This is a genomic window from Pseudomonas sp. Pdm06, from assembly GCF_014851795.1.
GTDB classification, from domain to species: Bacteria; Pseudomonadota; Gammaproteobacteria; order Pseudomonadales; family Pseudomonadaceae; genus Aquipseudomonas; species Aquipseudomonas fluorescens_AA.
This window is the reverse complement of record NZ_JACVAH010000007.1, coordinates 173,015-229,790: the sequence shown is the minus strand read 5'-3', so window position 1 is coordinate 229,790 and position 56,776 is coordinate 173,015. Positions and strand designations below refer to the sequence as shown.

Here is a 56,776-nt window from a genome sequence, read left to right as displayed (position 1 = left end):
AAGAAACCGGCTGCAAGGTCAATGTGAAAACCGCAGCCACGTCCGACGAAATGGTCAGCCTGATGACCAAGGGCGGCTATGACCTGGTCACCGCCTCCGGCGACGCCTCGTTGCGGCTGATTGCCGGCAAGCGCGTGCAGCCGATCAACACCGCGCTGATCGCCAACTGGAAGAATCTCGACCCGCGCCTGAAGGATGCGCCGTGGTACGTGGTCAACCAGCAGACCTATGGCACCCCGTATCAATGGGGCCCGAATGTGCTGATGTACAACACCGACGTGTTCAAGCAGGCGCCCACCAGTTGGAGCGTGCTGTTCAACGCCCAGGACCTGCCCGACGGCAAGCCGAACAAGGGGCGCGTGCAAGCCTACGATGGCCCGATCTACATCGCCGACGCGGCGCTGTACCTCAAGACCGCCAAGCCTGAGCTGGGCATCAAGGACCCGTACCAACTCGACGAAGCGCAATACAAGGCCGTGCTGGAATTGCTGAGGGCTCAGCAGCCGTTGATCCACCGCTACTGGCACGACACCACTGTGCAGATGAGCGACTTCAAGAACGAAGGCGTGGTGGCGTCCGGTGCCTGGCCGTATCAGGTCAACGGCCTGATGAACGAGAAGCAACCGATCGCCTCGACCATTCCGAAAGAAGGTGCCACCGGCTGGGCGGATACGACGATGCTCCACGCCGAGGCCAAGCATCCCAACTGCGCGTACAAGTGGATGGACTGGTCGCTGCAACCGAAAGTCCAGGGTGACGTGGCCGCGTGGTTCGGTTCCTTGCCTGCGGTGCCGGCAGCATGCAAGGGCAGCGAACTGCTGGGCGCCGAAGGCTGCAAGACCAACGGCTTCGATCAGTTCGACAAGATTGCCTTCTGGAAAACCCCACAGGCCGAGGGCGGCAAATTCGTGCCGTACAGCCGCTGGACCCAGGACTACATTGCGATCATGGGTGGGCGCTAAGCCCAATCAGCCGGTGTAGTTCGCTGTGTGGGAGCAAGGCTTGCCCGCGATGAAGAGGACGCGGTTTCTTGGAAAACCGAGGCGCCCGTATCGCGAGCAAGCTTTGCTCCCACCAAGCCCCTCGCCCGACGATTCAGCCATGTTCAACACAAGCCCCGCTTTTTGGAGCCCCGCACCATGACGCTTGCAGTCCAGTTCACCCAGGTATCCCGTCAGTTCGGCGATGTGAAAGCCGTTGACCGGGTCTCCATTGATATCCAGGACGGCGAGTTCTTTTCCATGCTGGGTCCGTCCGGCTCGGGCAAGACCACCTGCCTGCGGCTGATCGCCGGGTTCGAGCAACCCAGTGCCGGCTCGATTCGCATCCACGGCGAAGAAGCCACCGGGCTCGCGCCGTACCAGCGGGACGTGAACACCGTTTTCCAGGATTACGCCCTCTTCCCCCACATGAATGTACGTGACAACGTGGCCTACGGCTTGAAAGTCAAAGGCGTCGCCAAGCCCGAGCGCATCCAGCGCGCCAACGAAGCCCTGGAAATGGTGGCCTTGGGGGGCTATGGTGAACGCAAGCCGGTGCAGCTCTCCGGCGGCCAACGCCAACGCGTGGCCCTGGCCCGGGCGCTGGTCAACCGTCCGCGGGTGCTGTTGCTCGATGAACCCTTGGGCGCCCTGGACCTGAAGCTGCGCGAACAGATGCAGGGCGAATTGAAGAAGCTGCAACGCCAGCTGGGCATCACTTTCATTTTCGTCACCCACGACCAGACCGAAGCGCTGTCGATGTCCGACCGCGTGGCAGTGTTCAACAAGGGGCGCATCGAACAGGTCGATACTCCACGCAACCTGTACATGAAACCGGCGACCACCTTCGTCGCCGAATTCGTCGGCACCTCCAACGTGATTCGTGGCGAGCTGGCCCGGGAACTGAGCGGTTATCCACAGCCGTTCTCGATCCGCCCGGAACACGTGCGTTTCGCCGAGGGCCCGTTGGCCAGCGGTGAGATCGAGGTCCACGGCCTGCTGCACGACATCCAGTACCAGGGCAGCGCCACACGCTACGAGTTGAAACTTGCCAACGGCCAGACCCTGAACCTCAGCCAGGCCAATACCCAGTGGCTCGACAACGCAGCCCAGCACCAGACCGGCCAGCCTCTCAGCGTTCGCTGGGCCCGTGAGGCGATGGTCGCGCTGCACGACACCGTCAGTGGCGAGGTGTGAGATGAACACCCTGGCCATCACCCAAGCGCCTGCGCCCGGTTCGCCGCTGCGGCGTTTTGCCAACCTGCTGTACCGACGGCCCAACCTGTACCTGTCGATGTTGCTGGTGCCGCCGCTGCTCTGGTTCGGCGCGATCTACCTCGGCTCGCTGCTGACCTTGCTGTGGCAGGGGTTCTACACCTTCGATGACTTCACCATGGCGGTCACGCCGGACCTGACCCTGGCGAACTTCGCGGCGCTGTTCCAGCCCTCGAACTTCGACATCATTTTGCGCACCCTGAGCATGGCGATTGCCGTGTCCATCGCCAGCGCCGTCGTCGCGTTCCCGATCGCCTACTACATGGCGCGCTACACCCGCGGCAAGACCAAGGCGTTTTTCTACATCGCGGTGATGCTACCGATGTGGGCCAGCTATATCGTCAAGGCCTACGCCTGGACGCTGCTGCTGGCCAAGGGCGGCGTGGCGCAGTGGTTCGTCCAGCACCTGGGCCTGGGGCCGGTGTTGCAGTTCGTGCTGGGGATCCCAGGCGTGGGTGGCAGCACCTTGTCCACCTCGCACCTGGGACGTTTCCTGGTGTTCGTCTACATCTGGCTGCCGTTCATGATCCTGCCGATCCAGGCGTCCCTGGAGCGCCTGCCGCCATCGCTGCTGCAAGCCTCGGCGGACCTGGGCGCCAGGCCACGCCAGACGTTCACGCAGGTGATCCTGCCGCTGTCGATCCCGGGCATTGCCGCCGGCTCGATCTTCACCTTCTCGCTGACCCTGGGGGATTTCATCGTGCCCCAGTTGGTGGGCCCGCCGGGTTACTTCGTCGGCAGCATGGTCTACGCCCAGCAAGGCGCCATCGGCAACATGCCCATGGCCGCAGCGTTCACGCTGGTGCCTATCGTGCTGATCGCGGTCTATCTATCCATCGTCAAGCGACTGGGAGCTTTCGATGCGCTCTGACTCTCAAGACCGAGCCTCGTGGGGCTTGCGGATCGCGGCGTGGGGCGGGCTGCTGTTCCTGCATTTCCCGATCCTGATCATCTTCCTCTACGCCTTCAACACCGAGGACGCGGCCTTCAGTTTCCCCCCCAAGGGCCTGACCCTGAAGTGGTTCAGCGTCGCCTTCTCGCGCCCGGATGTGCTGGAAGCGATCAAGCTGTCGTTGCAGGTCGCGGCCATCGCCACGCTGATCGCCATGGTGCTCGGCACCCTGGCTTCGGCGGCGCTGTACCGTCGCGACTTCTTCGGTAAACAGGGCATTTCGCTGATGCTGATCCTGCCGATTGCCTTGCCGGGGATCATCACCGGCATTGCACTGCTGGCGACCTTCAAGACCCTGGGCATCGAACCGGGAATGTTCACCATCGTCGTCGGCCACGCCACCTTCTGCGTGGTGATCGTCTACAACAACGTGATCGCCCGCCTGCGCCGCACCTCCCACAGCCTGATCGAGGCCTCGATGGACCTGGGCGCCGACGGCTGGCAGACCTTTCGCTACATCATCCTGCCTAACCTGGGGTCGGCACTGCTGGCCGGCGGGATGCTGGCCTTCGCGCTGTCGTTCGACGAAATCATCGTCACCACCTTCACCGCTGGCCACGAACGCACCCTGCCGCTGTGGCTGCTCAACCAGCTCAGCCGCCCGCGCGACGTGCCGGTGACCAACGTGGTGGCGATGCTGGTGATGATGGTCACGATGTTGCCGATATTGGGCGCGTACTACCTGACCCGCGGGGGTGAGAGCGTGGCCGGTAGCGGCGGGAAATAATCAACAGTGATCGCTCACTGGGGAACCGCAATCCTGTGGGAGCGAGCTTGCTCGCGAAGGCGTCGTGGCAGTCGCTGCAAAGGGTGAATGACCACCGCTATCGCGAGCAAGCTCGCTCCCACAGGGGATTTGGGAAACATTCAAGAGGACTTGGACATGCAAACCAAACTGCTGATCAACGGCCACCTGGTAGAAGGCGAAGGCCCCGGCCAGGCCGTGTTTAACCCCTCGCTGGGGCGAGTGCTGGTGGAAATCAACGAGGCTAGCGAAGCCCAGGTCGATGCCGCCGTGCGTGCGGCCGACAACGCCTTCGACAGCTGGTCGCAGGTTGCGCCCAAGGACCGGTCCCTGTTGCTGCTCAAGCTGGCTGACGCCATCGAAGCCCACGGCGAAGAACTGGCGAAGCTGGAGTCGGACAACTGCGGCAAACCCCTTAGCGCCGCGCTGAACGACGAGATTCCGGCGATTGCCGACGTGTTCCGCTTCTTTGCCGGTGCCAGCCGCTGCATGAGCGGCTCGGCGGGCGGCGAGTACCTGCCGGGGCACACTTCGATGATCCGTCGCGACCCGGTAGGCGTCATCGCCTCCATCGCGCCGTGGAACTACCCGCTGATGATGGTCGCCTGGAAAATCGCCCCGGCCCTGGCCGCCGGCAATACCGTGGTGCTCAAGCCGTCGGAGCAAACCCCACTGACGGCCCTGCGCCTGGCGGAACTGGCGTCGGAGATTTTCCCGGCCGGCGTGCTCAACGTGATCTTCGGCCGTGGGCAGACCGTCGGCAACCCGCTGGTCACCCACCCGAAAGTACGCATGGTGTCGCTGACCGGCTCCATCGCTACCGGCTCGAACATCATTTCCAGCACGTCCGACAGCGTCAAGCGCATGCACATGGAACTGGGCGGCAAAGCCCCGGTGATCATTTTCGACGATGCCGACATCGACGCGGCCGTGGAGGGCATCCGCACCTTCGGTTTCTACAACGCCGGCCAGGACTGCACCGCCGCCTGCCGCATCTATGCCCAGCAAGGCATCTACGAGCAGTTCGTCGAGAAACTCGGCGCCGCGGTGGGCAGCATCAAGTACGGCCTGCAAACCGCGTCCGACACCGAGATGGGCCCGTTGATCACCGCCCAGCACCGCGACCGCGTGGCCGCTTTCGTCGAGCGGGCCATCGCCCAGCCGCATATCCGCCTGGTCACCGGTGGCAAGGCCGTGGACGGCAACGGGTTCTTCTTCGAACCGACGGTGCTGGCCGACGCCCAGCAGGATGACGAAATCGTCCGGCGGGAAGTCTTCGGGCCGGTGGTGTCCGTCACCCCGTTCCTCGACGAAGCGCAAGTGCTGGCCTGGGCCAACGACTCGGACTATGGCCTGGCTTCATCGGTCTGGACCGCCGACATCGGCCGCGCCCATCGCCTGTCGGCACGCCTGCAATATGGCTGCACCTGGGTGAACACCCACTTCATGCTCGTCAGTGAAATGCCCCATGGCGGTCAGAAACGTTCCGGCTATGGCAAGGACATGTCCATGTATGGGCTGGAGGACTACACGGTGGTGCGGCATGTGATGTTCAAGCATTGACGACAAGACAACGTTGGCAACACATGCTCGCGCCTGCCCGGCGTTCGTCCTGCTAAGGTTTTCGTCGATCGGTGCACGCCCGCCGGTTGACGGAAATCCTGGTAGCACCTAGGGTGTCTACAACGTATACACTTTGGAGATCAGCCATGGCCTCGCCCGTTTTGTCCTTTCGTGTGGAAGAAGGTCTGGCCCAACAGCTGGACTTGCTGGCTGCCGCCACCGACCGCGACCGCCAATATCACCTCAAGCGTGCACTGGTTCGATATGTGGAAGCCGAATCCTGGCATCTGCAAGCCATCAGCGAAGGCATGGCCGATGCCGACGCTGGAAACCTGACCGATCTGGACGCCGTGAAGGCTAAGTGGGCAAAGCGTGCCGAGCATCGTACTGACCGACAAAGCACAGAGTGACCTCGACTCGATCCACGAACATTACCAAAGCGCTATCGGCGCAGAAGGCGCCGATGAGGTCATCCTCGCCATCCTGGAGACATTGCGCCAACTGCAACGCTTTCCCGGCTCGGGCCGTCCTTCGGTCGTTCCCGATATTCGAGAGCTGGTGCTGACACGCTACCCGTTCGTTGCCCCGTACCGGCTCGAGCAGGGACAACTGCAAGTCCTGCGGATACTGCACCAGCGCACCGAACGTCCCCAGGACTGGTCGGTGGAGTGATGTCGGCCGGCGCGCCTGCCCCGACCGCTCACCTGCGCCACGCTTCAAAACCGCGAAACACTCCTCATCGCATCCACCAGATAGCGCATGGCGATGCGGTCGTTTTCCGACAACTCCCGATAGCGCTCCACCAGTCTCAATTCCTCAAGGCTGAGCCGGCGTGTCCTGCGCGGGTTGGTCAGGCCTGGAAAGATCCCCAGCATTTCGGTAATGCCCTGTATTTTTGTCATGAGTTGTCCTTCTTTACGTCGAGGTTGACCTGATAGCGCCGTCTGAACCCGGGTTAGATCGTCTATCACGCTAAAGAATAGGGAGGATTCAAAGCGTGAAAAGGGAGTTTTAGAGTAATTAGTCAAAAAAAGTTGGAATCGACATAAAAAAAGAAATAACTGTAAGAAAATTTGACCAAGCCACGCTTTCCTTTCTCTCAAAACCCGTATTTCCCCTATGATTTTGCGCCTCGGTGAACCGATCCAGCTCTCAGGCATCTGTTCTAACGTTCGTCGCGTTTGGCCAAAGGCATGTCCGAACTCATTTACCAATCTCTGTCGCCAGGATCGGCGCGGGATTGTTTCGAGAAAGGTTGTATTTATGCACCGCAGGAATCTGCTCAAGGCCTCCATGGCCTTCGCCGCCTACACCGGGCTGTCGGCCTCCGGGCTCATGGCCGCACGCGCCTGGGCCGCCGATCAGACTGCCGACGGCGAAGCCCGTCCCTTCGATTTCAACGGTTTGAAGGATCAGGCCCGGCGGCTGGCCGAGAGCCGCTACGTCGACACCAAGCAAGTCCTGCCACCCACCCTGGCGCAAATGTCGCCGCTGCAGTTCAACGCCATCCAATACGACGTCAATCACTCGTTATGGAATGACCTGGAAGGACGACAACTGGATGCACAGTTCTTCCATGTCGGCATGGGCTTCAAGCAGCCGGTACGCATGTACAGTGTCGACCCGAAGACGCGCATGGCCCGTGAGGTGCACTTCCGTCCGGAACTGTTCAACTATGAGAAAACCACGGTCAACACCTCGCAACTGACGGGTGACCTGGGCTTCGCCGGCTTTCGTGTCTTCAAGGCGCCGGAGCTGGATCGACACGACATCGTTTCGTTCCTGGGGGCCAGCTATTTCCGCGCCGTGGATGCCAGCGGCCAGTACGGGCTGTCGGCTCGCGGCTTGGCCATCGACACCTATGCCAAGAAGCGTGAGGAATTCCCGGACTTCACCAAGTTCTGGTTCGAAACCCCGGACAAGAACAGCACCCGCTTCGTGGTCTACGCCCTGCTCGACTCCCCCAGCGCCACCGGCGCCTATCGGTTCGACATCGATTGCCAGCCGACCCGGGTGGTGATGGAAATCGATGCGCATATCAATGCCCGTACCGCCATCGAACAACTGGGTATCGCCCCCATGACCAGCATGTTCAGCTGCGGCACCGTCGAACGGCGCATGTGCGACACCATTCACCCGCAAATCCACGACTCCGACCGGCTGGCCATGTGGCGCGGCAATGGTGAGTGGGTCTGCCGTCCGTTGAACAACCCTGCCACCCTGCAATTCAATGCCTTCGCCGACAACAACCCGAAAGGTTTCGGCCTGGTGCAGACCGACCACGACTTTGCCAGCTACCAAGACACCGTGGACTGGTACAGCAAGCGCCCAAGCCTGTGGGTCGAACCGACGACGGCATGGGGCGAAGGCTCGGTGGACTTGCTGGAAATTCCTACCACCGGAGAGACCCTGGACAACATCGTCGCGTTCTGGACGCCGAAAAAACCGGTGGCCGCCGGTGATTCGCTGAACTATGGCTACAAGCTCTACTGGAGCGCGCTGCCGCCGGTCAGCACCGACCTGGCCCACGTCGACGCCACTCGTTCAGGCATGGGCGGGTTCATCGAAGGCTGGGCACCGGGCGAGCATTACCCGACCGTCTGGGCACGTCGTTTCGCCGTGGACTTCAGCGGCGGCGGCCTCGACCAACTGCCGCCGGGCACCGGCATCGAACCGGTGGTGACCTGCTCCCACGGCGAAGTGAAGGACTTCAATGTGTTGGTGCTGGATGCGATCAAGGGCTACCGCATTACCTTCGACTGGTACCCGACCGACGACCGGGTGGACCCGGTGCAGATGCGCCTGTTCATTCGCACCAAGGACCGCACCTTGAGCGAGACCTGGTTGTACCAGTACTTCCCGCCGGCACCGGATAAGCGCAAGTACCCCTGATAGTGATCGGATGCCTGGGCTGGCCCTATCGCGAGCAAGCTCGCTCCCACAGTAGATTGATGTTCTACCCTGTGGGAGCGGGCTTGCTCGCGAAGACGGCAGCACAAGCACCAGCGATTTCAGATATGAAAAAGCCCCGGCCAATGACGACCGGGGCTTTTTGTTTTATCGGGCACTCAATCGCGCAAATCCGACTCATGAATCGGCTGGTCCCGATGCGTGGCCCGCTGGTACTGCGCCGGCCACGTGGCCTTGCGGCCGCCCAGGTCATCATCGGCATGCAGGGCCCAGTACGGATCGCGCAACAATTCGCGGGCCAGGAAAATGATGTCGGCCTGGCAGGTGCGCAGGATGTGTTCGGCCTGGGCCGGTTCGGTGATCATGCCGACGGTGCCGGTGGCGATTTCCGACTCCTTGCGCACCCGCTCGGCGAAGCGTGTCTGGTAACCCGGGCCGGTGGGGATTTCCGCATTGGCGGCCGTGCCGCCCGATGACACATCGATCAGGTCCACCCCCAGCGCCCTGAAGCGCCGCGCCAGCTCCACGGTTTCATCCGGGTTCCAACCGTCCTCGACCCAATCGGTGGCGGAGACGCGAACGAACACCGGCAGCTCTTGCGGCCATACGGCCCGGATCGCTTCGGTGACTTGCAGCACCAGGCGGATGCGGTTCTCGAACGAGCCGCCGTATTGATCGCGCCGCTGATTGCTCAAGGGCGACAGGAACTGATGCAGCAGATAACCATGGGCCGCGTGGACCTCGACCACCTTGAAACCGGCCGTGAGGGCGCGCTTGGCCGAATCCACGAAGGCCTGGATCACCCCGGCGATCTGTCCTTCGTCCAACTGCACCGGCTGGGTGTGTTGCGGGTCGAAGGCAATCGGCGACGGACCGACCGGCACCCAGCCGCCATCCGCCGGTTTGACGCTGCCATGCTTGCCCAGCCAAGGTCGCCAGGTGCTGGCCTTGCGCCCGGCATGGGCCAGCTGTATGCCCGGCACGGCGCCTTGGGCGGTGATGAACCGGGTGATGCGTTGCAAGGGTTCGATCTGTTCATCGTTCCACAGCCCCAGATCCTGGGCGGTGATACGACCGTCGGCGGTCACGGCGGTGGCTTCGGTGAACACCAGGCCGGCACCGCCCACGGCGCGGCTACCCAAGTGCACCAGGTGCCAATCGTTGGCCAGGCCATCGGTGCTCGAATACTGGCACATCGGCGATACCGCGATGCGATTGGGCAGGGTCAATTGGCGAAGGGTATAGGGTTCCAGCAGCAGACTCATGGGGCACCTCTCGAATCAGTGGGCAGGCTCCAGGGTTCTGTTTGAAAAGTCGACGAGTGACAAGAAGGTGCAACACCCGCCCCCGCGGGCAAAAAATTCGACAATACGTCACAAGGGCTATCAAGCAGTGCTTAGAGCCTAGTCGACAACCCGGGAGGCGGGAGGGTTCAGAACTTAAAAACCGACGGTGTGACCAGATTACTCTCGATCGGGCCTATGACTTTGTGGCGAGGGGATTTATCCCCGTTCGGCTGCGAAGCAGCCGTGAACCCGGCCAATGCCGTTTGGCTGAAGAAATTCGGGGCTGGGATATTTTGGGGGCTGCTGCGCAGCCCAGCGGGGATAAATCCCCTCGCCACACATCATCACTTGATCGATAGCATTTGTGCCTACCGCGGTTCGATATGGGCAATCATCAACTGCACCGTTTCCTGGCCGCGGAACTCGTTGAGGTCGAGCTTGTAGGCCAGTTCCACCCAGCGCACGGTAGGGTTTGGCCAGATCTCGCGGTCGATGCCGAAGGCGATGCCGTCGAGCTTCACCGAGCCGCACTCGCTCTTGAGAATGACCTTCAGGTGCCGTTCGCCCACCACGCGTTGTTCGACCAACTGGAACACCCCATGGAACATCGGTTCCGGGAAATGCTGGCCCCAGGGACCGGCATGGCGCAATGCCCGGGCCAGTTCGAGGTGGAACTCCTCCACCGCCAGGGTGCCATCCGACAACAACCGGCCGGTCAGGTCTTCTTCGCGCAATTGCCGGCGCACTTCCGCGTCGAACGCTTCGGCGAACAACGGAAAATTCGCTTCCGGCAACGTCAGCCCCGCCGCCATGGCGTGACCGCCGTACTTGCTGATCAGGGTCGGATGCTGCGCCGCCACCACGCTCAGCGCATCGCGAATGTGAAAGCCCGGTACCGAGCGCCCCGAGCCCTTGAGCAAACCGTCCCCGGCATCGGCAAAGGCGAGGGTCGGGCGGAAATAGCGCTCTTTCATCCGCGAGGCGAGAATGCCGATGACCCCTTGGTGCCACTGTGGGTCGAACAGGCACAAACCGAATGGCATCGACTCCACCGGCAGGTCCTTGAGCTGAGCCAGGGCTTCACGCTGCATGCCCTGCTCGATGGACTTGCGGTCCTGGTTCATGCCGTCCAGTTGCGCCGCCATCTCCCGCGCCAGGGCCGGATCGTCGGTGAGCAGGCATTCGATGCCCAGGCTCATATCGTCCAGGCGCCCTGCCGCATTCAGACGCGGCCCGAGGATAAATCCGAGGTCGGTGGAGGTAATCCGTGAAGCGTCGCGCTTGGCCACTTCCAGGATCGCCTTGATGCCGGGCCGGGCCCGCCCGGCGCGAATCCGTTCCAGGCCCTGGTGCACCAGGATCCGGTTATTCGCGTCCAGGGGCACCACGTCGGCCACGCTGCCCAGGGCCACCAGGTCGAGCAATTCGCCGATGTTCGGCTGGGGGGTGCTGGCATACCACCCCAGGCTGCGCAGACGCGCCCGCAGGGCCATCAGCACATAAAAAATCACCCCGACACCGGCCAGGGCCTTGCTCGGGAATTCGCAACCCGGCTGGTTCGGATTGACAATGGCATCGGCCGCCGGCAATTCGAGGCCAGGCAAGTGGTGGTCAGTGACCAGCACCTGGAGCCCCGCCGCTTTCGCCGCCGCCACGCCTTCCACGCTGGAGATGCCATTATCCACGGTGATCAGCAACTGCGGTTCGCGGGTCAGGGCGACGTCGACGATTTCCGGGGTCAGCCCGTAGCCATATTCGAAGCGATTGGGCACCAGGTAATCGACATGGGCTGCACCGAGCAGGCGCAACCCCAGCATCCCCACGGTGCTGGCGGTCGCGCCATCGGCATCGAAGTCACCCACGATCAGGATGCGCTGACGCTGCTCCAACGCGGTCACCAACAGATCCACCGCGGCGTCGATCCCCTTGAGCTGCTGAAAGGGAATCAGGCGCGCCAGGCTCTTGTCCAGTTCAGCCTCGGACTGTACGCCGCGTGCCGCGTACAGGCGCGTCAACAGGGGCGGCAGGTCACCGAGAAATGGCAGGGTGTCGGGCAGTTGGCGGGGTTCTATGCGCATGGGGTGACGACATTTCTCTGGATAATCGTGAAAATTCTGGCAGGGAGCTTGTGTGGGAGCGGGCTTGCTCGCGAAAGCGGCGGCACATTCAACATAAATGCAAACCGATCTACCGTATTCGCGAGCAAGCCCGCTCCCACAATGAGTTCACTTGATGCCGGGGCGGATCAACCGCGCTCGCCCAGCAACCATTGCAGCTGGACTTCATGCTGGCCACGGTCGTCGGTCACGAAAATCGTGCCCTCGCTGATCATCACATCCCACTTGATCACCCGGGGCATGTCCTGGGCCAGGGTTTCGAGCACTTCCTGGGGCACGGCGGCGATGTTGACGTTCTTCAGGTTCTTGACCGCCGGGATCACCTTGCCTTCCCACACCCGCAGGCTGCCATAGGCCAGCAGGCTGGTGCGCTCGGTCCGGCGCGAGCACCAGGTCAGGCGATCGGCATCCGGCTGGCCGACTTCGATCCAGTGCAGCACACGGTCATCCAGGCTTTTTTCCCACAGCGCAGGTTCATCGACGTCTGACAGACCACGACCAAACGCCAGCAGCTCGTTGTACCAGAACGCGTAGGCCAGCAGGCGCACGGTCATGCGCTCTTCGGTTTCCGAAGGGTGGCGGGCGATGGTCTGCTTCACATTCTCGTACACATTGCGATCGAGGTCGGTGAGGTTCAGTTCAAACTTGTAGGTCGTGGACGGCTGGGCCATGAACGGGCTTCTTGATACGAGGAAAGGCGGCAAGTCTAACCGATGACGCGGGCAATCCACGAATTGCCGACCATCAACCTGCGGCGACCGGCCCTGGCCTATGATAAAACGCTCTATTCGTTCTGCCTTTGTCCTACAGGATCCGTCATGTCGCTTACTGCCAAACCCCTTGCCGGCGTCAAAGTCATAGAACTTGGCACCTTGATCGCCGGGCCCTTCGCCTCGCGCATCTGCGGCGAATTCGGTGCCGAAGTCATCAAGGTCGAATCGCCCGACGGCGGTGATCCGCTGCGCAAGTGGCGCAAGCTGTACGAAGGCACCTCGTTGTGGTGGTTCGTCCAGGCACGCAACAAGAAATCCCTGACCTTGAACCTCAAGCACCCCGAAGGCCTGGCGATCCTGAAAAAACTGCTCGGCGAGGCCGACATCCTGATCGAAAACTTTCGCCCCGGCGTGTTGGAGAAGCTCGGCCTGGGCTGGGAGGTGCTGCATGCACTGAACCCGAAACTGGTGATGGTGCGGCTTTCGGGCTTCGGCCAGACCGGGCCGATGAAAGACCAGCCGGGGTTTGGCGCGGTGGGCGAATCCATGGGCGGCCTGCGCTACATCACAGGGTTCGAAGACCGCCCACCGGTGCGCACCGGGATTTCCATCGGCGACTCCATCGCCGCCCTCTGGGGGGTGATTGGCGCATTGATGGCCCTGCGTCACCGGGAGATCAACGGCGGCACCGGACAAGTGGTGGACGTGGCCTTGTACGAGGCGATTTTCGCCATGATGGAAAGCATGGTGCCGGAGTTCGACGTGTTCGGTTTCATCCGCGAGCGCACCGGCAATATCATGCCCGGCATCACCCCCTCGTCCATCCACACCAGCGCCGATGGCAAGCACGTGCAGATTGGCGCCAACGGCGATGCGATCTTCAAGCGTTTCATGCAGATCATCGGCCGTGACGACCTGGCCAATGACCCGCAACTGGCCAGCAATGATGGCCGTGACAGCCGGCGTGACGAGCTGTACGGGGTCATCGATCGCTGGGTCAACGCGCTGCCGCTCGATAGCGTTATCGACCAACTGAACCAGGCCGGGGTGCCGGCCAGTCGGATCTTCAGCGCCGAGGATATGTTCAGCGACCCGCAGTTCCTCGCCCGTGAGATGTTTCTGCAGGCCAAGCTGCCGGACGGCAAGGCGTTCAAGATGCCGGGGATCGTACCGAAGCTCTCCGACACCCCGGGCACCTGCGAATGGGTCGGGCCGGCACTGGGTGAACACAACGCACAAGTGCTCGGTGAGCTGGGCTACGACCCACAGCAGATCGCCAAACTGCGCAGCGACGGCGCCATTTGAGGCACTGCAGGGAGGCAGTCACTGGAGATCAAACTGTGGGAGCGAGCTTGCTCGCGATAGCGTCAGATCAGCCGCATCGATATCGACTGACACTCCGCTATCGCGAGCAAGCTCGCTCCCACAAAAGCTTCCAGCGCCCGACAGAACACACCAAAAAACGTAAACGCCGGGCAAAAAGAAACCCCGAGAAGTGGGGAGACGACTCGGGGTTAAACGTGACCATTCAAGGTCCGTACAACAAGCGACAAGCACCGGAGCACAATGCTCGCTCTTGCTGGTAAAGGGTCTGACTGGTCAAGGCGTAGGAAGGTTCCCACAAAAGCCCAGTCAATTCGCCGCGACCATGACCTTGTCGCGCGCCAGATTGCGCAGCGCCGCAATCACACAGGGCTCCAGGCGCCCCTCGGCAATCAGCACATCGCGATGCAGGCCATCGACTACGTCCGTCAACTGACGCTTGTCGGTCAATTGAGCCTGATTGAACACTCGCTCGACCATGATGACCCCGCTGGCATTCTTCAGCGTCACCCGGCATTCGCCCTTGGCGCCGGAGGGAGTCAGCGAGACCTGATACGGGCTCAAGGCTTCATTCAGCAATAGGCTGATACTTTCCATTCGCTCACCCTTCAATAGTCCGAAACAACTGCATGTGCACAGTAAATGACCGTGGGCCGCAGCAGAAAGTTCGTCAGCGCACCGAGCCGGCATGCCTTCAACCTGTTCAACCGAGCATGCGCGTCCAATATGACAGGCAAACAACAGCGCTCTGCGAGAGCCGTTACGAGGTGACGGCCGGCTCAGACAGGCCCCTGTCGCAACGACGCCACCGCCGCCCGACATCGGTCCAGCCGCCCAGAATGCCGCGCAGTTGCCCATCAGCCCCATAGAACGGCACCGACCAATGATAGATTTCCCGCAATCCGCCGCTGAACATCAATTGCCGGTCGACGAATCGAGATTGGCCGGTGCGCAATTGCTCCATCACTTCCCCGTGCAGCAGCTCGGCGGTGGCCGGCGGGAATGATGCCGAGTCGGTAAGCCGCGTGCCCCGCAGTTTTTCGAAGCGGGTCGCAAACTGGTCTTCATAGCTTTTGTTGCACATGATCAGGCGCCCTTCCAGATCACAGATGAAAATCGGGTCGGGAATGGCATCCATCAAGGCCCGCTGGAGCATCAACTGGTCCTTGAGGACCGCTTCGGCCTTGAGGCGTTGGTCGATCTGTATCTGCAGGCGGCGGTTCCACAGCAGGGACAAGAGGCCAAACACCACGACCACGGTCACACACCAGTAACCCCAGCGGGACATCCGCTCCCAGATCGATGGCGCCTGGACGGGCGTCGCACCGGCCATCCATTTCGAACGCAGTGCACGCATGTCCTCGGCGGGGAAGGCTTCCAGCGCTTTATTCAAGATACTCAACAGCACGGTCAGGTCCTGGCGCACTGCCAGGTAGTCCGGTTCCCACTTGCCCTCAAGGCCGCTGCCAACCTGCAACTGCCCGGCGGGATAGAGATGCACCCCGGTTTCATTTTCGATGGTGGCATAGGCTTCCCGGCTCTCCACCAATGCCCGCGCCTCGCCATAGGTCTTGGTCGTGCGCAATTTGATCGCCGGGTAATCGCGCCTGATTTCCGCCTCCAATGCATGCCGTGCCGGCAGTGCCAGGACCTTCCCTTCGAGCTGCTCCAGCGAATGGAGGGACGATTCCCCGTCACGGCCGACGAAGACCCAACCGGAACCACCGAATGCATGGCTGAAACTCAGGAAGTCCCGACGTTCTTCATTCATCGCCAGCAGGGTCGTCATGTCGGCTTCGCCATTCTCCAGCATTGTCAGCAACTCGCCCGGGGAGAACGATTCCCGATGCACGAACTCAAGGCCGGTCATGTGCGCGATGCGCTGGAGAACGTCGTGGTTCAGCCCATTCCACTGCCCCTGTTCGTTCTTGAACAGGTACAACGGAAACTGCATCGTGGCCACGATGACCCGGGGGTTCTCCTTGATCCACTTCAACTCCTGCGCGTCCAGCACCAGCCGTTCGCCAGGGTTGGGCGATGGCGTTTCGAAAGCCGCCAGCGGCGCCGCGTTGCCTCCCTGCGTCCAGTACATCAGGGCCAGCCCCATTACCCAGCCCAGGGCTGGTTTGCCTTTGATAAAAAACGACATCTGCATTTCCTTCGAGATGACTCGCCCATCCCTCCAAGGGCGAAAACCCGGCCAGTTTGGCATGCAGAAACAAGAAAGCCCGTCAGGAGACGGGCTTCAAAATGTGACAGGTTTACCCGGTCAGAGTGGCTTGCCGCGATTGCCATGCTGGCTGACAAAGGCCTGCACGGCTTTCAAGTCGTTGGGCAACACAGTGCAACGCTCATCTCGCTCAAACAAATCAGAAAGATGCGCAGGCAGTTCGAGCGCTTTTCCTACACCGGCTTTCTCCACCGCTTCCGGGAACTTGACCGGGTGAGCCGTGCCCAGGATCACCATCGGGAGGTCCAGGCTGCGACGGCATTCACGGGCCGCCCTGACGCCGATGGCCGTGTGCGGGTCGAGCAGTTCGCCGCTCTGCGCGAACACCTCGGCGATGGTTTCGCAGGTCTGCTCATCGTCCACGGCCAGGGAGTCGAACAACTTGCGGGCTTCGGTCCAGCGCTCAGGCTCGACGCTGAAACCGCCGCCCTGGCGGAAGCTGTCCATCAGCCCGGCAATTGCCGCACCGTTGCGACCGTGCAGGTCGAACAGCAGGCGCTCGAAGTTCGACGACACCATGATGTCCATCGAAGGCGACAGCGTGGCGTGCAGGGTTTCCTTGACGTACTGGTTGCCGCTCATGAAGCGGTGCAGGATGTCGTTGCGGTTGGTGGCGACGATCAATTGGTTGATCGGCAGCCCCATATTGCGCGCCAGGTAACCGGCGAAGATATCGCCGAAGTTGCCGGTCGGCACCGAGAACGATACGGAACGGGCCGGACCGCCCAATTGCAGGGCCGCGTGGAAGTAATAGACGATCTGGACCATGATCCGCGCCCAGTTGATCGAGTTCACCGCCACCAGCCGCGTGCCCTTGAGGAAGCTCTGGTCGGCGAAGCTGGCCTTGACCATTTCCTGGCAGTCATCGAAGTTGCCTTCGATGGCGATGTTGTGGATGTTGTCGCCGAAAATCGTCGTCATCTGGCGACGCTGCACTTCCGAGACGCGGTTGTGCGGGTGGAGGATGAAAATGTCGACGTTTTCGCAATGCTTGCAGCCTTCGATGGCCGCCGAACCGGTGTCGCCAGAAGTGGCACCGACGATCACCACGCGCTCGCCACGCTTTTGCAGCACGTAATCCAGCAGGCGACCGAGCAGTTGCAGGGCGAAGTCCTTGAACGCCAGGGTCGGGCCGTGGAACAGCTCCATGACCCATTCGTTACCGTTGAGCTGACGCAGCGGTGCGATGGCATTGTGGGAAAAGACGCCATAGGTCTCTTCCAGGATCTTTTTGAAATCGGCGTCCGGGATGCTGCCGGTGACGAACGGGCGCATGACCCGGAACGCCAGCTCGTGATACGGCAGGCCGGCCCAGGAAGCGATTTCCTCCTGGGTGAAGCGCGGCAGGTTTTCCGGCACATAGAGACCGCCGTCCGTGGCCAGGCCGGCCAGGAGGACATCTTCGAAATTCAGGGCCGGTGCCTGGCCGCGGGTGCTGATATAGCGCATTTTTTGGCAAACCTTCGGTTTGAGCTTCAAGGTCAAGCTGCAAGCGACAAGTCAAAGCGGCTCGGCTTCTACTTGCGGCTTGCAGCTTATAACTTGCCGCTAAATTAATTCAAATGTTCGACGCGGATACGGACCACCGGCCCAACGACACCCTGGAGCGCTTCCAGCGCCGCAATCGCGTCGTTGATGCTCTGCTCGACCACCCGGTGGGTCAGCAGGATCATCGGCACCAGGCCGTCGTGTTCCTCGACTTCCTTCTGCATGATCGACTCGATGTTGATGCCGCGCTCCGAAAGGATACTCGCCACTTGGGCCAGCACGCCCGGATGGTCCTTGGCCTGGATGCGCAGGTAGTAGGAGCTTTCGCACGCCTCGATCGGAAGAATCGGGTGCGCCGACAGCGAATCCGGCTGGAAGGCCAGGTGCGGCACGCGGTTTTCCGGGTCCGAGGTCATGGCGCGAACCACGTCCACCAAGTCGGCAATGACCGAAGAGGCCGTCGGTTCCATGCCCGCGCCGGCGCCGTAGAACAACGTCGAGCCAGAGGCGTCGCCGTTGACCATCACCGCGTTCATCACGCCGTTGACGTTGGCGATCAGGCGATCGGCCGGGATCAGCGTCGGGTGCACGCGCAGCTCGATGCCGCTGGCGGTGCTGCGCGCCACGCCCAGGTGCTTGATGCGGTAGCCCAAGGCTTCGGCGTAGTTCACGTCAGCGGTGGTCAGCTGGGTGATGCCTTCGGTGTAGGCCTTGTCGAACTGCAACGGAATGCCGAACGCAATGGACGCCAGGATCGTCAGCTTGTGCGCTGCGTCGATGCCTTCCACGTCGAACGTCGGATCGGCCTCGGCGTAGCCCAGGGCCTGGGCTTCGGCGAGCACGTCTTCGAAGGTGCGACCCTTCTCGCGCATCTCGGTGAGGATGAAGTTGCCGGTGCCGTTGATGATCCCGGCGACCCAGTTGATGCGGTTGGCCGACAGGCCTTCGCGGATCGCCTTGATCACCGGGATACCACCGGCCACGGCGGCTTCGAATGCCACGATCACGCCCTTCTCGCGGGCCTTGGCGAAAATCTCATTACCGTGAACAGCGATAAGCGCCTTGTTCGCGGTGACCACATGCTTGCCATTCTCGATGGCCTTGAGTACCAACTCGCGGGCAACGGTATAGCCGCCCACCAGCTCTATGACGATGTCGATCTCAGGGTTCGTGGCCACTTCGAAGACATCGTTGGTAATCGCAATACCGGTCGTCTGGAACTGAGGCTTTGGCGTGCGCATGGCAATTTGTGCCACTTCGATCCCACGCCCGGCACGACGAGAAATTTCCTCGGCGTTGCGCTGAAGTACGTTGAAGGTGCCGCCACCGACGGTACCTAACCCACAGATGCCTACTTTGACCGGATTCACTCTTGACTCCCCATGAAACGGCCGACGCAAGGTCGGCCGTGAAATACAGCCGCGAAGCTACGCGACTCTGTGTTTAACGGCCCGACGAATGTGTTCGCCGAGCCGTGATCTTCAAAAGCGCACCGCACATGATCATTTCGCGCCCAGGGCCAGTTTGGCCACTTGTGGCGCTGGCTGGTAGCCCGGAATTACCTGACCATCGGCCAAAACAATCGCCGGCGTACCGTTCACGCCTATTGACTGTCCAAGCGCAAACTGCTTGGAAACCGGGTTCTCGCACTTGGCGGCCTTGATTTCCTTGCCATCGACCATCTTGTCCATGGCCGCTTTCTTGTCCTTGGAGCACCAGACCGCCTGCAACTGCTCATCGCCCGGCGAACCCAGGCCCTGGCGTGGGAACGCCACATAGCGCACTTCGATGCCGCGCTTGTTCAGTTCCGGCACTTCGGCGTGCAGCTTGTGGCAATACGGACAGGTAGTGTCGGTGAACACGGTGATGTGGGACTTGGTTTCGCCGATCGCCGGATACACCACGGTTTCAGCGACCGGAATGCCGTTGATCAACTTGGAAATGCCCTGGCGCTCGGTCATCTCGGTGAGGTTGACCGGCTTGCCGTCCTTGAGCTCGAACAGGTTGCCCTGGACGATGTACTGGCCGTCGGCGCTGGCGTACAGCACGCGGCTGCCCTTGAGCTTGACTTCATACAGGCCGGCCATGGGGCTGGCCGAGATGGCTTCGATCGGCACTTCGAGCTGAAGGTTTTCCAGGCTTTTGCGGATAGCCTTGTCGGCCGCGTCGTCGGCGATGGCAAAGGTACTGGCCAACGCAATGGCGGCGGCGGTGAACATCTGGATCAAACGCATGGGGACTCCTGAGGCGAACAAATGAGACGGGAAACGCCGACCCGCAGATTCGGGTTCCAACCGCCCACTGTGCAAACCGACAAAGCCTACCACATAAGGCTGGCGTGGCCGAATGCCGCTGACGCACGACATCGGTGGAGGCTTTTCTGTGGGAGAGGGCTTGTGGGAGCAAGGCTTGCCCGCGATGAACGATAACGCGGTTCAGTTGTTACACCGCGGCGCGGCCATCGCGGGCAAGCCTTGCTCCCACAGGGATTTCATTCAGCCACGAGGATGATGCTTGGCATGCAAGTCCTGCAACCGCGCCCGGGCCACATGGGTGTAGATCTGGGTGGTGGACAAGTCGCTATGGCCGAGCAGCATCTGCACCACCCGCAAGTCGGCACCGTGATTGAGCAGGTGCGTGGCGAAGGCATGGCGCAAGGTGTGGGGCGAGAGGGACTTGCCGATCCCGGCCACCTTGGCCTGGTGCTTGATGCGGTGCCAGAACGTCTGGCGAGTCATCTGCTCGCCGCGCAGGCTGGGGAACAGCACATCGCTGGGACGCCCGCCCAGCAATTCATGACGGGCATCGCGCATGTAACGCTCGACCCAGACAATCGCTTCCTCGCCCATCGGCACCAGGCGCTCCTTGCTGCCCTTGCCCATCACTCGCAGCACGCCCTGGCGCAGGTTGACCTGTTCCAACGTCAAGCTGATCAACTCGGTGACGCGCAAGCCACAGGCATACAGGACTTCCAACATGGCCCGGTCGCGCTGACCAATGGCCTCGCTGAGATCGGGTGCCGCCAGCAGCGCTTCGACATCGGCTTCCGACAGGGACTTGGGCAGCGGACGCCCCAATTGCGGCATTTCCACACGCAAGGTCGGGTCTACCGCGATCAGCTTTTCCCGCAGCAAATAGCGATAAAACCCACGCAGACCGGAGAGAAACCGCGCGGTCGAGCGGGGTTTGTAGTTCTGTTCCAGGCGCCAAGCCAAGTGATCGAGGATCAACTCCCGGCCGGCATTGACCAGTTCCAGGTGATTTTCCTGCAACCAGCCGTTGAACAACGCCAGGTCGCTGCGGTAGGCATCGCGGGTGTTATCGGACAGGCCCTTCTCCAGCCACAGGGCGTCGAGAAACTGGTCTATCAGCGGATGATCGATGGCTGGCATAAGAACTCTTGAAGGATGCGGGCACACACGGCATCGAAATGGAAAATGAAGCTATGCAGGGTGCTCAAAGCGCAAATCGCAGGCAACAAAAAAGCAGCCCGCAGGCTGCTTTTTTTTGCATCGGAAGCTGGACTTAAGCCAGTTTTTCCTTGATGCGAGCTGCTTTACCCGACAGGTCACGCAGGTAGTACAGCTTGGCTTTACGTACGTCACCGCGACGCTTGACAGCCATGCTGTCGATTTGCGGGCTGTAGGTCTGGAAAGTACGCTCTACGCCAACACCGTTGGAGATTTTACGAACGGTGAATGCACTGTTCACGCCACGGTTACGCTTGGCGATAACGACGCCTTCGAACGCTTGCAGACGGGAACGGTCGCCTTCCTTCACTTTCACCTGGACGACAATGGTGTCGCCTGGGGCAAAGGTAGGGATTTCTTTGGTCATCTGCTCTGCTTCGAGTGCAAGGATGATTTTGTTAGTCATGCTGTGCTCCTAAGGCGAGTCGTCGGACTCACCATCGATACGTTGTTAACTATCGTCCCGCTCGCGGATGTATTCCTCGAGCAGCTTCTTCTCTTCTCCAGAAAGCGAGCGGCTTTCCAGAAGATCGGCGCGTCGTTCGTAGGTCCGACCAAGGGACTGCTGCAAACGCCAACGCCGGATGTGCGCGTGGTTGCCACTTAGCAACACGTCGGGAACACGCTGATCCGCATACACCTCCGGTCGGGTGTAGTGCGGGCAATCCAGCAGACCATCCGTAAAGGAATCTTCCTCAGCGGAATCCGCATGCCCTAAAGCTCCAGGCAGCAGTCGTGTAACCGCATCGATCAGGACCATCGCCGGCAGCTCGCCGCCAGACAGTACATAGTCACCAATCGACCACTCTTCATCGACATGAGCTTCAATGAAACGCTCGTCAATGCCTTCATAACGGCCGGCAATCAGGATCAATGCATCCGAATTCGCCAGCTCGCGTACCGCCGACTGAGTCAGCTGGCGGCCTTGGGGCGACAGGTAGATCACCTTCGCACCCTCCCCGGCTGCCGTCCTGGCCTGAACCAGCGCATCTTCCAGGGGCTTGATCTTCATCACCATGCCCGGACCACCGCCAAACGGGCGATCGTCCACAGTGTGATGCCGATCCGTGGTGTAGTCCCGCGGATTCCAACAGGTGAGCTGCAACAGCTCCTGTTTCACCGCGCGGCTGGTTATGCCGTACTCGCTGATGGCGGAAAACATCTCGGGAAACAATGTGATGACTTCAACGCGCAAATTAGCCACGTTTAGAAATCCGCATCCCATTCCACCTTCATCTCGCCTGCGGCAAGGTCGACGGCCAACACGCATTGCTCGGTATAGGGCAACAGGCGTTCGCGATCATCCAGGCTGCCGACGCAAGGCTTGACCACCATGACATCGTTCGAACCGGTCTCGAGCAGGTGATCGATTTTCCCGAGCAATTGCCCGAGGTGGTCGATGACCTTCAGACCCACCAGCTGGTACCAGTAGTACTCGCCGTCGGTCAGTTCAGGGAACAGGTTGCGCGGCACACAGATCTCATAACCGGCCAGAAGACGAGCTTCTTCACGATCATCGAGACCCTTGAGCTTTGCGACCAGGAACTTGTCGTTCCCGCGTCCGCTGACCAGCTCCACCTGTTTCACGCTACCTTCGCGCTTGAGCGTCCAGGTTTTGTAGTCCAACAGGTTCTTGATCGGATCAGTAAAGGAATACACCTTCACTTCGCCGCGAACGCCATGTACAGAATAGATCTTGCCGACAACGATCAAATCATCAGCATCTTTTGGCGTCGCGTTCATATTGCTCAGGCCGCAGCCTTAGCCGATTCCTTCAACAACTGAGCAACGCGCTCAGAAGGTTGTGCACCAACGCTCAGCCAGTAGGCTACGCGCTCTTGGTTCACGGACAGACGAACTTCCTGACCACGGGCAACAGGGTTGAAGAAACCAACCTGCTCCTTGTGGGAACCGTCACGCGGGTTGCGGCTGTCGGTTACGGTCAGGTGGTAAAACGGGCGCTTTTTGGAGCCGCCAAGGGCAAGACGGATTGTTAGCATGTGAACATCGTTCCTGTAGTCGGTGCTGCAAATCTAAATGCACAGCGGGCATAGGTGCCCGAAAGGCCGCATATTCTAAGGAATATCCGGACTTTTGCAAATGTCTTTTTCCGGCGCCATGCGCCATGCGATCAAGATTTGCCATAGAGCCGTCATGAAAAACGGCAGGTCAGCTCCCGCATAGCACGGGTTTGCTGGAGATCCCCGCATCCGTGCGGGGCAACGCCGGCATGACAGCCGGCGCAGATTCTTTACATTTTCGGCATGCCGCCGCCGGGCAACATACCGCCCATGCCGCGCATCATCTTGGCCATCCCGCCCTTGGCGGAGAATTTCTTCATCATCTTCTGCATCTGCTTGTGTTGCTTGATCAAGCGACCGATGTCCTGCACCTGGGTGCCGGAACCCATGGCGATGCGGCGCTTGCGCGAACCGCTGATCAGCTCAGGGTCGCGGCGCTCGGCCGGGGTCATGGAGTTGATGATGGCTTCCATCTGCTTGAACTGCTTTTCAGCCGCGCCCTGGGCATTGCCCATCTGCGCCAGGTTCACGCCACCGATGTTCGGCAGTTTGTCCATGAGGCCGCCAAGGCCGCCCATGTTCTTCATTTGTTGCAGCTGGTCGCGGAAGTCTTCGAGGTCGAAGCCCTTGCCCTTCTTCAGCTTCTTGGCCAGTTTGTCGGCCTTGTCCTTGTCGAGGGTCTGCTCGGCCTGCTCGATCAGGCTGAGCACGTCGCCCATGCCGAGGATGCGCGAAGCGATACGCTCGGGGTGGAACGGCTCGAGCGCTTCGCTCTTCTCGCCCATGCCGATGAACTTGATCGGCTTGCCAGTGATGGCCCGTACCGACAGCGCGGCACCGCCACGGGCGTCGCCGTCGACCTTGGTCAGGATCACGCCGGTCAGCGGCAGTGCATCACCGAACGCCTTGGCGGTATTGGCCGCGTCCTGGCCGGTCATGGCATCGACCACGAACAGGGTTTCCACCGGGTTGATCGCGGCATGCAGCGCCTTGATCTCGCCCATCATCTCTTCATCGATGTGCAGGCGACCGGCGGTATCGACGATGACCACGTCGATGAACTTGAGCTTCGCTTCCTTAATAGCCGCCTGGGCGATGTCCACCGGTTTCTGGCTCAGGTCGGACGGGAAAAACGTCACGCCGATGTCGTTGGCCAGGGTTTCCAGCTGTTTGATCGCCGCCGGACGGTAGATGTCCGCCGACACCACCATCACCGACTTCTTCTTGCGCTCTTTAAGGAAGCGCGCCAGCTTGCCGGCCGTCGTGGTCTTGCCCGCGCCCTGCAGACCGGCCATCAGCACCACTGCTGGCGGTACGGCGGCGAGGTTCAGGTCTTCGTTGGCGACGCCCATCAGGCTTTCGAGCTCGGCCTGGACGATCTTCACGAACGCCTGGCCCGGCGTCAGGCTGCGCGACACTTCGGTGCCGACGGCGCGTTCCTTGACCGAATTGACGAAGTCCTTGACCACCGGCAGGGCGACGTCGGCTTCGAGCAACGCCATGCGCACTTCGCGCAGGGTGTCTTTGATGTTGTCCTCGGTCAGTTTCGCCTTGCCGGTGACATGGCGCAGCGTCTGCGAGAGACGGTCGGTTAGGTTTTCAAACATGCGCGATCCTTTCAGGCCCAGATGAGACCGGGATAATGGCGGCCCAGACCGTGAAAAATGTGCTCGGCGAGCCTGCGGCGTGGGCAGGTCGCGGATTATAGCGGAGAAGCGTGCGGCGTACACCTTGCTGTGGTCTTTCGTGTGGAGGGGGTTCTATGCCAAACTCAGCGCCTTTCGGGCTTGCCTAACAGGATTTATGCTCCCCTTGTCACCCAGCTTGCTTGCCACCCTCGCCGCCGCTTGCCTTTATGCCGCTGCGACCCTCTATCAAGGCACCCGCCTGGCCACCGGCGCCAAGGCGAACAAACGCCTGCTGGTCACGCTTGGCGTGCTGGCGGTGCTCGGCCACGCGGCCAGCCTTTATACCCACCTGATGACGCCGATCGGCCTGGGCCTGGACTTTTTCAACGCCGCCAGTCTGATCGCCGTCGCCGTAATCGCCCTGACGTTGCTGGCCTGTTCGCGCATCCCGGTGGAAAACCTGCTGGTGCTGCTGTTCCCACTGGGGCTCGCCACGGTGTTGCTGGCGCAGTTCGCACCGTCGGGCACCGTGCAGATCATCGACGAAGAGCCGGGCATCCTCGCCCACATCCTGCTGTCGATCCTTGCCTACGGCCTGTTCACCATCGCCGTGTTCCAGGCCCTGTTGCTGCTGGTGCAGGACCACCAGCTCAAGAACAAGCACCCCTCCGGGCTGATCCGCAACTTCCCGCCGCTGCAAACCATGGAAAGCCTGTTGTTCGGTTTCCTCTGGGCCGGCTGGAGCCTGCTGTCGCTGTCATTGATCTCCGGCTGGTTGTTCGTCGAGAACCTGTTCGCCCAGCACCTGGTGCACAAGACCCTGCTGGCCTGCCTGGCGTGGGTGGTCTTCAGCGTGCTGCTGTGGGGCCGCAACCGCCTCGGCTGGCGTGGGCACAAAGCGATTCGCTGGACCCTGGCCGGTTTCTGCCTGCTGATGCTGGCGTACTTCGGCAGCAAGCTGGTCCGTGAATACATCCTGCATATCTGACGGACGGCCCTGATGGATACGTTGCCCGTAGCGCCGTTGTTCGCCGTGCTGGTGGTGCTGATCCTCTGGTCGGCCCTGTTCACGGCCATCGAAGCCGCCCAGCAACACCTGCTGGCCCAACGCACGGCTTCGCGCGCCAGTGACAAACCACTGGCGACACTGACCTTCCCGCTGCCCAGCCTGATCCTGTGCAATACCCTCTGTCGCGCCCTGGCCGTGGTCATCGGCACCTTGCTGGCGATTTTTACCTGGCTGGAAAACGGCCCCTGGGTCGCCTGGCTCGGCACCAGCGCCGCCCTGCTGGTGTTCGCCGACTACCTGCCGCGCACCCTGGCCAGCCGCCAGCCCGACGCAGTGCTGGCACTGGGTAACACCTTGCTGGGCATACCGTTGAAGATCCTCTATCCATTTGCCTGGCTGTTGAATGGCGCCAGCCAGTTGTTGCTGCGTCCATTTGCCCGCAAGCCCGGCATGGTGCAGCAGAGCGACGACGAAATGCCCGCACCACCGCGCAGCGAGCAAGAGTCAGAGCAAGGCAGTGGCCGGCTGCATCCGATTTCCGGCATCCACGCCCTGGACAACATCACCGTCAACGATATCCTCGTACCCCGCAGCGAGGTCGATGGGATCAACCTCGACGACCCCATCGGCGAGATCATCGAACAGTTGCGCCTGAACCGACGGACGCGCCTGCCGGTGTTCCACAGCGATATCAACCAGGTCGAAGCGGTGCTCAACACTCGCCAGATCCGTCACCTGCTGGCGGACGCGAGCCTGACCAAGGAAGCGCTGCTGGCCGCCTCCCATGAACCCTACTTCGTGCCCGAAAGCACCCCCTTGCAGCTGCAACTGCTGAATTTCCACAAGCAGCAGCGGCGCCTGGGCATGGTGGTGGACGAATACGGTGAAGTGCTGGGCATCGTCACCCTGGAAGACATCCTCGAAGAAATCGTCGGCGAATTCGAGAGCGAGCACAGCCTCGACAACCCCCACGTCCATCCCCAGCCCGATGGCCGCCTGATGATCGATGGCGCGGCGTCGATCCGCGAATTGAACAGGACCCTGGGCTGGCATCTGCCTTGCGACGGCCCCAAGACCCTCAACGGGCTGGTGACCGAAGCCCTGGAAACCATCCCCGAAAGCCCGGTCTGCCTGAAGATCGGGCGTTATCGCCTGGAAATCATCGAGACCGTGGACAACCGCGTCAGCCAGGTGCTGGCGTGGCATAACAGTTCGGTGCCTGCAACGCTCTAAGCTCCTTGTGGCGAGGGAGCTTGCTCCCGCTGGGTTGCGAAGCAAACCCAAAGCAGCGACCCCATCCCGACTAATACACCGCACTGCCTGGTTTGGGGCCGCTTCGCAGCCCAGCGGGAGCAAGCTCCCTCGCCACGGGGTTCCGCGCAAGCGCCACTAATGTGTGCGGACTCTCTTGTTGATTCGTTAGCCCCCTTCCTATACTCAACCCGCTTACCCAGCTCCGCCCGAACCCCGTGCCTACCCCGCGCCCGGTCGGTTCCGGCCAGACCATCGGCAAAATCCGCATCAGCCCTGGGACTGTTCCTACCCGAAACAGCGACGGGATACCCGCCCGCATCCCTGGGCGTTCGACCATAATAATTCGCTCCAACGGAGCACATGACTGTCAGGGATAACCGCATGACGACCGCTACCTGCAACGAGGCTGTGCCTGCCCAGCCGACCAACTCGGCCACTCGCGTGGCGACCGCGAGTTTCATCGGCACTGCCATCGAGTTCTACGACTTCTACGTCTATGCCACGGCGGCGGCCCTGGTGATCGGGCCGGTGTTCTTTCCACAAACCTCAGGCACGGCACAGATGCTGTCGTCCTTCCTGACGTTCGGTATCGCCTTCCTCGCCCGTCCGCTGGGTTCTGCGCTGTTCGGCCATTTCGGCGACCGGATCGGGCGCAAGTCGACGCTGGTGGCCTCCCTGCTGCTGATGGGCGTGTGCACCACGCTCATTGGCGTGCTGCCCGGCTACGCCAGCATTGGCGCCTGGGCGCCGATCCTGCTGTGCCTGCTGCGTTTCGGCCAGGGCCTGGGGTTGGGGGGTGAATGGGGCGGAGCGGCGCTGCTGGCCACCGAGAACGCGCCCAAGGGCAGGCGCGCCTGGTTCGGCATGTTCCCGCAACTGGGGCCCTCCATCGGCTTCCTGGCGGCCAACGGGCTGTTCCTGACCCTGGCCATGAGCCTGGACGACGAGCAATTCCGTGACTGGGGCTGGCGGATTCCTTTCCTGCTCAGTGCCGTGCTGGTGATCGTCGGCCTCTACGTGCGGCTCAAGCTCCATGAAACCCCGGTGTTCGCCAATGCCATGGCCCGCCAGGAGCGGGTCAAGGTGCCGTTGGTCGAGCTGTTCAGCCAATACTGGGCGCCGACCTTGCTGGGCGCCGCGGCGATGGTGGTGTGTTACGCGCTGTTCTACATCTCGACGGTATTTTCCCTGAGCTACGGCGTGTCCACCCTCGGCTACAGCCGCGAGACATTCCTGGGCCTGCTGTGCTTTGCCGTACTGTTCATGGCCGCCGCTACGCCGTTGTCCGCCTGGGCCAGCGACCGCTACGGCCGCAAACCGATATTGATCATCGGTGGCCTGCTGGCGATTGCCTCGGGTTTCCTCATGGAACCGTTGCTGACCCACGGTTCTACCGGCGGCGTGGCGCTGTTCCTGTGCATCGAGCTGTTCCTGATGGGGGTGACCTTCGCCCCCATGGGCGCCTTGCTGCCGGAACTGTTTCCGACCCACGTGCGCTATACCGGCGCCTCGGCGGCCTACAACCTGGGCGGTATCGTCGGTGCCTCGGCCGCACCGTTCTTCGCCCAGAAACTGGTGGCGATGGGCGGCTTGAGCTATGTCGGAGGCTATGTTTCAGCGGCCGCGCTGCTCAGCGTCATCGCCGTGCTGTGCCTGAAGGAAACGCGCCACAACGACTTGAACCGGGTCGCCTAGGCCGGGCCCGTGGCGAGGCTCCGCGCCTCGCCACGCAAACCTGTCGCCAGCCTGAACGGCCACCAATGAAATAACCGTTAACAATCGCCCACCATTGAAACCACCCCCCACCTGCCCCATCTAAGACCCATACCCCATTGCGCAGGTGCCCCATGAGCGACCAGCACTCTACTGAAGCCACTAACGACTACGCTGATTCCGAACACATCGAACACACTTCCTCCGGCACCGGCCTGGCGCTGCCCGGCCAGAACCTGCCGGACAAGGTCTACATCATCCCCATCCACAATCGCCCCTTCTTCCCGGCCCAGGTGTTGCCGGTCATCGTCAACGAAGAACCGTGGGCCGAGACCCTGGAACTGGTGGCCAAGTCCGATCATCACTCCCTGGCGCTGTTCTTCATGGACACGCCCCAGGAAGACCCGCGCCATTTCGATACCTCGAAACTGCCGCTGTACGGCACGCTGGTGAAGGTCCATCACGCCAGCCGGGAAGGCGGCAAGCTGCAATTCGTCGCCCAGGGCCTCACCCGCGTGCGCATCCGCACCTGGCTCAAGCACCATCGCCCACCGTACCTGGTGGAAGTCGAGTACCCGCATCAGCCAAGCGAGCCAACCGACGAGGTCAAGGCCTACGGCATGGCGCTGATCAACGCGATCAAGGAACTGCTGCCGCTCAATCCGCTGTACAGCGAAGAGCTGAAGAACTACCTCAACCGCTTCAGCCCCAACGATCCTTCGCCGCTGACCGACTTCGCCGCCGCGCTCACCTCCGCCACCGGCAATGAGCTGCAGGAAGTGCTCGACTGCGTGCCCATGCTCAAGCGCATGGAAAAAGTGCTGCCGATGCTGCGCAAGGAAGTCGAAGTGGCGCGGTTGCAGAAAGAGATTTCCGCCGAGGTCAACAACAAGATCGGCGAACACCAGCGCCAGTTCTTCCTCAAGGAGCAGCTCAAGGTCATCCAGCAGGAACTGGGGCTGACCAAGGACGACCGCAGCGCCGACATCGAACAATTCGAGCAGCGGCTGGCAGGCAAAGTGCTGTCGGCCCAGGCGCAGAAGCGTATCGAAGAGGAGATGAACAAACTCTCCATCCTGGAAACCGGCTCGCCGGAATACGCCGTCACCCGCAATTACCTGGATTGGGCGACCTCGGTGCCGTGGGGCGTGTATGGCCAGGACAAACTCGACCTCAAGCATGCGCGCAAGGTGCTCGACCAGCACCACGCCGGCCTGGGGGACATCAAGGACCGCATCCTCGAGTTCCTCGCCGTCGGCGCCTACAAAGGTGAGATCAACGGTTCCATCGTGCTGCTGGTGGGCCCGCCGGGCGTGGGCAAGACCAGCGTCGGCAAGTCCATCGCCGAATCCCTGGGCCGGCCGTTCTACCGCTTCAGCGTCGGCGGCATGCGCGATGAAGCCGAGATCAAGGGCCATCGACGCACCTACATCGGTGCCCAGCCGGGCAAGCTGGTGCAGGCGCTCAAGGATGTCGAAGTGATGAACCCGGTGATCATGCTCGACGAAATCGACAAGATGGGCCAGAGCTACCAGGGCGACCCGGCCTCGGCCTTGCTGGAGACCCTCGATCCGGAACAGAACGTCGAATTCCTCGACCACTATCTGGACCTGCGTCTGGATCTGTCGAAAGTGCTCTTCGTGTGCACCGCCAACACCCTGGACTCGATCCCCGGCCCGCTGCTGGACCGGATGGAAGTGATCCGCCTGTCGGGCTACATCACCGAAGAAAAAGTCGCCATCGCCAAGCGCCACCTGTGGCCCAAGCAACTGGCCAAGGCCGGTGTGTCCAAGGGCAGCCTGAGCATCAACGACGGCGCCCTCAAGGCCCTGATCGACGGTTACGCCCGTGAGGCCGGGGTGCGACAGCTGGAGAAACAGCTGGGCAAACTGGTGCGCAAGGCGGTGATGAAGCTGATCGACGACCCAAAAGCGGTGATCAAGCTCGGGCCGAAGGACCTCGAAGCTTCCTTGGGCAAACCGGTGTTCCGCAACGAGCAGGTGTTGTCCGGCATCGGCGTGATTACCGGCCTGGCCTGGACCAGCATGGGCGGCGCGACCTTGCCGATCGAAGCGACGCGCATCCACACCCTCAATCGTGGTTTCAAGCTGACCGGGCAATTGGGTGAGGTGATGAAGGAGTCGGCAGAAATCGCCCACAGCTACGTCAGTTCGCACCTGAAGCAATTCGGCGGCGATCCGAAGTTCTTTGACGAGGCCTTCGTTCACCTGCACGTACCGGAAGGCGCCACACCCAAGGACGGCCCGAGCGCCGGCGTGACCATGGCCAGTGCCTTGCTGTCCCTGGCCCGCAACCAACCGCCGAAAAAAGGCGTGGCCATGACCGGCGAACTGACCCTCACCGGGCACGTCCTGCCGATTGGCGGCGTACGCGAGAAGGTCATCGCCGCGCGCCGACAGAAGATCAACGAACTGATCCTGCCGGAAGCCAACCGGGGCAACTTCGAAGAATTGCCGGACTACCTCAAGGAAGGTGTGACGGTGCACTTTGCCAAGCGGTTTGCGGATGTGGCGAAGGTGTTGTTCTGAGGGTTTTATAGCCGCTGTACCGGCCTCATCGCGAGCAAGCTCGCTCCCACAAGGTTTGGTGTGGATCACAAATGCTGTGAACACCACAAATCCCCTGTGGGAGCGAGCTTGCTCGCGATGGCGTCATCCGCAACAACACATCCCCACCTGACACACCCAGTAGCATCTTCGGTTATGCTCGCCGTTCGTCGTGAATGCCGGAGCCGTTGCCCTTATGTCCCTCACTCGCCTGTTCGTCCCCCTCAGCCTCGCCCTGCTGAGCGCCTGCGCCACGCAAACCAGCAACAACGTGACCGTGGAAAAACTGAGCCAGTGCCCCGTAAGGCTCAATAACGGACAGAACCTGATCCTGAGCCTGCCCAGCAATCCCAGCACCGGTTATCGCTGGGCGATCCAGGATTCGGCCGGTGGCGTGTTGAAAGGCTTGGGGCCGGAGGTTTATCGCAACCCGGAAGACGCCGGCATCGTTGGCGCAGCGGGTGTCTCGACCTGGCGCTTCCAGGCGTTCAACGCCGGCACCGGGCGCTTGCGCCTGACTTATCAACAGCCTTGGGCACCGGAAGTGCCGCCCGTGGAAACCTTTGACTGCGCTATCGCGGTGAACTGACCGTGGGTTGGCTGATCCTCGCACTGATGGGTGCGGCCACCTACCTGTACGGCCTGGCCATGCATGCCACGCTGCTGTGCCTGCTGGTCAAGCCCATGCCGGTGCTGGCCCTGCTCGGCTGGCTGCACGATGCGCCGCCCAGCGAATATCGGCGCTGGATCAGCCTCGGGCTGATTTTCTCGCTGGTGGGCGATGTGTTGCTGGCCTGGCCGGGGGACCTGTTCGTGTTCGGCCTTGGGGCGTTTCTGCTGGCGCACCTGGCCTACCTGAAAGCCTACCTCAGCGACTGCCGCCGACCGGCGCTGCTGCCCTTGGCCCTGGCCTTGGGCATCGGCGCGGTGCTCCTGGCAATCCTGGTGTCGAGCGGTCTCGGGCCGTTGCTGGTGCCGGTGGTGATCTACGGCCTGGTCATCAGCGCCATGCTCTGGCGGGCGTTGGCACGACTGGGCACCGACGTGCCCAAGCGTTCGGCGTGGCTGGCCGCCGCCGGGGCGCTGGCGTTTGTGTTTTCCGACAGCCTCATCGGCATCAACCGGTTCGTGCACCCCTTCCATGCCGCGCCTTACCTGATCATCGTCAGTTATTGGCTGGGCCAATGGGGCATTACAGCGTCGGCGTTCGCCCGAAAGCCACACTGAACAAAGCTCAATAATATGGGAGCAAAGGTTCTGTGGGGCACGGCTCTGTGGGAGCAAGGCTTGCCCGCGATGAACGACAGTTCGGTCTTGCTATAGACCGCGGTGCCTTTATCGCGGGCAAGCCTTGCTCCCACAAAGCTCGCTCCCACTGGTTTTTTGGTTAAAATGCCGGCCTTTTCACCACCCATGCCGCTGGAACCGCCGTGAGCAAAGACCCTGATCGCCTATTCGCCCAACCCCTGGCCCAAGTGCCGGACTTCGCCTTCAACGAGGACGTGGTGCGGGTGTTTCCGGACATGATCAAGCGTTCGGTGCCGGGTTACCCGACCATCGTCGAAAACCTCGGCGTGCTCGCCGCGCAATTCGCCCAGCCGGGCAGCGTGCTCTACGACCTCGGCTCGTCCCTGGGCGCGGTGACCCAGGCCCTGCGCCGCCATGTGCGCACCGACGGTTGCCGGGTGATCGCGGTGGATAACTCGGCGGCCATGGTCGAGCGCTGCCGTGAATACCTCAACGGCCAGGACTCGATGTTCCAGGAGCTGCTGCCGGTGGAAGTGATCGAAGGCGACATCCTCGCCCTGACGTTCCAGCCAGCCTCGGTGGTGGCACTGAATTTCACCCTGCAATTCATCGCGCCGGACCAGCGCACCGCACTGTTGAGCCGCATCCGCCAGTCCCTGCTGCCGGGTGGCGCCCTGATCCTGTCGGAAAAATTGCGTTTCAACGATGCAGAGGAACACGCCCTGCTCACCGACCTGCACGTGGCGTTCAAGCGCGCCAACGGCTACAGCGAGCTGGAGATTGCCCAGAAACGCAGCGCCATCGAAAACGTCATGAAGCCCGACAGCCTCGAAGAGCACCGCGAGCGCCTCTTGGCGGCCGGCTTCTCGAAAGTCGTGCCGTGGTTCCAGTGTCTTAACTTCGCCTCGTTGATTGCCCTGCCATGATCGATTTGTCCCCCCTCGCCCGCCATCTGGCCGGCACGCCCCTGGCCGATTGGGCCGCGACGCTGCAGACGCAACTCGACAGCAAGATGGAAAAGGGCCACGGCGACCTGGAGCGTTGGCAAAGCGCCCTCGATGCGCTGCCGGTTTTGCAACCCACCACCGTCGACCTGCTGAATGGCCTGACCCTCGACACCGATTGTTCCGACGAAACCCGTGGGCAAATGCGTACCGCATTGATGGGCCTGTCACCATGGCGCAAAGGGCCTTTCGACCTGTTCGGCGTGCACGTGGACACCGAATGGCGCTCGGACTGGAAGTGGTCGCGGGTGGCTCCGCACCTGGATCTTGCGGGCAAGCGCATCCTCGATGTGGGCTGCGGCAACGGTTATTACATGTGGCGCATGCTCGGTGCCGGGGCGGACACGGTGATCGGCGTCGACCCCAACTGGCTGTTCTTCTGCCAATTCCAGGCGGTGCAGCGCTACCTGTCGCAGCCCAACGCCTGGCATTTGCCGTTCCCCTTCGAGGCCCTGCCAGCGGAACTGGAAGGCTTCGACACGGTGTTTTCCATGGGCGTGTTCTACCATCGCCGCTCGCCGATCGAACACTTGCTCGCCCTGAAGGATTGCCTGGTCAAGGGCGGCGAACTGGTGCTGGAAACCCTGGTGGTCGAAGGCGACGAACACCAGGTGCTGGTGCCCGAGGACCGCTACGCGCAGATGCGCAACGTGTGGTTCCTGCCGTCGGTCCCGGCCCTGGAACGCTGGCTGCGCCGCGCCGGGTTCAGCGACGTGCGTTGCGTGGACGTGAGCCTGACGACCGTGGAAGAACAGCGCAGCACCGAGTGGATGAAGTATCAGTCATTGAGTGATTTCCTCGACCCCGCCGACCACAGCAAAACCATCGAAGGGCTGCCTGCGCCGATGCGAGCGGTGATTGTGGCGCGTAAATAATTAGCCCAAGCCGTCTGTGTGAGAGCTTCTGTGGGAGTGAACCTGTGGGAGCAAGGCTTGCCCGCGATGACAGCACCGCGGTCTATAGCAAGGCCGCGTTATCGTTCATCGCGGGCAAGCCTTGCTCCCACAACGGTTCGCTCCCACAGGGGATCAGTCTGAAGACTTGGCTCTTCGGGCCTTGAAGAACTCACTCAGCACTGTACTGCACTCCTCGGCCAACACCCCGCCCTCGAACATCACCCGATGGTTCAGGAACCCCTGGCTGAAAAACTGCCCCTGGCTCTGCACGATGCCTGCCTTGGGCTCCAGGGCGCCGTAGACGACCCGGGCGATGCGCGAGTGGACGATGAGGCCGGCGCACATGCTGCACGGCTCCAGCGTCACATACAGGGTGCTGCCGGGCAGGCGATAATTGCTCACCGCCTGGGCAGCGGCGCGGATGGCGACCATTTCCGCGTGGGCGCTGGGATCGTGGCCGCTGATCGGGCAGTTGAAGCCGCGCCCGATGATCTCGCCGTCCTGCACCAGCACCGCGCCCACCGGCACTTCCCCCAAGGCGGCGCCTTGGGCGGCGAGGGCCAAGGCTTCGCGCATGAAGTCCTGGTCACGACTGCGGTCGATGATTCTGGCGGGGCGAATCTGGCGCATCACGCCACCTCGATGGCGGCCATCAGGCCGGTTTCCATGTGGTCGATCACATGGCAGTGGAACATCCACACCCCTGGATTATCCGCCACCAGCGCCACCTGCGCCCGTTCGTTCTTGCCGAGCAAGTAAGTGTCAGTGAAGTACGGCACGACCTTGTGCCGGTTCGACGCGATCACCTTGAAGCTCATGCCGTGCAAATGGATCGGATGCTGGTACTGGGTCATGTTCTTCAATTCGAAAATGTAGCTCTGGCCTTTCTTCAGCGTGGCGATCGGCCGATCGGCGCAAGTCTTGTCGGTGATGTCCCAGGCCTTGCCGTTGATCTGCCACAGGCTTGGCGGCTTGCCGTTGTCGACATTGACCGACACCGAGCCGACCCATTCGAAATTGAAGTTGAGTTTCTCCGCATTGGCCAGGTCCGGCTCGGACACCGGGTTGGCTGGCAGTGCCGGCGGCCACTGGGTCGGTGCGTCACTGTTGGGCACCGAACGCAAGGTGCCCAGGCGCACCGGGCCATTGCGCAACGACAATTCTTCGCCGGCCGGCGGCGCCTTGATCGCCAGGCAAATGCGCATGCCCGGGCCCAGCCAGTATTCCTTGCCCAGCGGGCGCGGTTCGATGGGGTTGCCGTCCAGCGCATAGATCTGCGCTTCAACGCCTGGGATGTTGATACGGTAAGTCAGGGTGTTGTCGAGGTTGAGCAAACGCACCCGGGTGATCTGCCCGGCCGGCAGGTCGATCACCGCCTGCGGCACACCGTTGATGGTCGCCAGCCGCCCGGCCGTGCCACCACGCGCCGCCTCACGGGGAATGCTGAACGCCACGAACTGGCCTTGCTCGTCCACATGCCAGCTCTTGAGGCTCAGGGTCTGCTCATACTTGAAGCCGGTCGGCTCACGTTCCTCGACGATCAGCGGCCCCACCAGCCCACGCCCGAGCTCTTCGCTGCTGTTGACGTGGGGGTGGTACCAGTAACTGCCGGCGTCCGGCACGCGGAATTTGTAGTCGAAATACTCGCCCGGCAGCACCGGCAATTGCGAGACATACGGCACGCCGTCCATCTCCAACGGCAAACGGATCCCGTGCCAGTGGATGGTGGTGGCGACCGGCAGATGGTTGATGAAGCGCACCCGCAACCATTCGCCCTGGCGCACCCGCAGCTCGGTGCCAGGCGCCGAAGGGCCGAACGCCCAGGCCTGGGTCTTGTGCCCGGCCACCAGTTCCACGTCCAGGGGCGCCGCGATCAGTTCATAGTCGTGACCGGCCTCGGCGTCGGCCCGCTTGCCCAGCCAGTACCGCGACGCACCGCCTGCACCCACACCAACGACAACAAGACCGGCCAGGCCACCGAGTATTTGGCGACGGGTAAAGGACATGAACGCAACCACCTATTGAATCCGCGCGAACCGTTGGGCCCGCAAAAGGCGAATACGATACACCCGCAATTGAGAAATATTAAGTGAAGGATTGTCGCGGCGCTCGCTCGAACAATGATGGCCGTCACCCAACCAAAGCTTCCAACTCTTTGGCAGCCAGGCTCGGTAACCGTCGGCCCTCTTTCGCAACGTTGACCTGGGAGGCCACCAGGGCCACGTCCAGCACGCTCTTGGTAAGCGAATAGCTGCCCTTTGCCTGCAGCCAGGTCAGAACGTCCGCCAAGTGCCAGATAGACGCACTTCCCTCGTGCACCGGCGTCGGGAAGCTGCTCGGATGAGCCAGCATCAGCTTGCGCATGTTCTGCCGTGAGACACCTACGATCTCAGCTACGTCGGTCAGGCCCACCAAATCAGGGGCAACCTCGATCAGTTTGGCCGACGGCACCGCGCGGCGGACGTCGCTCAGAGCACTGAACACTGCCTTGACCGCATCGGGAGCCTCGCGAGTGAACTCAAGCGCCAGCCGCCCCGGCTGCCCAATGCCGACCAAGGCATCGTCACAGCCAGCTTCACCCAGCCGCTCGACCAGCTCATCCGCGGCACAGTCATCGTCAGCAAGCTGATATTTCAAGGTAAAGGTATATTCCATCGTTCTATTCCTCAGCATCGTCATCAGCCTCGGGACGACTGCGACAGGTGGCCAAACTCCTCCCTTGGATGATAAGCACTTCTCGGCAAACTCGATGAGGGCAGAATCGTAGCGAAAGGTGACGACACCCAGCGGCTTTAAGCGACAAGTCCCAGGGCATCGCTAAGAAAAATCGGGATGACCACCCAAATGGAAAAACCCTGAAGAGATCATCCACAGGGCTTTCAGGCACGCCGCAACGCAAGGATCAGCCCGCCAATAAACGCGCCTTCTCACCCCGAGGCGTGAAGAACGCCAGCGCCGCCGCGACGACGAACAGCGCGGGCACGTCGCCGAGCAGATGGCCGTAATGGCTCATCCCGTCCATACCGACACCAAAGGACTGCACGGCCATGATCGCGCCGTGCACGACGCTCGACCACACGGTGAACCAGATCAGGCTCAAGTGCCTCATCGGATCACGGGAAGCCCTCAGCAGGAACACGCCCAGGGTGGCGTAGATACCGACAATCATCAGCGGATAGTCGGAATGGCCGCTGTGCCAAGTCCAACCGGACGGCCAAAGGATCATCAGGGGCCAGATCGCGAACACGGCGATCAGCCCCACAACGATTAAAACGATACGTAACGCGGCGAGTCGTTGGGTGTCATTCATGGCAGGCTCCTTATTCCGGCGTGTCTGTCGCCGTAACTGGACGCCCATGAGTATAGGACTCTCCTCGGACATACCCCCTTCAACCCGCACCGTCAGTCGCCCTGACGGTGGTCGAGAGCCCCCTTATTCGCTGATTCGCGCCAGCCAGGCCTTATGTTCAGGCCGTGTATCAGCGGGCAAGTCCCGAATGTAGGCGTGTAACTCTGCCTGCATACCGAACACCCTCCATATCAGCGGAGCCAAGCGCAATACAGGGCTGCGCGCCTGTTCCAACTCACGCAGCAATTGCAGGCTGCGTTCTTTGTATTCGGCGAGTACGTCCGACTGGTAATCGAAGGCTTTGCCCAACCCGGAGATGTACATCAATTTTGCGACTTCAACCGTCGGCCAGTGGAGGGCCATGTTGAGCGGCCAGTCGAGCATGGCGCGCTCACCCCACATCGCGGACTTGGGCATATGCCCGTTCGCCAGCAGCGTCAACGTGAAGGCCTGGCCCAGCTCTGTCAGGTACACCGGCAGGACTTCCGCCGTGGGATGCAAGTAGAACGAATCCAGTGGTGTCTCGCGCCTCAGTCCAATGCCGGCCAGCAAGCGCGTCTCAAGATCGAGTACCAGCGCACCGATGTCTGCTGTCACCGCGCTGCCGCTTTCGGCGGCCTGCTGGGTGCGGGTCGCGCAGTCCCAGAGCTTCAGGGAAATCTGCCATTGGGCTTGATCACCTTCACCCGAACAGCCGATCTCGCCGGTAACGAAGGACTTCATCGTCGGCGGCACGATATCGAAAAGCGCGTGGCCGTCGGCTTCACCCCCCGATAGCACCGGGCCGCCGCCTTCCACGATTTGGATATAGCAAGTGCCTACATGGTCGCTCCAGTAGTGCACGGCTTCAGACAGGTAAAGAGGAATCGCGCGCGCGAAGCGCCCCAGTTCATCCTCCCGTTGCGATTCGGCGCGCTCTGATCCGTCTGTGTTTTTGGATAGCGCGAAGAAGCCGATTTCCGATGCCCCTTCCGGTTTCTGCGCAAAGAACCAGTCGGCGTTGCGCAAACCGTAGTGCCAGATCGGCTGGCTCAATGCCAACGTCGCGAACCTCAGGCTTTCAGGATCAACCGGCACGCCTTGGTCGTCCTGCTTGTGCATTTGCAGGAAGGCTTGGGCAAACTGATCGAGTTGGCTTTTGATCGGTGCAAAACCCAGGGCATACAGGCGGGCGAGCAGCGCCTCGCCTTCGACCGCATTCCCGAGTGCCTGATAGGCGCGCAGCAAGTTGATACCGGCCATGGGGTCGTGTTTGCGTTCATCGTAGACAGGCCCGACCAACTCAACGATCAGTGGGATCTGGCCGTTGTTACCCAAGTCGCCCGAGATCATCATCAGCGCATTGCCGTCGAAGGTACCCGCCGTCAGCACCTGCGCGTAAAACCTGCGTGCCGACTCGACGTCGTTCTGTTCCAGGCAATGACGCGCCAACCACAATGGCGCACGCCAACTGCCAGGTAACGCCGCCACGGAACGTAGCGCCTCGAGATAGCCCGCCTCGCCGGCCCTTTCCCGCTGCATGGCTGCCCACCACAACAGGCCGTTCTCCAGGTTAGGGTCGGCCTGGATCGCGCGCCAAAGCGTTTCATCGGCAAGCACCGGCTCGCCTCGCTCGCTGAAGACCTTGGCCAGGTTGGTCAGCAAGGTACCCGTCGCGCCCACTTTCGCCATCCCCGTGCGCAGCGTGTTTTCGGCGGCATCGAGCTGGCCGTTCTCCATCAGCACAATGCCCTGGATGACATGGCTGCGCTCGGGATTGCTGTCGATCTCGACAAGTTGCGCAGCGGCCGGGATCAAGTCAGCGACAAAGCCATCATTCAACCCCGAGATAATCAGGCTGTAGAGCTCGTCGGCAGAACGCCATTTCTCCTGCAGGTTTGGCAGGAAGACTTGGTCGCGCCACTCGTTGCGGGTGATCTTCATCTCACGACCGTAGCTGTCGTAGACCGTGATAAGTTCATTGTCGGCCGGCTGGGGCGGCGTCGCCTCAGGGTGCGCAGAAGAAACAGGTGCCGAAGTACGGGACTTCTTACCGCCCAGGGCGGACAGGATGCGTTTGAACATAGGGCAATGACACCGTTTCTGAGTTTATCGGCACGGTGTTCTTGGGATGGAAGTTTGCAGTCTTCTTGTGAGCGACCGACAGCTTTGCGCATTCACTTGCAGAGAGCGACAAACGTGGACAAGCCAAGAGCAACGATGGGGGAAGTTGGCATTTAAGCACAACTTCAAACACGACTTTGCGCAGCCGCTGGGCACAGACACCTTGGAAACGCCTATCCCCTGTGGCGAGGGAGCAAGCTTCCTCGCCACACTGATAGGTTGCCGAATGCCTTATTGGAAAGTTCTTATCGTCATGAAAAGACTATCCCTGCATGGTCAGTTTGCGTCGGCATCCTTTTTTGGAACGCCAATGGTTTTGCGTTCACCCGTTGCGGAGATTTCGTACACGTTCATGACCCAAGTGTCGGCGATCACGGTTTCAACCAGGTAATTCTTCTTGGCTTGCGGCGTGAATTGCTGCGCAACAGGCTGTTCCTTGTCGAACGGCGTGGGCATGGGAATACCGTTAAAGGTAAACGGTTTGTCCTTGACCTCCCCTTTCACGTACACCGTTTTGTCCGATTCGACCAGTTGACTGATGTTGTCAGTCCCACCGGCGATTTTCTTCAGATAAGCCGGTATGCGCTTGAAGTAAGCAGAGTCATAAACCCGCTCACCCGCGCTCATGAATCCAGTATTGGCATACCCGTACAGGTAACTGACAGGACGATCACCCTCACCGCCTATGGTACGGAAAGTCACGCTGGCTTGATGGTCATTCATGGCCAGTGGAACGACCGGCCCTGAAGTAAGATCACCCGCCTGACGGCTGCTGCAGCCGGCCATGACAAGGGCGAAAGTGATTGCTAATGGAAATGCCAAAGAAGTTTTCATTCGATCCCTGAACAGTTTAAAAAGGACTGTATAGAAGCATTTGCAGAGTGGAAGTTCCCTGTACGCTGTCGGTGCTGCTGTGGAATTGCCCCGCCTGCCGACGCCACGCTGATCCTACACCACTGGGGAGACTCACCCGACGGCGTCTCACACTTTATCCGAGTCAAACCATAAGGAATAACGCCATGTGCACAAGGAGCCTGTTGCTGAGTTTGTGCGCAGTGTTACTGGTTGGCTGCACGGGAAGGGGCTTTCAACCGCCGCCTGGGGACTTCACACAATGGTACAAAAAGGGGGTGTCCCAATCGGGCGTCGACAACGCCATGCGTGCTTGCGGGTATACCAATCTTGATGGCGCGGGAGACACCTCGCCGATTGATGTTGTGCTGACTCGGTTCTACTGCATGAAAGACGCAGGGTTCTCGCGCAGGGACAATCTCGACCTGTGCAAGGAAGGCCGCATCGGCGAATCATCGGTGTGCGAAGGCCGCCGGTAACGTTTTCGAGTGTCATGAAAACGCTGTAAACGACGGCTTCCAAGCCAGAAGGGGCAGCAATCTGACCGGCCAAAGACACCCCGCGCCACCGAGCGGGGGCGTCCTCCCTGTTACTCCCTCTCAGCTTGCCGGATTGCGTGCCGTGACGATCCACGCCGCGCCGTCGATCATCACCGACCGCTCGCCGGGGAGGCCCGCAAAGGCGGCACGAACCGCGGCCCAGGCGCGGGCGCGGATGTCGTCGGGCTGATCAGCGAGCACAAGCGACAGCGGGCCGCCCTCGAACGCCATCTTCACCCCGTCGTCGATCGCTTCGTCCCGTGTCCCGCCCTCACCGAACGGGATAGAAGCATCGAAGGGCGCGATCGCGATATCGGTGAAGCCGGCCGCCGTCAGGATGCGTGTCACCCGCCCCCGGTCGCCAAACGAGAATGGGCCGGGCGCTTCGGGATCGGGCGGTGCGGTCAGTGGGACAATGCCCTTGATCGCGCCCATCGGCAGGCGCACCCAATCGTTCTCGGCCACGCCACGCCAGCAGACGAAAGCGACCCGCCCGCCCGGCCGAAGCGCGCGTCGCATATGGGTGAAGGCCCCTGTCGGATCGTCGAAGAACATGACTCCGAAGCGCGAGAACAGGATGTCGAACGCGCCCGCGGGCAGCTCGGCGCGGCTGGCGTCGGCTACCCGAAACTGGGCCGGCGTATCCTGGGGTGCCAGTGCGTGCGCTCGGCCGATCAGCGGTTCGGATATGTCCAGGCCCAGCACATGGCCGCCCGCGCCGACGCGGCCAGCCAGTTCCAGACTCGACGCGCCCGCGCCGCAGCCGACGTCCAGCACGCGTTCGCCCGTGGCGGGTGCGGCGGCTTCGATCGCGGCCTGGCCGAACACCGCAAACATGGCGTCGAGCCGGGCCTGGTTGGCGGCCCAGTACTCACCGCTTTGGCCATTCCAGTCGGCGACCTGAGGGGCTTTTTGCTCTGTCATGACATCTCCTCGTTTTGATTCGTTCTTGACCAGCGCCCCTTTGATCGAGGCAAGAAGGAAAGGACGCTCCTTGGCCCATGCCGCGATCCGTTCCGCGATCGCCTCAGGGGCCTCGATGTGCAGGAAGTGACCGACGCCGGGGACGACCTCCATCGCGTGCGGGGCGGCGAACCGATGTCGGTCGTCGACCTGCGCGGGGAGGATGCAGCCGTCGTTGGCACCGTGAAGCTGCAACAGGGGCACCGTGATCGGCTGAGACATGCGGCGCGTCGCACCCATCATGCCGGGGCGCAGCATCGCCCGGTAATACTTTAGGGGCGCGGGCATGCTCTTGCGCAGATGCTCGTGTAGCTCTGCCTTGAGAGCGGGATCGAGCGAGAAGCCGGGCGACCACTGACGCCAGAGGCGGTCGATGAAGGCGAGATCGCGGGCGGTGGCGATCCAGCCGCTTCCAGGCAGTTGAAAGAGCCCCATGTACGAGCTCCGGCGCAGTTGAGCGGGGTGCGTCAGCCGGCTCATGAACGTGAGCGGGTGAGGGATTGCGAGCGCGACCGCGCGTTCGATCCGCTCCGGCGCGGTGACGCAGGCGTCATAGGTGATCAGGGCGCCCCAGTCGTGGCCAATCAACTCCACGGCTCGCCCCGGAGACCAGCGGTCGATCAGCGCGAGCACGTCGCTGGTGAGGGCTGCGAAGTCGAACGGGCCCGCGGTCGGGGACGGTGAGTAACCGCGAAGCCAGGGTGCGATGACATGACGGCCACGGCGGCCGAGCTCGGCAAGGAAGGGCTTCGCGGTCGGCGGATGATCCGGGAAACCGTGCAAGACGATCGTCGGTTGACCATCGGGATCACCCCCCTTCAGCGCATGAAAGGTGCCGTGTGGCAGGTCGAAAGTGACGTGTTCGAACTCCATGTGTGTCAGCCTTTTTTCAAGAGTGGTCGGGCGAGAATGCTGATGCTGGCTTCGGTTTTTCTGCTCTTGGACATGTGCGCCTCCATGCTCATCTCCAATCTGTGCTCTCAAGCCGGCATCGACTGCTGGGCGAAGGTACCCGCCATCGCGCCTTGCCATATTTCTGGAGTCAGGCCGTGCAAAAACCGGGGACGGCAACCTTCTGGAACAAGTGCGGAGTGGCTACGACGGATGACGGATAGGCCGAAACCTTCGCGACGAATTCGGGACGAGCGAAGGCATCGCGGAGCGTCTCGGTGGACTCCCACACCACATAGTTCAGGAACGTCGGGCTATCACCGATCGCTCGGTGCAGTTGGGTGGAGATGAAACCCGGCTGCTGCTTCAGGGTTTCGCCTGCCGACTTGAAGGCGTCCAGGAAGCCCACTTCGTCGGCGGAACCGACCGTGAATATGTTGATAAGTACGATTGGCGCGGCCGAGATGCCGAGTTGGCGCTCAAGCGGGAATTTATCGTCTAGCGGCTTGAATTTCTTCAGGACTTCCATGGTGGCACTCGCGTCTATTGTGAAATTGAAATTGGCGTGATCGATGCTGCTTGATCTCAAACCAGCATCGACTGCTGGGCGGAGATGCCCGCCGTCGCGCCTTGCCATGATGCCGTGGTGACCGAGGGCATTCCGAGGCTGGCGAGGTCGCCGGCGGCGTAGATGCCGGGCACGCTGGTTTCGCGGCGCTCGTCGACCTTGAGGACGATGCCCTGGGGCGTATCGACCGTGGCGAGACCCAGCGATTCATGCAGGCGTGCGGACGGCTTGTTGCGCGGATGCGCGAACAGGATGTCGACCGCGACAGAGGAGCCAGCGTCGAGCCTGACGGTGGCGTTATGGCTCTCGTCATGGTCGATTTCGGTGACCCGGCCATCGACGACAGGGATGCCACGGCGCGCCAGATCGGCCCGGATGTCGGGTGGAATGTCGTGACCATTGGCAAAGACCGTCAACGTGTCAGTCCAATCGTGGTACAGCCTGACGTAGTTGTGCGACATTGGGCCGGACCAGACGAGGCCCCAATGCCGGCCGGCAACTTCAAAGCCGTCGCAATAGGGGCAAGGCACGATGGAGGTGCCCCAGCCTTCGGCAAAGCCGGGAAGTTCAGGCATCTGGTCGGCGACGCCATAGCTCAGGATCAGGCGGCGCGCCCTGAGGGTTTCGCCCTCGCCCGTGAGGACGGAGAAATCGTCGATTGCGCCGGAGACGCTCTCGGCCCGGGCAGTGACCAGCTGGATCGTGGGATAGCGCGCCAGCTGCTGCCGCGCCTCGGCCAGGATCTCCAGCGGTGGCTTGTGGTCGTGGCCGAGCAGGCCATGGGAGTGGTCGGCGAAGCGATTGCGCGGCAGGCCGGTATCGAGAACGGTGACCTTGCGGCGGGCACGGCCGAGTTGCAGGGCGGCGGCAAGACCGGCAAAACTGCCGCCGATGATGATGACGTCATTCATGATGATGGACTCCGCGCTGTGGATGAAGGGAGATCGCTTGCACAATTAAGAAACTAGGAAGTACCATAATTCACTAATTTAGATACTGTCAAGTACTGGAATTTTATGACCGAACACAGTCAGGCCCGACGCGGCCGGCCCGCCAACGATGCGCTAGGCCAGACGATCATCGACGCCGCGGGCGAACTTTTTGTGGAATTGGGTTTTCAAGCGACGACAATGGACAAAGTCGCCCAGCGGGCGAAGATATCCAAACTCAGCATCTATCGGCACTTCGAGAACAAGGAGGCGCTGTTCAGTGCGGCCATTGCGGCCCACTGCCAACAGTTTGCACCGCAGACCCTTATTGAAGGCGTCGGCGGTTCGGCGGCAGATCAGCTCATGGCGGTGGGAACATCCCTGCTTCGCACGTTGTTGAGCCCCGACGTGCGCAGTGTCGAAGCCATGATCATGGCCGACAAGACGAATCAAAAATCGTTAAGCAAGCGCCACTACGAAGCCGGCCCCGCCTATGTCATTGCCCAGATCGAGGCCCTGTTGGGTCAGTTGCACGCGAAGGCGGTTCTGAACGTGCCCGACCCTCAGCGGTCCGCCCGCTTGTTTGCCGCGCTGTTCAAAGGATCCGATCTCCTGATGATCGCGCGCTTCGATGAGGCAAGAGCAGAGGACGACAACGAAATCGAATCCTATTGCCGGGCGGCCGTCGCCATGTTCATCGCCGCGCACGAAAAATAAAACCGTGCCCGGAAAAGCACTCATGCATCACGAGAGAACCCAATGAAACAGGGCTGATCAAGAGATTTGATCCAGGCCCTTCCCTGCCGAGGCGACAGGGTATCGAGCACCCAGCAGGGCATTTGACTCAGCCAATGCCCCAAAAAGCCAAAAGCCCGCAATTACGCGGGCTTCAGGGCATTTCTTGCTAATGGGTGCCGGACAATGCCGGACGTCCCATCATTCCCACTCAATCGTCGCCGGCGGCTTGCTCGACACGTCATACGTGACGCGGGAGATGCCTTCGATTTCGTTGATGATGCGCCCGGAAACGGTTTCCAGCAGCTCGTACGGCAGGTGTGCCCAGCGAGCGGTCATGAAGTCGATGGTTTCCACGGCACGCAGGGCCACGACCCAGGCGTAACGACGGCCATCGCCAACCACGCCCACCGATTTCACCGGTTGGAACACCACGAACGCCTGGCTGACCTTGTGGTACCAGTCAGCCTTGCGCAGTTCTTCGATGAAGATGTGGTCGGCGCGACGCAGCAGGTCGGCGTATTCCTTCTTCACTTCACCGAGAATCCGCACGCCCAGGCCCGGGCCCGGGAATGGGTGGCGGTAGACCATGTCGTAGGGCAGGCCCAGCTCCAGGCCGAGGCGACGAACCTCGTCCTTGAACAGTTCGCGCAGCGGCTCGACCAGCTTGAGGTTCATCTCTTCCGGCAGGCCACCGACGTTGTGGTGGGACTTGATCACGTGGGCCTTGCCGCTCTTGGCGCCGGCCGACTCGATCACGTCGGGGTAGATGGTGCCCTGGGCCAGGTACTTGATGTTGTCCAGCTTGCAGGATTCGGCGTCGAACACGTCGATGAAGGTGCGGCCGATGATCTTGCGTTTCTTCTCCGGGTCGGACTCGCCAGCCAGGTTGTTCAGGAACTGCTCTTCGGCGTTGGCGCGGATCACCTTGACGCCCATGTTCTCGGCGAACATGGCCATCACTTGCTCGCCTTCGTGAAGACGCAGCAGGCCGTTGTCGACGAAGACGCAGGTCAGCTGGTCGCCGATGGCCTTGTGCAGCAATGCGGCAACCACCGAGGAGTCGACGCCGCCGGACAGGCCCAGCAGCACGTTGTCGGTGCCGACCTGGGCACGGACCTGGGCGATGGCGTCTTCAGCGATTTTCGACGGGGTCCACAGGGCTTCGCACCCGCAGATGTCGAGGATAAAGCGCGACAGGATGCGGCCGCCCTGCTTGGTGTGGGTCACTTCAGGGTGGAACTGCACGCCGTAGTAACGGCGATCATCGTTGAACATGCCGGCAATCGGGCAGCTCGGGGTGCTGGCCAGGATGTGGAAGTCTTCCGGCATCTTGGTGACCTTGTCACCGTGGCTCATCCACACGTCCAGGCCGAACAGGCCGTCGGCGTCGATGTGGTCTTCGATGCCGTCCAGCAGGCGGCTCTTGCCGACCACGTCGACGCGGGCATAACCGAACTCACGCAGGTCCGAACCTTCGACCTTGCCGCCCAGCTGTTCCGCCATGGTCTGCATGCCGTAGCAGATACCGAAGACCGGCACGCCCAGATCGAACACGGCTTGCGGGCAGCGCGGGCTGTCGGCTTCGTGCACGGACTCGGGGCCGCCGGCGAGGATGACGCCTTTCGGAGCGAATTCGCGAATCGCTTCGTCATCCATGTCGAACGGATGCAGTTCGCAGTACACGCCGATTTCACGCACGCGGCGGGCGATCAGCTGGGTGTACTGGGAACCGAAGTCGAGGATCAGGATGCGGTGAGCGTGAATGTCGAGGGCCATGACTCATTCTCATGTAGTGAATCAGAAACAACTCGGGGCTGAATGAACAGCCCCGGTGATTAACGTTTTGCTGGAAGCCTTAACCTACGCGGTAGTTCGGCGCTTCCTTGGTGATCTGCACGTCATGGACATGGGACTCGGCCATGCCGGCGCCAGTGATGCGCACGAATTCCGGCTTGGTGCGCATCTCTTCGATATCGGCGCTGCCGGTGTAGCCCATGGAAGAACGCAGGCCGCCCATCAGTTGATGGATGATGGCGCTCAGGGTGCCTTTGTACGGCACGCGACCTTCGATGCCTTCCGGCACCAGCTTCTCGGCACCCGCGGAGGAGTCCTGGAAGTAACGGTCGGAAGAGCCCTGGGCCTGGGACATGGCGCCCAGCGAACCCATGCCGCGATAAGCCTTGTAGCTACGGCCCTGGAACAGTTCGATCTCGCCCGGCGCTTCTTCGGTACCGGCGAACATCGAACCCATCATCACGCAGTAGGCACCGGCGACGATGGCCTTGGACAGGTCACCGGAGAAGCGGATACCGCCGTCGGCGATCAACGGCACGCCCGTGCCTTCAAGGGCGGCGGCGACGTTGGCGATGGCGCTGATCTGCGGCACGCCGACACCGGCGACGATACGGGTGGTGCAGATCGAGCCAGGACCGATACCGACCTTGACCGCGTCGGCGCCGGCTTCGGCCAGGGCCTTGGCGGCTTCGCCGGTGGCGATGTTGCCGCCGATCACCTGCACGTCAGGGAAGTTCTGCTTGACCCAGCGAACGCGGTCGATCACGCCTTTGGAGTGACCGTGGGCAGTGTCGACCACCACCACGTCAACGCCGGCATTGACCAGGGCAGCGACGCGGTCGCCGGTGTCCTTGCCGGTGCCGACCGCGGCGCCGACGCGCAGACGACCCTGGTCGTCCTTGCTCGCCAGCGGGTAGGCCTTGGCTTTTTCGATGTCGTTGACGGTCATCATGCCCTTGAGGGCGAACTTGTCGTCGACGATCAGCACACGCTCGATACGGTGCTTGTGCAGCAACTCGCGGACTTCGTCCTTGTTGGTGCCTTCCTTGACCGTGACCAGGCGCTCTTTAGGCGTCATCACTTGGCGGACGGAAGCATCGAGACGGTTCTCGAAACGCACGTCACGGGAGGTGACGATGCCGACCAGGTCGCCATCGTGCAGTACCGGAACGCCGGAGATGTTGTGCATGCGGGTCAGTTCGAACAGATCCCGGACCGTGGCGTCAGCCTCGATGGTGATCGGATCCTTGACCACGCCAGCCTCGAACCGCTTGACCTTGCGCACTTCGGCGGCCTGCTGTTCGATGGTCATGTTCTTGTGGATGATACCGATACCGCCTTCCTGGGCCATGGCAATGGCCAGACGGGCTTCGGTCACGGTGTCCATGGCGGCGGAAACCAGGGGGATATTCAGTTCGATGCCACGGGTGAGACGGGTTTTGAGACTGACTTCGTTAGGCAGTACTTCGGAATAACCGGGCACTAGGAGAATGTCGTCGAAGGTCAGAGCTTCTTGGCTGATACGCAGCATCGCGGGGGCTCCCGAGCGGGAAAATGGAAGCGCGCCATTATACTCATGGACCCCGTCTGGCTCAATGTAAAACTCTGTCTATTATTGGCGGGCTGATTGACGGGCTAAATCACCGCCCGCTTGCCAACACATATTCCCTGTGGGAGCGAGCTTGCTCGCGATAGCGGCATATCAGTCAACACCGTATCAACTGCCCCGACGCCATCGCGAGCAAGCTCGCTCCCACAGAGGCTCATCGGCGCCCTTACAACTCCACCCTCACCCAACTCACCGGCTGATCGAGCCAATCGGCAAACTCATCGAGAAAGTCCTGCTTGAACCCCGCCTCCAGCCAGTTGTTGAAAATGAACCCCAGGTTGGAAAAGCCGCACGGCTGCAGGAACAGAAAACCATTGATGTCATCTTCATGGCCGCATTCGGGGCAGGTGAAGTTGTCGGTGCGCGCGGGCATCCAGTCTTCCAGGCTTTCGAACAACGCTTCACCGATTTCCCTGCGGCACTCGGCGCAACCGGCTTCTTCGAGAAAGCCCTTGGCTGGCGTATAGATGCAGCGCTTGGTGATGATCTCCAGGCCATTGATCTCTTCGCCGAACGGCAAGGCTTCGGGGTGCAGGACCACCGCCCGGGCGCCAGGGGCGATGGCGTGGGCCATGCGATTGCCGGTGCGCCCGCAGGTGGTCAGTTGTTCTTCGACGATATTTTTGCGCACCAGCCAGCGTACGATCGCCCGGGCCCGGGGCTCGTGGACCGGCAGGGTGGAAATTTTCGGGACGATGATGCTTTGCGAATTCATGACGAGGCCTGGAGGTTCCCATGGGGGCGAATAAAGGCCGGCAGCTTAATCCCTGGCCGAGCCAGGTCAAGCACTCAGGTAACGCCCGATCAAGGCAATGCCGCTGGCGAGCACCAGCCAGGTCACCAAGCGCACGAACGCCTCGCGCGACAACCTCATGGTCAGGCGACGACCCACCCACAGCCCCAGCGCCATGGCCGGCAACAAACACAGCGCCAGTACCAGCAAGGGTAGCTCGGCATACACACCGGCGACGATAAACAGGCTCAAGCGCACCACCGTGCTGCAACTGATCAAGGCACTTTGCGTAGCCCGGGCCGGGTCCTTGGGCAGGCGGCTATTCAAGTAAATGGCATATAAAAAGCCACCACTGCCAAACAACGCCCCGAACATCCCACCCACCGTGCCCATCGGAAACGCCCACCGCGATGACAACTGCGTCGGCCGGGTTTTTATCAACAGGCTATAGATGGCATAGCTGCTGATGAACAGCCCCATCAACAGCAACAACAGGTCGGACTTGAGATTGAGCAGGAAAATCACCCCCAGGGTGCACCCTAGTGCCATGCACGGCAGCAACCGCAGCAGCTCCGGCCGGGACACGTCCCGACGCGATGGCAACAGGTTGCCGAAGGCCGCGACAAAATCCAGCAGGACCAGCAACGGGATGATCTTCGACAATGGCATGAACAGCAGCAGGATGGGCGCCGCCACCAGCGCCGTGCCGAACCCGGCGATGCCGAACACGATGTAGGCCAGGGCAATGGCCGAGCCGATCACCAGCCATTCCAGGGGGGCAAATGCCCACTGGCCCAACCACGACAGAAGATTCATCCGGCACTTCCTTGATGACGAAGCGGCGACTTTAGCCAGATGTGTCGGGGCATATCCAGCATTTGTGGTGACAGCTCCACCGCTATCGCGAGCAAGCTCGCTCCCACATTGGATTTCCATTGGATTCAAATGCTGTGTACGACGCAGAACCCTTGAGGGAGCGAGCTTGCTCGCGATGCAGGCGACTCGGTCTAATTCTCTGTACACATGGAGATTCAGCTACAAATGCCCTTATCATGCCGCCCATGATTAAAGATCCCTTTGCCCGACTGGGCCTGGACCGCGAGGTCCTGACTGTCAGCCAGCTCAACGGCCGTGCGCGGGTGTTGCTTGAAGACGTGTTCAGCAACATCTGGGTCGAGGGCGAGATTTCCAACCTTGCCCGTCCGGCCTCCGGCCATGTGTACTTCACCCTCAAGGACAGCGGCGCCCAGGTACGTTGCGCGCTGTTCCGGCAGAACGCCGCCCGAGTGCGCCAAGCCTTGAAAGACGGGCTGGCGGTGAAGGTCCGCGGCAAGGTTTCGCTGTTCGAAGGCCGTGGCGATTATCAGTTGATCCTCGACACCGTGGAGCCGGCCGGCGATGGCGCCCTGCGCCTGGCCTTCGATGCCCTGAAGGAAAAACTCAGCGCCGAGGGTCTGTTCAGCGCCGAACGCAAGGTGCCGCTGCCAGCCCATCCACAACGCATCGGCATCATCAGCTCGCCCACCGGCGCGGTGATCCGCGACATCATCAGTGTGTTCCGCCGCCGGGCGCCGCAGATATCCCTGACCCTGATTCCCACCGCCGTGCAAGGCCGCGAAGCCACCGGGCAAATCGTCCGCGCCCTGAAACTGGCCGATGCCCGTGGCTTCGATGCGCTGATCCTGGCCCGGGGCGGCGGTTCGCTGGAAGACTTATGGTGCTTCAACGAAGAAGCCGTGGCCCGGGCGGTGGATGCCTGCGTCACGCCAATCGTCAGCGCCGTCGGCCATGAAACCGACGTGTCCATCAGCGATTTCGTCGCCGATGTGCGCGCCCCGACCCCGTCCGCCGCCGCTGAACTGCTGGCGCCGGATGCCGGCGACCTGGTGCGCCGGGTCGAAAGCCTGCATCGCCGACTGGTGATGCGCATGCGCGACCGGCTGATGCGCGATCAACTGCGCCTCGAAGGCCTCACCCGACGCCTGCGTCATCCCGGCGAACGCTTGCGCCAGCAAGCCCAGCGCCTCGACGACCTGGACATGCGCCTGCGCCGGGCGTTCGAACGCAACCTCAATACCCGCCGCGAGCGGCTGATCCGCCTGGAAACCCGCCTCGCCGGGCAACACCCGGGCCGACAGTTGGCCATGTTGCGCCAGCGCCTGGACAGCCTGGCCGAACGCCTGCCCCGGGCCATGCGTGAAGGCCTCAAGGCGCGCCGCGTGCAATTGCACAACCAGATGCAGACGCTGCACATCGTCAGCCCCCTGGCGACCCTCGGCCGCGGCTACAGCATCTTGCTCGACGAACGCGGCCATGCGATCCGCAGCGCCGGGCAAACCCAGACCGGCCAGCGCCTGACCGCCAAGCTCGGCGAAGGCGAACTGCTGGTGCGGGTCGAAGACAATCACCTGACGCCAGTCACCCTTTCTTTACTGGACTGATTCATGCCGCGATATCTCGCCCCATTGTTCTTGCTGTGCCTGACCTTCAACGTCCACGCCGACAGTTACATCACTCGCTTGTTGAACAAGCCAGTGCCCGGCGGCGTGGCTGTGGTGGACCTGGGCAGCGCGGCCCAGGCCCCCAAAGCCACTTACCAGGGCAAGCCGGTGCTGGTGGTCAAGGAACAGCAGAACTGGCTGGCGATTGTCGGCATCCCGCTGACGGTGCAACCCGGCACCCAACAGATCAGCAGTGGCGGCAGCACCCAGCCCTTTGTGGTCGGCTACAAAAAGTACCCCGAGCAACACATCACCCTGAAGAATAAACGCCAGGTCAACCCGAACCCGGCGGACCTCAAGCGCATCGACGCCGAGCTGGCGGTGCAACTGAAGGCCTACCGCAGCTTCAGTCCGAACATTCCCAGCAACCTGTTGCTGGACAAACCGGTCAACGGCCCGCTGTCGAGCAAGTTCGGCGTGCGCCGCTTCTTCAACGGCGAAGAGCGCAACCCCCACGCCGGCCTGGACTTCGCCGTGCCCGCCGGGACACCGATCAAGACCCCGGCCGCGGGCAAGGTGATCCTCACCGGCAATTATTTCTTCAATGGCAATACGGTGTTCGTCGACCACGGCCAGGGTTTCATCAGCATGTTCTGCCACATGTCGAAGATCGACGTGAAGGTCGGCCAGCAATTGGCACGAGGCACCGTGGTGGGCAAGGTCGGCGCCACCGGCCGCGCGACCGGGCCGCATATGCACTGGAATATCAGCCTGAACGATGCGCGGGTGGATCCGGCGATTTTCATCGGTGCTTTCCAACCCTGAGATGTGTGCTGGGGCTACCGGCCTCATCGCGAGCAAGCTCGGCTCCCACAGGGACTGCGCAAATACCTGTGGGAGCCGAGCTTGCTCGCGATGAGGCCGGCACATGCACCGTTGCTCTAGAGATTGCCGAGTCGTAAACATCGGCGCAATAAAACGATAATTCCCATTCAACACCGCAATAAAATCTCGCATTCCATCGAAAAAACAGAACTTCTCTCAATTTTTTCCGACTGCTTGCGATCCGCCGTTCACGCGGTTAGGGTTGGAGCATGAAAACCTCTCACACCCTCATCCAGCTTCGCCAGCACCGCAGCCTGTGCCTCGTCAGCGCACGACTGCCGGGCTGAATCGCAGCACCTCGTCCAGGCTTCAAGCCACCCCATTCGAACCACCGGCAGGCCGCCTTTTTCCGGCCACGACAATAAGGATTTCCCCATGAGCATGCTCAAAGACCCGTCTTCCAAATACCGCGCCTTCCCGACCATCAACCTGCCGGATCGCACCTGGCCGTCGAAGACCATCACCGCCGCGCCGATCTGGTGCAGCTCCGACCTGCGCGACGGCAACCAGTCGCTGATCGAGCCGATGGACGCGGTCAAGAAGCTGCGCTTCTGGAAAACCCTGGTCGCGGTGGGCGTGAAGGAAATCGAGGCATCGTTCCCGGCCGCTTCCCAGACCGACTTCGACTTCGTGCGCACCCTCATCGAAGAAGGCCACATCCCGGACGACACCACCATCCAGGTGCTGACCCAGGCCCGTGAAGACTTGATCGCCCGTACGTTCGAATCCCTGCGCGGTGCGAAAAAAGCCATCGTCCACCTGTACAACGCCACCTGCCCGTCGTTCCGCCGCATCGTGTTCAACCAGGACAAGGAAGGCGTGAAGGAAATCGCGGTGAACGCGGCCAAACTGTTCGTCAAATACGCCGCCCAGCAGCCGGAAACCCAATGGCAGTTCGAATACTCGCCAGAAACCTTCAGCGCCACTGAGCTGGAGTTCGCCAAGGAAGTCTGCGACGCGGTGATCGAAGTCTGGAACCCGACGCCCGAGCGCAAGGTGATCCTCAACCTGCCCGCTACCGTGGAAGTCGCCACCCCGAACATCTACGCCGACCAGATCGAGTGGTTCCACCGCAACATCACCCGCCGTGACAGCGTGCTCATCAGCCTGCACACCCACAACGACCGTGGCACCGGCGTGGCCGCCACCGAGCTGGGCCTGATGGCCGGCGCCGACCGTGTCGAAGGCTGCCTGTTCGGCAACGGCGAACGCACCGGTAACGTCGACCTGGTGACCGTGGCGCTGAACCTCTACACCCAGGGCATCAACCCTGGGCTGGACTTCTCCGACATCGACGGCGTGCGCAAAGTGGTCGAGGAATGCAACCAGATCCCGGTGCACCCGCGTCATCCGTACGTCGGCGACCTGGTCCACACCGCGTTTTCCGGCTCGCACCAGGATGCCATCCGCAAGGGCTTCGCCCAGCAGAAACCGGACACCCTGTGGGAAGTGCCGTACCTGCCGATCGACCCGGCCGACATCGGTCGCAGCTACGAGGCGGTGATTCGCGTCAACAGCCAGTCGGGCAAAGGCGGTATCGCTTACCTGCTGGAACAGGAATACGGCATCAGCCTGCCGCGTCGCATGCAGATCGAGTTCAGCCAGGTGGTACAGCGCGAAACCGATCGCCTGGGCCTGGAAATGACCGCCCAGCAGATCCACGGCCTGCTGCAGCGTGAATACCTGCAAGCCAACACCCCGTACGCGCTGGTCAGCCATCGCCTGCAGGAAGAGAACGGCAACAGCGCCGTAGAGGTGGAAGTGGCGAGCAAGGGCCAGGGCGAGACCAACCTGCACTGGCGCGGCAAGGGCAACGGCGCCCTGGAAGCGCTGGTGGCCGGCCTGCCGATTCCGGTGGAGATCATGGACTACAACGAACACGCCATCGGCGCCGGCACCAATGCCAAGGCGGCGGCCTACATCGAACTGCGAGTCAACGGCGAGCGTGCGGTGCATGGCGTGGGTATCGATGAGAACATCACCACGGCGAGCTTCAAGGCGCTGTTCAGTGCGCTGAACCGCTCGCTGAGCCAGCCGGAAGCCAAGGCAGCCTGATTCCTGGGCTGAAATGCAAAAAGGCCCCGGGGTGTGAACCCTGGGGCCTTTTTGTTTGGCTGATGGTTGGGTGCTGACTGTACTGGCCTCATCGCGAGCAAGCTCGCTCCCACAGTGGATTTATGGTAGCCACAGATCCACTGTGGGAGCGAGCTTGCTCGCGATGGCGGCCTGTCAGACAACCAAACTGTCAGGCATGGGTATCGACAGAAATGGTCATCGCCTGCAACAACGACGCCCGCAAGGTCTGCAGCATCGCCTGGGTACCCATGATCTGGGTCTGGATGGCCATGGCCTGCTGGGCCTTCTGCTCTTCGTTGGCCTGGCTTTTCTGGACCCGGGCCAGTTGGGCTTGCTGCTGAGCCAGCAGTTTTTCGGCCTGCTCGATCTGCTTTTTCAGTTGCTCAATGATGTCCACACCGCCGCTGGCGGGAGCGCCGGCGACATTTGCGCCGCGGGTATCGACCTGCAGTGTCTTGTCCTTGTCGTCGGCGTCAGTCGATGTCACTGGACTGACCGCTTTCTCTTCTTCAGCCCCGCGGATGGAGACTTTAGGGGCTGACAACGGATAAGGGTTTACGGTGGTTGCGCTGATACTGGTCATAGGGACTTCTCCTTGGCTGACCGGTTATCGGCACGCAACACCGTTCCTTGAGGCTGAATCGTTTCAATTCGTGAATTCGAAGCGATCGGCATCCAGGTTCGCCGGAAACCGCGTGCGATACGCCGCCAGGTCCGCCGCCTTCAAACACACCGTGAACACGCCATCCGCGTCACCGGCGCTGAGCAAGGTTTCACCCTGGAAATCCAGCACCTGGCTGTCACCGGTGTAGGCGAAGCCCTTGCCGTCGGTACCGACGCGATTGACCGCCGCCACGTAGCACAGGTTCTCGATCGCCCGGGCCGGCAGCAGCCGGTTCCAGTGCATACGCCGCGCTCCGGGCCAGTTGGCGGTGTACAGCAAAAGGTCGGTGTCCTCGGCGTCGCGGCTCCACACCGGAAAGCGCAGGTCGTAGCAAATCAACGGGCGGATCCGCCAGCCCTTGAGTTCGAACAGCACCTGTCGCTCGCCCGGCGTGTAGTGGTTGTGCTCGCCGGCCATGCGAAACAGATGGCGCTTGTCGTAATGCAGCACTTCACCGTCCGGTCGCGCCCACAGTAGGCGATTGCGATGGCTGCCATCGCCGGCCTGGACGATCACGCTCCCGGTGATGACAGCATCCAGTTTCTTCGCCTGGTCCTTGAGCCAACGGCTGGTGGGGCCGTTTTCCGGCTCCGCCAGGGTCTCGGACTCCATGGAAAAACCCGTGGTGAACATTTCCGGAAGGATGATCAGGTCAGCGCCGCGCGCCTGCTCGAGCAGCGCTTCGAAATGCTCAAGGTTGGCCTCGCGGTCGTGCCAGGCCAGGGTGGTCTGGACCAGGGCAATGTCGAGGTCCGGCAACGCGCTCAAATCACGCATAGTTTTTCCGCCGCTTCGCGCAGCGTCTCCTCGCGTTTGGCAAAGCACAGGCGCACCAGGCGCTGGCCTTGGGGTGGGTCCTGGTAGAACACCGAGATCGGAATCGTCGCCACGCCATGCTCGCGGGTCATCCACACCGCCATGTCGACGTCATTCAGGTCCGGACGAATCCGCGAATAATCCACCAACTGGAAATAAGTGCCGGTCACGCGCTTGAAGCTGAACCGTGACGGGGCCAGCAGGTCGCAGAACAGGTCGCGCTTGGCCTGGTAGAAGTCCGGCAGTTCGTCGACGTGTTCCGGATGTTCGGCCATGTAGTCGGCCAGGGCGTACTGCAACGGCGTCACACCGCAGAAGCTGACGTACTGGTGCACCTTGCGCAGCTCTGCCGTCAGGGCCGCTGGGGCCACCACGTAGCCGGTTTTCCAGCCGGTGACGTGGTAGGTCTTGCCGAACGAACTGACCACGAAGGC

The 56,776-nt window shown here is 61.7% G+C and carries 53 protein-coding genes (2 of these 53 cut by a window edge); 22 read left to right on the top strand and 31 right to left on the bottom strand.

Annotated features, from left to right (window positions below; all coding sequences use genetic code 11):
* The 7 genes from ydcS to IB266_RS14030 all read left to right on the top strand — a co-directional run.
* Window positions 1–962: the 3' portion of a putative ABC transporter substrate-binding protein YdcS gene (ydcS, locus tag IB266_RS14060; protein WP_060739040.1), read on the top strand. 190 nt of this gene lie to the left of the window's left edge; only the last 962 of its 1,152 coding nucleotides appear in the window; its start codon lies off the left edge, out of view; the stop codon is at window positions 960–962.
* 177 nt (window positions 963–1,139) lie between these two features.
* Window positions 1,140–2,177, top strand: a complete 1,038-nt coding sequence (locus tag IB266_RS14055) for an ABC transporter ATP-binding protein (RefSeq protein WP_192261545.1) — start codon at window positions 1,140–1,142, stop codon at window positions 2,175–2,177.
* A gap of 1 nt (window position 2,178) precedes the next feature.
* Window positions 2,179–3,126 carry an ABC transporter permease gene (locus tag IB266_RS14050; RefSeq protein WP_060739042.1) on the top strand — a complete coding sequence of 316 codons (948 nt, stop codon included), beginning with the start codon at window positions 2,179–2,181 and terminating at the stop codon, window positions 3,124–3,126.
* Window positions 3,116–3,934 (top strand): ABC transporter permease, encoded by an 819-nt coding sequence (locus IB266_RS14045; protein ID WP_060739043.1) that lies wholly within the window; start codon window positions 3,116–3,118, stop codon window positions 3,932–3,934. Before IB266_RS14050 ends, IB266_RS14045 begins: the two co-directional genes overlap by 11 nt.
* 156 nt (window positions 3,935–4,090) lie before the next feature.
* Entirely contained in the window at window positions 4,091–5,515 is a 1,425-nt protein-coding gene (locus tag IB266_RS14040) for a gamma-aminobutyraldehyde dehydrogenase (RefSeq protein WP_192261544.1), read from the top strand.
* Window positions 5,516–5,661: 146 nt separating this feature from the next.
* Window positions 5,662–5,925, top strand: a complete 264-nt coding sequence (locus IB266_RS14035; RefSeq protein WP_063322816.1) for a CopG family ribbon-helix-helix protein — start codon at window positions 5,662–5,664, stop codon at window positions 5,923–5,925.
* Window positions 5,888–6,187, top strand: coding sequence for a type II toxin-antitoxin system RelE/ParE family toxin (locus IB266_RS14030; RefSeq protein ID WP_063322817.1), 300 nt, complete (start codon window positions 5,888–5,890; stop codon window positions 6,185–6,187). Before IB266_RS14035 ends, IB266_RS14030 begins: the two co-directional genes overlap by 38 nt.
* A gap of 44 nt (window positions 6,188–6,231) precedes the next feature.
* Here IB266_RS14030 and IB266_RS14025 read toward each other — a convergent pair whose 3' ends face one another.
* On the bottom strand, window positions 6,232–6,417 hold the full coding sequence (locus IB266_RS14025) for a hypothetical protein (RefSeq protein WP_003198116.1): 186 nt from the start codon (window positions 6,415–6,417) through the stop codon (window positions 6,232–6,234).
* A 361-nt stretch (window positions 6,418–6,778) separates the two neighbouring features.
* Between IB266_RS14025 and IB266_RS14020 the strand changes: the two genes are divergently transcribed.
* Window positions 6,779–8,407, top strand: a complete 1,629-nt coding sequence (locus IB266_RS14020; RefSeq protein ID WP_060739047.1) for a glucan biosynthesis protein D — start codon at window positions 6,779–6,781, stop codon at window positions 8,405–8,407.
* Window positions 8,408–8,583: 176 nt separating this feature from the next.
* Here the strand turns inward: IB266_RS14020 and IB266_RS14015 are convergent, their stop codons facing one another.
* The 3 genes from IB266_RS14015 to IB266_RS14005 form a co-directional block, all read right to left on the bottom strand.
* Window positions 8,584–9,690 carry an NADH:flavin oxidoreductase/NADH oxidase gene (locus tag IB266_RS14015; RefSeq protein ID WP_060739048.1) on the bottom strand — a complete coding sequence of 369 codons (1,107 nt, stop codon included), beginning with the start codon at window positions 9,688–9,690 and terminating at the stop codon, window positions 8,584–8,586.
* 389 nt (window positions 9,691–10,079) lie between these two features.
* Window positions 10,080–11,789 (bottom strand): single-stranded-DNA-specific exonuclease RecJ, encoded by a 1,710-nt coding sequence (gene recJ, locus IB266_RS14010; RefSeq protein WP_192261543.1) that lies wholly within the window; start codon window positions 11,787–11,789, stop codon window positions 10,080–10,082.
* Between the two features lie 167 nt (window positions 11,790–11,956).
* Entirely contained in the window at window positions 11,957–12,499 is a 543-nt protein-coding gene (locus IB266_RS14005; protein WP_003198109.1) for a YaeQ family protein, read from the bottom strand.
* Between the two features lie 147 nt (window positions 12,500–12,646).
* On the opposite strand from IB266_RS14005, the gene IB266_RS14000 reads away from it, so the two are divergent.
* Entirely contained in the window at window positions 12,647–13,846 is a 1,200-nt protein-coding gene (locus IB266_RS14000) for a CaiB/BaiF CoA transferase family protein (RefSeq protein WP_092165749.1), read from the top strand.
* A 327-nt stretch (window positions 13,847–14,173) separates the two neighbouring features.
* Here the strand turns inward: IB266_RS14000 and IB266_RS13995 are convergent, their stop codons facing one another.
* The 11 genes from IB266_RS13995 to ffh form a co-directional block, all read right to left on the bottom strand.
* Window positions 14,174–14,461: a DUF3509 domain-containing protein gene (locus IB266_RS13995; RefSeq protein ID WP_060739052.1), complete on the bottom strand. Its 288-nt coding sequence runs from the start codon at window positions 14,459–14,461 to the stop codon at window positions 14,174–14,176.
* A gap of 163 nt (window positions 14,462–14,624) precedes the next feature.
* A complete protein-coding gene (locus IB266_RS13990; RefSeq protein ID WP_192261542.1) occupies window positions 14,625–16,013 on the bottom strand; it encodes a transporter substrate-binding domain-containing protein in 1,389 nt (462 codons plus the stop codon).
* Between the two features lie 120 nt (window positions 16,014–16,133).
* On the bottom strand, window positions 16,134–17,543 hold the full coding sequence (gene thrC / locus IB266_RS13985) for a threonine synthase (protein WP_192261541.1): 1,410 nt from the start codon (window positions 17,541–17,543) through the stop codon (window positions 16,134–16,136).
* A 104-nt stretch (window positions 17,544–17,647) separates the two neighbouring features.
* Window positions 17,648–18,952 (bottom strand): homoserine dehydrogenase, encoded by a 1,305-nt coding sequence (locus tag IB266_RS13980; protein ID WP_060739055.1) that lies wholly within the window; start codon window positions 18,950–18,952, stop codon window positions 17,648–17,650.
* Between the two features lie 132 nt (window positions 18,953–19,084).
* Window positions 19,085–19,816 (bottom strand): DsbC family protein, encoded by a 732-nt coding sequence (locus IB266_RS13975; RefSeq protein ID WP_092165745.1) that lies wholly within the window; start codon window positions 19,814–19,816, stop codon window positions 19,085–19,087.
* Window positions 19,817–20,077: 261 nt separating this feature from the next.
* Complete coding sequence (gene xerD, locus IB266_RS13970; RefSeq protein WP_103307910.1) at window positions 20,078–20,974, bottom strand: site-specific tyrosine recombinase XerD; 897 nt, start codon at window positions 20,972–20,974, stop codon at window positions 20,078–20,080.
* 133 nt (window positions 20,975–21,107) lie between these two features.
* Window positions 21,108–21,458, bottom strand: a complete 351-nt coding sequence (gene rplS, locus IB266_RS13965) for a 50S ribosomal protein L19 (protein WP_003175895.1) — start codon at window positions 21,456–21,458, stop codon at window positions 21,108–21,110.
* Window positions 21,459–21,503: 45 nt separating this feature from the next.
* On the bottom strand, window positions 21,504–22,277 hold the full coding sequence (gene trmD, locus IB266_RS13960; protein ID WP_170845966.1) for a tRNA (guanosine(37)-N1)-methyltransferase TrmD: 774 nt from the start codon (window positions 22,275–22,277) through the stop codon (window positions 21,504–21,506).
* Window positions 22,259–22,795, bottom strand: coding sequence for a ribosome maturation factor RimM (gene rimM / locus IB266_RS13955; RefSeq protein WP_058544503.1), 537 nt, complete (start codon window positions 22,793–22,795; stop codon window positions 22,259–22,261). Before rimM ends, trmD begins: the two co-directional genes overlap by 19 nt.
* 5 nt (window positions 22,796–22,800) lie before the next feature.
* Entirely contained in the window at window positions 22,801–23,052 is a 252-nt protein-coding gene (gene rpsP / locus IB266_RS13950; RefSeq protein WP_003198088.1) for a 30S ribosomal protein S16, read from the bottom strand.
* A 251-nt stretch (window positions 23,053–23,303) separates the two neighbouring features.
* Window positions 23,304–24,680 carry a signal recognition particle protein gene (gene ffh / locus IB266_RS13945; RefSeq protein WP_092331543.1) on the bottom strand — a complete coding sequence of 459 codons (1,377 nt, stop codon included), beginning with the start codon at window positions 24,678–24,680 and terminating at the stop codon, window positions 23,304–23,306.
* Window positions 24,681–24,876: 196 nt separating this feature from the next.
* Here ffh and IB266_RS13940 point away from each other — a divergent pair, with 196 nt between their 5' ends.
* From IB266_RS13940 to cmoB, 8 genes are all read left to right on the top strand, one after another.
* Complete coding sequence (locus tag IB266_RS13940) at window positions 24,877–25,689, top strand: inner membrane protein YpjD (protein ID WP_060739059.1); 813 nt, start codon at window positions 24,877–24,879, stop codon at window positions 25,687–25,689.
* A gap of 12 nt (window positions 25,690–25,701) precedes the next feature.
* Window positions 25,702–26,943 carry an HlyC/CorC family transporter gene (locus tag IB266_RS13935; protein WP_192261540.1) on the top strand — a complete coding sequence of 414 codons (1,242 nt, stop codon included), beginning with the start codon at window positions 25,702–25,704 and terminating at the stop codon, window positions 26,941–26,943.
* A gap of 402 nt (window positions 26,944–27,345) precedes the next feature.
* Window positions 27,346–28,659, top strand: a complete 1,314-nt coding sequence (locus tag IB266_RS13930; RefSeq protein WP_192261539.1) for an MFS transporter — start codon at window positions 27,346–27,348, stop codon at window positions 28,657–28,659.
* 152 nt (window positions 28,660–28,811) lie between these two features.
* The gene (lon, locus tag IB266_RS13925; protein ID WP_225613526.1) at window positions 28,812–31,226 is read left to right on the top strand and encodes an endopeptidase La; all 2,415 of its coding nucleotides are present in this window, start codon (window positions 28,812–28,814) and stop codon (window positions 31,224–31,226) included.
* 214 nt (window positions 31,227–31,440) lie between these two features.
* Window positions 31,441–31,833 carry a protease inhibitor I42 family protein gene (locus IB266_RS13920; RefSeq protein WP_060739063.1) on the top strand — a complete coding sequence of 131 codons (393 nt, stop codon included), beginning with the start codon at window positions 31,441–31,443 and terminating at the stop codon, window positions 31,831–31,833.
* 2 nt (window positions 31,834–31,835) lie between these two features.
* Window positions 31,836–32,471 (top strand): lysoplasmalogenase, encoded by a 636-nt coding sequence (locus IB266_RS13915; RefSeq protein ID WP_192261538.1) that lies wholly within the window; start codon window positions 31,836–31,838, stop codon window positions 32,469–32,471.
* 203 nt (window positions 32,472–32,674) lie between these two features.
* Complete coding sequence (gene cmoA / locus IB266_RS13910) at window positions 32,675–33,418, top strand: carboxy-S-adenosyl-L-methionine synthase CmoA (protein ID WP_018611163.1); 744 nt, start codon at window positions 32,675–32,677, stop codon at window positions 33,416–33,418.
* The gene (gene cmoB / locus IB266_RS13905; protein WP_192261537.1) at window positions 33,415–34,371 is read left to right on the top strand and encodes a tRNA 5-methoxyuridine(34)/uridine 5-oxyacetic acid(34) synthase CmoB; all 957 of its coding nucleotides are present in this window, start codon (window positions 33,415–33,417) and stop codon (window positions 34,369–34,371) included. Before cmoA ends, cmoB begins: the two co-directional genes overlap by 4 nt.
* Before the next feature lie 153 nt (window positions 34,372–34,524).
* On the opposite strand, the gene tadA is transcribed toward cmoB, so the two are convergent.
* The 6 genes from tadA to IB266_RS13875 form a co-directional block, all read right to left on the bottom strand.
* A complete protein-coding gene (gene tadA, locus IB266_RS13900) occupies window positions 34,525–35,022 on the bottom strand; it encodes a tRNA adenosine(34) deaminase TadA (protein ID WP_060739067.1) in 498 nt (165 codons plus the stop codon).
* Window positions 35,022–36,398, bottom strand: a complete 1,377-nt coding sequence (locus tag IB266_RS13895) for a multicopper oxidase family protein (RefSeq protein ID WP_192261536.1) — start codon at window positions 36,396–36,398, stop codon at window positions 35,022–35,024. Before IB266_RS13895 ends, tadA begins: the two co-directional genes overlap by 1 nt.
* A gap of 124 nt (window positions 36,399–36,522) precedes the next feature.
* The gene (locus IB266_RS13890) at window positions 36,523–37,047 is read right to left on the bottom strand and encodes a helix-turn-helix transcriptional regulator (protein ID WP_060739069.1); all 525 of its coding nucleotides are present in this window, start codon (window positions 37,045–37,047) and stop codon (window positions 36,523–36,525) included.
* Window positions 37,048–37,294: 247 nt separating this feature from the next.
* Window positions 37,295–37,702, bottom strand: a complete 408-nt coding sequence (locus IB266_RS13885; RefSeq protein ID WP_192261535.1) for a DUF6632 domain-containing protein — start codon at window positions 37,700–37,702, stop codon at window positions 37,295–37,297.
* A gap of 123 nt (window positions 37,703–37,825) precedes the next feature.
* Window positions 37,826–39,805 (bottom strand): tetratricopeptide repeat protein, encoded by a 1,980-nt coding sequence (locus tag IB266_RS13880; protein ID WP_192261534.1) that lies wholly within the window; start codon window positions 39,803–39,805, stop codon window positions 37,826–37,828.
* A gap of 315 nt (window positions 39,806–40,120) precedes the next feature.
* On the bottom strand, window positions 40,121–40,678 hold the full coding sequence (locus IB266_RS13875) for a hypothetical protein (protein ID WP_103307918.1): 558 nt from the start codon (window positions 40,676–40,678) through the stop codon (window positions 40,121–40,123).
* A gap of 185 nt (window positions 40,679–40,863) precedes the next feature.
* Here IB266_RS13875 and IB266_RS30720 point away from each other — a divergent pair, with 185 nt between their 5' ends.
* Window positions 40,864–41,175 (top strand): hypothetical protein, encoded by a 312-nt coding sequence (locus IB266_RS30720; protein ID WP_060739073.1) that lies wholly within the window; start codon window positions 40,864–40,866, stop codon window positions 41,173–41,175.
* 120 nt (window positions 41,176–41,295) lie between these two features.
* Here the strand turns inward: IB266_RS30720 and IB266_RS30715 are convergent, their stop codons facing one another.
* From IB266_RS30715 to IB266_RS13855, 3 genes are all read right to left on the bottom strand, one after another.
* The gene (locus IB266_RS30715; protein ID WP_225613525.1) at window positions 41,296–43,071 is read right to left on the bottom strand and encodes an alpha/beta fold hydrolase; all 1,776 of its coding nucleotides are present in this window, start codon (window positions 43,069–43,071) and stop codon (window positions 41,296–41,298) included.
* A 169-nt stretch (window positions 43,072–43,240) separates the two neighbouring features.
* A complete protein-coding gene (locus IB266_RS13860; RefSeq protein ID WP_192261533.1) occupies window positions 43,241–43,618 on the bottom strand; it encodes an antibiotic biosynthesis monooxygenase family protein in 378 nt (125 codons plus the stop codon).
* Between the two features lie 56 nt (window positions 43,619–43,674).
* Complete coding sequence (locus IB266_RS13855) at window positions 43,675–44,568, bottom strand: NAD(P)/FAD-dependent oxidoreductase (protein ID WP_192261532.1); 894 nt, start codon at window positions 44,566–44,568, stop codon at window positions 43,675–43,677.
* A gap of 105 nt (window positions 44,569–44,673) precedes the next feature.
* On the opposite strand from IB266_RS13855, the gene IB266_RS13850 reads away from it, so the two are divergent.
* Window positions 44,674–45,303: a TetR/AcrR family transcriptional regulator gene (locus IB266_RS13850; protein ID WP_192261531.1), complete on the top strand. Its 630-nt coding sequence runs from the start codon at window positions 44,674–44,676 to the stop codon at window positions 45,301–45,303.
* 219 nt (window positions 45,304–45,522) lie between these two features.
* On the opposite strand, the gene guaA is transcribed toward IB266_RS13850, so the two are convergent.
* The 4 genes from guaA to IB266_RS13830 form a co-directional block, all read right to left on the bottom strand.
* On the bottom strand, window positions 45,523–47,100 hold the full coding sequence (gene guaA / locus IB266_RS13845; protein ID WP_072408106.1) for a glutamine-hydrolyzing GMP synthase: 1,578 nt from the start codon (window positions 47,098–47,100) through the stop codon (window positions 45,523–45,525).
* Between the two features lie 79 nt (window positions 47,101–47,179).
* Window positions 47,180–48,649 (bottom strand): IMP dehydrogenase, encoded by a 1,470-nt coding sequence (guaB, locus tag IB266_RS13840; protein ID WP_060739079.1) that lies wholly within the window; start codon window positions 48,647–48,649, stop codon window positions 47,180–47,182.
* A 244-nt stretch (window positions 48,650–48,893) separates the two neighbouring features.
* Entirely contained in the window at window positions 48,894–49,442 is a 549-nt protein-coding gene (locus IB266_RS13835; RefSeq protein WP_192261530.1) for a sugar ABC transporter ATPase, read from the bottom strand.
* Between the two features lie 66 nt (window positions 49,443–49,508).
* Window positions 49,509–50,276, bottom strand: coding sequence for a sulfite exporter TauE/SafE family protein (locus IB266_RS13830; protein WP_103307924.1), 768 nt, complete (start codon window positions 50,274–50,276; stop codon window positions 49,509–49,511).
* Between the two features lie 245 nt (window positions 50,277–50,521).
* Here IB266_RS13830 and xseA point away from each other — a divergent pair, with 245 nt between their 5' ends.
* The 3 genes from xseA (at window position 50,522) to leuA (ending at window position 54,841) form a co-directional block, all read left to right on the top strand.
* Window positions 50,522–51,901: an exodeoxyribonuclease VII large subunit gene (xseA, locus tag IB266_RS13825; RefSeq protein WP_060739082.1), complete on the top strand. Its 1,380-nt coding sequence runs from the start codon at window positions 50,522–50,524 to the stop codon at window positions 51,899–51,901.
* 3 nt (window positions 51,902–51,904) lie between these two features.
* On the top strand, window positions 51,905–52,726 hold the full coding sequence (locus IB266_RS13820; RefSeq protein WP_192261529.1) for a peptidoglycan DD-metalloendopeptidase family protein: 822 nt from the start codon (window positions 51,905–51,907) through the stop codon (window positions 52,724–52,726).
* A 435-nt stretch (window positions 52,727–53,161) separates the two neighbouring features.
* A complete protein-coding gene (gene leuA, locus IB266_RS13815; RefSeq protein ID WP_192261528.1) occupies window positions 53,162–54,841 on the top strand; it encodes a 2-isopropylmalate synthase in 1,680 nt (559 codons plus the stop codon).
* Window positions 54,842–55,031: 190 nt separating this feature from the next.
* Here the strand turns inward: leuA and IB266_RS13810 are convergent, their stop codons facing one another.
* From IB266_RS13810 to IB266_RS13800, 3 genes are all read right to left on the bottom strand, one after another.
* Window positions 55,032–55,445 carry a hypothetical protein gene (locus tag IB266_RS13810; protein WP_192261527.1) on the bottom strand — a complete coding sequence of 138 codons (414 nt, stop codon included), beginning with the start codon at window positions 55,443–55,445 and terminating at the stop codon, window positions 55,032–55,034.
* Window positions 55,446–55,508: 63 nt separating this feature from the next.
* On the bottom strand, window positions 55,509–56,303 hold the full coding sequence (locus IB266_RS13805) for an amidohydrolase (protein WP_192261526.1): 795 nt from the start codon (window positions 56,301–56,303) through the stop codon (window positions 55,509–55,511).
* Window positions 56,291–56,776, bottom strand: the 3' end of a protein-coding gene (locus IB266_RS13800; protein ID WP_103307927.1) for a pyridoxal phosphate-dependent aminotransferase. Its footprint extends 663 nt past the window's final position; only the last 486 of its 1,149 coding nucleotides appear in the window; the start codon falls outside the window, past its right edge; it ends in the stop codon at window positions 56,291–56,293. The genes IB266_RS13805 and IB266_RS13800 overlap by 13 nt, the downstream gene beginning before the upstream one ends.

Excerpts from the sequence above, each read along its gene's own strand:
- IB266_RS14055 (WP_192261545.1), top strand. The coding sequence starts at position 1,140 with ATGACGCTTGCAGTCCAGTTCACCCAGGTATCCCGTCAGTTCGGCGAT.
- IB266_RS14050 (WP_060739042.1), top strand. The coding sequence starts at position 2,179 with ATGAACACCCTGGCCATCACCCAAGCGCCTGCGCCCGGTTCGCCGCTG.
- IB266_RS14045 (WP_060739043.1), top strand. The coding sequence starts at position 3,116 with ATGCGCTCTGACTCTCAAGACCGAGCCTCGTGGGGCTTGCGGATCGCG.
- IB266_RS14040 (WP_192261544.1), top strand. The coding sequence starts at position 4,091 with ATGCAAACCAAACTGCTGATCAACGGCCACCTGGTAGAAGGCGAAGGC.
- IB266_RS14035 (WP_063322816.1), top strand. The coding sequence starts at position 5,662 with ATGGCCTCGCCCGTTTTGTCCTTTCGTGTGGAAGAAGGTCTGGCCCAA.
- IB266_RS14025 (WP_003198116.1), bottom strand. The coding sequence starts at position 6,417 with ATGACAAAAATACAGGGCATTACCGAAATGCTGGGGATCTTTCCAGGC.
- IB266_RS14020 (WP_060739047.1), top strand. The coding sequence starts at position 6,779 with ATGCACCGCAGGAATCTGCTCAAGGCCTCCATGGCCTTCGCCGCCTAC.
- IB266_RS14015 (WP_060739048.1), bottom strand. The coding sequence starts at position 9,690 with ATGAGTCTGCTGCTGGAACCCTATACCCTTCGCCAATTGACCCTGCCC.
- recJ (WP_192261543.1), bottom strand. The coding sequence starts at position 11,789 with ATGCGCATAGAACCCCGCCAACTGCCCGACACCCTGCCATTTCTCGGT.
- IB266_RS14005 (WP_003198109.1), bottom strand. The coding sequence starts at position 12,499 with ATGGCCCAGCCGTCCACGACCTACAAGTTTGAACTGAACCTCACCGAC.
- IB266_RS14000 (WP_092165749.1), top strand. The coding sequence starts at position 12,647 with ATGTCGCTTACTGCCAAACCCCTTGCCGGCGTCAAAGTCATAGAACTT.
- IB266_RS13995 (WP_060739052.1), bottom strand. The coding sequence starts at position 14,461 with ATGGAAAGTATCAGCCTATTGCTGAATGAAGCCTTGAGCCCGTATCAG.
- IB266_RS13990 (WP_192261542.1), bottom strand. The coding sequence starts at position 16,013 with ATGTCGTTTTTTATCAAAGGCAAACCAGCCCTGGGCTGGGTAATGGGG.
- thrC (WP_192261541.1), bottom strand. The coding sequence starts at position 17,543 with ATGCGCTATATCAGCACCCGCGGCCAGGCACCGGCCCTGAATTTCGAA.
- IB266_RS13975 (WP_092165745.1), bottom strand. The coding sequence starts at position 19,816 with ATGCGTTTGATCCAGATGTTCACCGCCGCCGCCATTGCGTTGGCCAGT.
- xerD (WP_103307910.1), bottom strand. The coding sequence starts at position 20,974 with ATGCCAGCCATCGATCATCCGCTGATAGACCAGTTTCTCGACGCCCTG.
- rplS (WP_003175895.1), bottom strand. The coding sequence starts at position 21,458 with ATGACTAACAAAATCATCCTTGCACTCGAAGCAGAGCAGATGACCAAA.
- trmD (WP_170845966.1), bottom strand. The coding sequence starts at position 22,277 with ATGGGATGCGGATTTCTAAACGTGGCTAATTTGCGCGTTGAAGTCATC.
- rimM (WP_058544503.1), bottom strand. The coding sequence starts at position 22,795 with ATGAACGCGACGCCAAAAGATGCTGATGATTTGATCGTTGTCGGCAAG.
- rpsP (WP_003198088.1), bottom strand. The coding sequence starts at position 23,052 with ATGCTAACAATCCGTCTTGCCCTTGGCGGCTCCAAAAAGCGCCCGTTT.
- ffh (WP_092331543.1), bottom strand. The coding sequence starts at position 24,680 with ATGTTTGAAAACCTAACCGACCGTCTCTCGCAGACGCTGCGCCATGTC.
- IB266_RS13940 (WP_060739059.1), top strand. The coding sequence starts at position 24,877 with ATGCTCCCCTTGTCACCCAGCTTGCTTGCCACCCTCGCCGCCGCTTGC.
- IB266_RS13935 (WP_192261540.1), top strand. The coding sequence starts at position 25,702 with ATGGATACGTTGCCCGTAGCGCCGTTGTTCGCCGTGCTGGTGGTGCTG.
- IB266_RS13930 (WP_192261539.1), top strand. The coding sequence starts at position 27,346 with ATGACGACCGCTACCTGCAACGAGGCTGTGCCTGCCCAGCCGACCAAC.
- lon (WP_225613526.1), top strand. The coding sequence starts at position 28,812 with ATGAGCGACCAGCACTCTACTGAAGCCACTAACGACTACGCTGATTCC.
- IB266_RS13920 (WP_060739063.1), top strand. The coding sequence starts at position 31,441 with ATGTCCCTCACTCGCCTGTTCGTCCCCCTCAGCCTCGCCCTGCTGAGC.
- cmoB (WP_192261537.1), top strand. The coding sequence starts at position 33,415 with ATGATCGATTTGTCCCCCCTCGCCCGCCATCTGGCCGGCACGCCCCTG.
- tadA (WP_060739067.1), bottom strand. The coding sequence starts at position 35,022 with ATGCGCCAGATTCGCCCCGCCAGAATCATCGACCGCAGTCGTGACCAG.
- IB266_RS13895 (WP_192261536.1), bottom strand. The coding sequence starts at position 36,398 with ATGTCCTTTACCCGTCGCCAAATACTCGGTGGCCTGGCCGGTCTTGTT.
- IB266_RS13890 (WP_060739069.1), bottom strand. The coding sequence starts at position 37,047 with ATGGAATATACCTTTACCTTGAAATATCAGCTTGCTGACGATGACTGT.
- IB266_RS13885 (WP_192261535.1), bottom strand. The coding sequence starts at position 37,702 with ATGAATGACACCCAACGACTCGCCGCGTTACGTATCGTTTTAATCGTT.
- IB266_RS13880 (WP_192261534.1), bottom strand. The coding sequence starts at position 39,805 with ATGTTCAAACGCATCCTGTCCGCCCTGGGCGGTAAGAAGTCCCGTACT.
- IB266_RS13875 (WP_103307918.1), bottom strand. The coding sequence starts at position 40,678 with ATGAAAACTTCTTTGGCATTTCCATTAGCAATCACTTTCGCCCTTGTC.
- IB266_RS30720 (WP_060739073.1), top strand. The coding sequence starts at position 40,864 with ATGTGCACAAGGAGCCTGTTGCTGAGTTTGTGCGCAGTGTTACTGGTT.
- IB266_RS30715 (WP_225613525.1), bottom strand. The coding sequence starts at position 43,071 with ATGGAGTTCGAACACGTCACTTTCGACCTGCCACACGGCACCTTTCAT.
- IB266_RS13860 (WP_192261533.1), bottom strand. The coding sequence starts at position 43,618 with ATGGAAGTCCTGAAGAAATTCAAGCCGCTAGACGATAAATTCCCGCTT.
- IB266_RS13855 (WP_192261532.1), bottom strand. The coding sequence starts at position 44,568 with ATGAATGACGTCATCATCATCGGCGGCAGTTTTGCCGGTCTTGCCGCC.
- IB266_RS13850 (WP_192261531.1), top strand. The coding sequence starts at position 44,674 with ATGACCGAACACAGTCAGGCCCGACGCGGCCGGCCCGCCAACGATGCG.
- guaA (WP_072408106.1), bottom strand. The coding sequence starts at position 47,100 with ATGGCCCTCGACATTCACGCTCACCGCATCCTGATCCTCGACTTCGGT.
- guaB (WP_060739079.1), bottom strand. The coding sequence starts at position 48,649 with ATGCTGCGTATCAGCCAAGAAGCTCTGACCTTCGACGACATTCTCCTA.
- IB266_RS13835 (WP_192261530.1), bottom strand. The coding sequence starts at position 49,442 with ATGAATTCGCAAAGCATCATCGTCCCGAAAATTTCCACCCTGCCGGTC.
- IB266_RS13830 (WP_103307924.1), bottom strand. The coding sequence starts at position 50,276 with ATGAATCTTCTGTCGTGGTTGGGCCAGTGGGCATTTGCCCCCCTGGAA.
- xseA (WP_060739082.1), top strand. The coding sequence starts at position 50,522 with ATGATTAAAGATCCCTTTGCCCGACTGGGCCTGGACCGCGAGGTCCTG.
- IB266_RS13820 (WP_192261529.1), top strand. The coding sequence starts at position 51,905 with ATGCCGCGATATCTCGCCCCATTGTTCTTGCTGTGCCTGACCTTCAAC.
- leuA (WP_192261528.1), top strand. The coding sequence starts at position 53,162 with ATGAGCATGCTCAAAGACCCGTCTTCCAAATACCGCGCCTTCCCGACC.
- IB266_RS13810 (WP_192261527.1), bottom strand. The coding sequence starts at position 55,445 with ATGACCAGTATCAGCGCAACCACCGTAAACCCTTATCCGTTGTCAGCC.
- IB266_RS13805 (WP_192261526.1), bottom strand. The coding sequence starts at position 56,303 with ATGCGTGATTTGAGCGCGTTGCCGGACCTCGACATTGCCCTGGTCCAG.